At 73.8% G+C, this 57,671-nt stretch carries 50 protein-coding genes; 23 read left to right on the top strand and 27 right to left on the bottom strand.

Going from position 1 to position 57,671, the window contains the following annotated elements:
• Positions 1–75: 75 nt before the first annotated feature.
• The 7 genes from hemB to ABZW03_RS00450 form a co-directional block, all read right to left on the bottom strand.
• On the bottom strand, positions 76–1,056 hold the full coding sequence (gene hemB, locus ABZW03_RS00420; RefSeq protein ID WP_355249894.1) for a porphobilinogen synthase: 981 nt from the start codon (positions 1,054–1,056) through the stop codon (positions 76–78).
• A 68-nt stretch (positions 1,057–1,124) separates the two neighbouring features.
• Positions 1,125–2,774 (bottom strand): bifunctional uroporphyrinogen-III C-methyltransferase/uroporphyrinogen-III synthase, encoded by a 1,650-nt coding sequence (locus ABZW03_RS00425; RefSeq protein WP_355249896.1) that lies wholly within the window; start codon positions 2,772–2,774, stop codon positions 1,125–1,127.
• Positions 2,775–2,847: 73 nt separating this feature from the next.
• Positions 2,848–3,855: a hydroxymethylbilane synthase gene (hemC, locus tag ABZW03_RS00430; protein WP_355249898.1), complete on the bottom strand. Its 1,008-nt coding sequence runs from the start codon at positions 3,853–3,855 to the stop codon at positions 2,848–2,850.
• A 41-nt stretch (positions 3,856–3,896) separates the two neighbouring features.
• Entirely contained in the window at positions 3,897–5,240 is a 1,344-nt protein-coding gene (locus ABZW03_RS00435) for a glutamyl-tRNA reductase (RefSeq protein ID WP_355249900.1), read from the bottom strand.
• Between the two features lie 25 nt (positions 5,241–5,265).
• Positions 5,266–6,171, bottom strand: coding sequence for a redox-sensing transcriptional repressor Rex (locus tag ABZW03_RS00440; RefSeq protein WP_355249902.1), 906 nt, complete (start codon positions 6,169–6,171; stop codon positions 5,266–5,268).
• A 101-nt stretch (positions 6,172–6,272) separates the two neighbouring features.
• Complete coding sequence (locus ABZW03_RS00445) at positions 6,273–7,019, bottom strand: 3'-5' exonuclease (protein WP_355249904.1); 747 nt, start codon at positions 7,017–7,019, stop codon at positions 6,273–6,275.
• Between the two features lie 194 nt (positions 7,020–7,213).
• Positions 7,214–7,507 (bottom strand): glutaredoxin family protein, encoded by a 294-nt coding sequence (locus tag ABZW03_RS00450; protein WP_355249906.1) that lies wholly within the window; start codon positions 7,505–7,507, stop codon positions 7,214–7,216.
• Between the two features lie 227 nt (positions 7,508–7,734).
• Between ABZW03_RS00450 and ABZW03_RS00455 the strand changes: the two genes are divergently transcribed.
• Positions 7,735–8,715 carry an HAD-IB family hydrolase gene (locus ABZW03_RS00455; RefSeq protein ID WP_355249908.1) on the top strand — a complete coding sequence of 327 codons (981 nt, stop codon included), beginning with the start codon at positions 7,735–7,737 and terminating at the stop codon, positions 8,713–8,715.
• A gap of 146 nt (positions 8,716–8,861) precedes the next feature.
• On the opposite strand, the gene ABZW03_RS00460 is transcribed toward ABZW03_RS00455, so the two are convergent.
• Positions 8,862–9,047, bottom strand: coding sequence for a hypothetical protein (locus ABZW03_RS00460; protein WP_355249910.1), 186 nt, complete (start codon positions 9,045–9,047; stop codon positions 8,862–8,864).
• 302 nt (positions 9,048–9,349) lie between these two features.
• Between ABZW03_RS00460 and ABZW03_RS00465 the strand changes: the two genes are divergently transcribed.
• Together ABZW03_RS00465 and ABZW03_RS00470 are read left to right on the top strand one after the other, a co-directional pair.
• The gene (locus ABZW03_RS00465) at positions 9,350–10,123 is read left to right on the top strand and encodes an ECF subfamily RNA polymerase sigma factor, BldN family (RefSeq protein ID WP_355249998.1); all 774 of its coding nucleotides are present in this window, start codon (positions 9,350–9,352) and stop codon (positions 10,121–10,123) included.
• Positions 10,124–10,388: 265 nt separating this feature from the next.
• On the top strand, positions 10,389–11,672 hold the full coding sequence (locus ABZW03_RS00470) for a DUF5667 domain-containing protein (RefSeq protein ID WP_355249912.1): 1,284 nt from the start codon (positions 10,389–10,391) through the stop codon (positions 11,670–11,672).
• A 102-nt stretch (positions 11,673–11,774) separates the two neighbouring features.
• Here ABZW03_RS00470 and ABZW03_RS00475 read toward each other — a convergent pair whose 3' ends face one another.
• The 5 genes from ABZW03_RS00475 to ABZW03_RS00495 form a co-directional block, all read right to left on the bottom strand.
• Complete coding sequence (locus tag ABZW03_RS00475; RefSeq protein ID WP_355249914.1) at positions 11,775–12,782, bottom strand: lysophospholipid acyltransferase family protein; 1,008 nt, start codon at positions 12,780–12,782, stop codon at positions 11,775–11,777.
• 7 nt (positions 12,783–12,789) lie between these two features.
• On the bottom strand, positions 12,790–13,911 hold the full coding sequence (locus ABZW03_RS00480; RefSeq protein WP_355249916.1) for an NAD-dependent epimerase/dehydratase family protein: 1,122 nt from the start codon (positions 13,909–13,911) through the stop codon (positions 12,790–12,792).
• 224 nt (positions 13,912–14,135) lie between these two features.
• Complete coding sequence (locus ABZW03_RS00485) at positions 14,136–14,234, bottom strand: AURKAIP1/COX24 domain-containing protein (protein WP_003948845.1); 99 nt, start codon at positions 14,232–14,234, stop codon at positions 14,136–14,138.
• Between the two features lie 191 nt (positions 14,235–14,425).
• Complete coding sequence (locus tag ABZW03_RS00490) at positions 14,426–14,635, bottom strand: helix-turn-helix domain-containing protein (protein WP_045699258.1); 210 nt, start codon at positions 14,633–14,635, stop codon at positions 14,426–14,428.
• Positions 14,636–14,862: 227 nt separating this feature from the next.
• Positions 14,863–16,059 carry an acetoin utilization protein AcuC gene (locus tag ABZW03_RS00495; protein WP_355249918.1) on the bottom strand — a complete coding sequence of 399 codons (1,197 nt, stop codon included), beginning with the start codon at positions 16,057–16,059 and terminating at the stop codon, positions 14,863–14,865.
• Positions 16,060–16,295: 236 nt separating this feature from the next.
• Here ABZW03_RS00495 and ABZW03_RS00500 point away from each other — a divergent pair, with 236 nt between their 5' ends.
• Positions 16,296–16,760, top strand: coding sequence for a hypothetical protein (locus ABZW03_RS00500; RefSeq protein WP_355249920.1), 465 nt, complete (start codon positions 16,296–16,298; stop codon positions 16,758–16,760).
• 28 nt (positions 16,761–16,788) lie between these two features.
• Here ABZW03_RS00500 and ABZW03_RS00505 read toward each other — a convergent pair whose 3' ends face one another.
• Positions 16,789–17,991, bottom strand: a complete 1,203-nt coding sequence (locus tag ABZW03_RS00505; protein ID WP_355249922.1) for an MFS transporter — start codon at positions 17,989–17,991, stop codon at positions 16,789–16,791.
• 114 nt (positions 17,992–18,105) lie between these two features.
• The gene (gene proC / locus ABZW03_RS00510) at positions 18,106–18,933 is read right to left on the bottom strand and encodes a pyrroline-5-carboxylate reductase (RefSeq protein ID WP_355249924.1); all 828 of its coding nucleotides are present in this window, start codon (positions 18,931–18,933) and stop codon (positions 18,106–18,108) included.
• 190 nt (positions 18,934–19,123) lie between these two features.
• Here proC and ABZW03_RS00515 point away from each other — a divergent pair, with 190 nt between their 5' ends.
• On the top strand, positions 19,124–19,573 hold the full coding sequence (locus ABZW03_RS00515) for a hypothetical protein (RefSeq protein ID WP_355249926.1): 450 nt from the start codon (positions 19,124–19,126) through the stop codon (positions 19,571–19,573).
• Positions 19,574–19,697: 124 nt separating this feature from the next.
• Positions 19,698–21,032 carry a hypothetical protein gene (locus ABZW03_RS00520; protein WP_355249928.1) on the top strand — a complete coding sequence of 445 codons (1,335 nt, stop codon included), beginning with the start codon at positions 19,698–19,700 and terminating at the stop codon, positions 21,030–21,032.
• A gap of 6 nt (positions 21,033–21,038) precedes the next feature.
• On the opposite strand, the gene ABZW03_RS00525 is transcribed toward ABZW03_RS00520, so the two are convergent.
• The 8 genes from ABZW03_RS00525 to ABZW03_RS00560 all read right to left on the bottom strand — a co-directional run bounded on the left by ABZW03_RS00525 (position 21,039) and on the right by ABZW03_RS00560 (position 32,650).
• Positions 21,039–21,551 carry a hypothetical protein gene (locus ABZW03_RS00525; protein ID WP_355249930.1) on the bottom strand — a complete coding sequence of 171 codons (513 nt, stop codon included), beginning with the start codon at positions 21,549–21,551 and terminating at the stop codon, positions 21,039–21,041.
• A 126-nt stretch (positions 21,552–21,677) separates the two neighbouring features.
• Entirely contained in the window at positions 21,678–23,522 is a 1,845-nt protein-coding gene (gene ilvD / locus ABZW03_RS00530) for a dihydroxy-acid dehydratase (RefSeq protein WP_355249932.1), read from the bottom strand.
• A 149-nt stretch (positions 23,523–23,671) separates the two neighbouring features.
• Positions 23,672–24,460, bottom strand: coding sequence for a methyltransferase domain-containing protein (locus tag ABZW03_RS00535; protein ID WP_355249934.1), 789 nt, complete (start codon positions 24,458–24,460; stop codon positions 23,672–23,674).
• A 46-nt stretch (positions 24,461–24,506) separates the two neighbouring features.
• On the bottom strand, positions 24,507–25,310 hold the full coding sequence (locus tag ABZW03_RS00540) for a sugar phosphate isomerase/epimerase (protein WP_355250000.1): 804 nt from the start codon (positions 25,308–25,310) through the stop codon (positions 24,507–24,509).
• A gap of 640 nt (positions 25,311–25,950) precedes the next feature.
• Complete coding sequence (locus ABZW03_RS00545; RefSeq protein WP_355249936.1) at positions 25,951–26,913, bottom strand: Ppx/GppA phosphatase family protein; 963 nt, start codon at positions 26,911–26,913, stop codon at positions 25,951–25,953.
• Positions 26,914–27,130: 217 nt separating this feature from the next.
• Entirely contained in the window at positions 27,131–28,339 is a 1,209-nt protein-coding gene (locus ABZW03_RS00550) for an SUKH-4 family immunity protein (RefSeq protein ID WP_355249938.1), read from the bottom strand.
• Between the two features lie 974 nt (positions 28,340–29,313).
• Positions 29,314–32,124: a toxin glutamine deamidase domain-containing protein gene (locus tag ABZW03_RS00555; protein WP_355249940.1), complete on the bottom strand. Its 2,811-nt coding sequence runs from the start codon at positions 32,122–32,124 to the stop codon at positions 29,314–29,316.
• 55 nt (positions 32,125–32,179) lie between these two features.
• On the bottom strand, positions 32,180–32,650 hold the full coding sequence (locus ABZW03_RS00560; RefSeq protein WP_355249942.1) for a hypothetical protein: 471 nt from the start codon (positions 32,648–32,650) through the stop codon (positions 32,180–32,182).
• Between the two features lie 360 nt (positions 32,651–33,010).
• Here ABZW03_RS00560 and ABZW03_RS00565 point away from each other — a divergent pair, with 360 nt between their 5' ends.
• On the top strand, positions 33,011–33,922 hold the full coding sequence (locus ABZW03_RS00565) for a hypothetical protein (protein WP_355250002.1): 912 nt from the start codon (positions 33,011–33,013) through the stop codon (positions 33,920–33,922).
• A 28-nt stretch (positions 33,923–33,950) separates the two neighbouring features.
• Here ABZW03_RS00565 and ABZW03_RS00570 read toward each other — a convergent pair whose 3' ends face one another.
• A complete protein-coding gene (locus tag ABZW03_RS00570) occupies positions 33,951–35,120 on the bottom strand; it encodes an NADH-quinone oxidoreductase subunit D (RefSeq protein ID WP_355249944.1) in 1,170 nt (389 codons plus the stop codon).
• Positions 35,117–36,151, bottom strand: a complete 1,035-nt coding sequence (locus tag ABZW03_RS00575; RefSeq protein WP_355249946.1) for an SAM-dependent methyltransferase — start codon at positions 36,149–36,151, stop codon at positions 35,117–35,119. Before ABZW03_RS00575 ends, ABZW03_RS00570 begins: the two co-directional genes overlap by 4 nt.
• 129 nt (positions 36,152–36,280) lie before the next feature.
• Here ABZW03_RS00575 and ABZW03_RS00580 point away from each other — a divergent pair, with 129 nt between their 5' ends.
• The 8 genes from ABZW03_RS00580 to ABZW03_RS00615 all read left to right on the top strand — a co-directional run bounded on the left by ABZW03_RS00580 (position 36,281) and on the right by ABZW03_RS00615 (position 44,420).
• On the top strand, positions 36,281–37,513 hold the full coding sequence (locus ABZW03_RS00580; protein WP_355249948.1) for a sensor histidine kinase: 1,233 nt from the start codon (positions 36,281–36,283) through the stop codon (positions 37,511–37,513).
• A gap of 95 nt (positions 37,514–37,608) precedes the next feature.
• Complete coding sequence (locus tag ABZW03_RS00585; RefSeq protein WP_355249950.1) at positions 37,609–38,298, top strand: response regulator transcription factor; 690 nt, start codon at positions 37,609–37,611, stop codon at positions 38,296–38,298.
• A gap of 198 nt (positions 38,299–38,496) precedes the next feature.
• Positions 38,497–39,468: a DUF2520 domain-containing protein gene (locus ABZW03_RS00590; RefSeq protein ID WP_355249952.1), complete on the top strand. Its 972-nt coding sequence runs from the start codon at positions 38,497–38,499 to the stop codon at positions 39,466–39,468.
• Positions 39,469–40,374 carry a pantoate--beta-alanine ligase gene (gene panC, locus ABZW03_RS00595; RefSeq protein ID WP_355249954.1) on the top strand — a complete coding sequence of 302 codons (906 nt, stop codon included), beginning with the start codon at positions 39,469–39,471 and terminating at the stop codon, positions 40,372–40,374.
• Between the two features lie 110 nt (positions 40,375–40,484).
• Positions 40,485–40,934, top strand: a complete 450-nt coding sequence (gene panD, locus ABZW03_RS00600) for an aspartate 1-decarboxylase (RefSeq protein WP_355249956.1) — start codon at positions 40,485–40,487, stop codon at positions 40,932–40,934.
• A gap of 15 nt (positions 40,935–40,949) precedes the next feature.
• On the top strand, positions 40,950–42,620 hold the full coding sequence (locus tag ABZW03_RS00605) for an L-aspartate oxidase (protein WP_355249958.1): 1,671 nt from the start codon (positions 40,950–40,952) through the stop codon (positions 42,618–42,620).
• 4 nt (positions 42,621–42,624) lie between these two features.
• Positions 42,625–43,587, top strand: coding sequence for a carboxylating nicotinate-nucleotide diphosphorylase (gene nadC, locus ABZW03_RS00610; RefSeq protein WP_355249960.1), 963 nt, complete (start codon positions 42,625–42,627; stop codon positions 43,585–43,587).
• Between the two features lie 47 nt (positions 43,588–43,634).
• Positions 43,635–44,420, top strand: coding sequence for a type III pantothenate kinase (locus tag ABZW03_RS00615; RefSeq protein WP_355249962.1), 786 nt, complete (start codon positions 43,635–43,637; stop codon positions 44,418–44,420).
• A 7-nt stretch (positions 44,421–44,427) separates the two neighbouring features.
• On the opposite strand, the gene ABZW03_RS00620 is transcribed toward ABZW03_RS00615, so the two are convergent.
• The gene (locus ABZW03_RS00620; RefSeq protein WP_355249964.1) at positions 44,428–45,477 is read right to left on the bottom strand and encodes a hypothetical protein; all 1,050 of its coding nucleotides are present in this window, start codon (positions 45,475–45,477) and stop codon (positions 44,428–44,430) included.
• Between the two features lie 50 nt (positions 45,478–45,527).
• Positions 45,528–46,082: a SigE family RNA polymerase sigma factor gene (locus ABZW03_RS00625; protein ID WP_355249966.1), complete on the bottom strand. Its 555-nt coding sequence runs from the start codon at positions 46,080–46,082 to the stop codon at positions 45,528–45,530.
• A 163-nt stretch (positions 46,083–46,245) separates the two neighbouring features.
• Here ABZW03_RS00625 and ABZW03_RS00630 point away from each other — a divergent pair, with 163 nt between their 5' ends.
• From ABZW03_RS00630 to ABZW03_RS00665, 8 genes are all read left to right on the top strand, one after another.
• Entirely contained in the window at positions 46,246–46,995 is a 750-nt protein-coding gene (locus ABZW03_RS00630) for a hypothetical protein (protein WP_355249968.1), read from the top strand.
• Between the two features lie 163 nt (positions 46,996–47,158).
• Positions 47,159–48,715 (top strand): bifunctional lysylphosphatidylglycerol synthetase/lysine--tRNA ligase LysX, encoded by a 1,557-nt coding sequence (lysX, locus tag ABZW03_RS00635; RefSeq protein WP_355249970.1) that lies wholly within the window; start codon positions 47,159–47,161, stop codon positions 48,713–48,715.
• Between the two features lie 304 nt (positions 48,716–49,019).
• Complete coding sequence (locus ABZW03_RS00640) at positions 49,020–49,457, top strand: BlaI/MecI/CopY family transcriptional regulator (protein WP_355249972.1); 438 nt, start codon at positions 49,020–49,022, stop codon at positions 49,455–49,457.
• 10 nt (positions 49,458–49,467) lie between these two features.
• Complete coding sequence (locus ABZW03_RS00645; RefSeq protein WP_355249974.1) at positions 49,468–50,004, top strand: amino-acid N-acetyltransferase; 537 nt, start codon at positions 49,468–49,470, stop codon at positions 50,002–50,004.
• Between the two features lie 91 nt (positions 50,005–50,095).
• Positions 50,096–50,449 (top strand): Lsr2 family protein, encoded by a 354-nt coding sequence (locus ABZW03_RS00650; RefSeq protein WP_355249976.1) that lies wholly within the window; start codon positions 50,096–50,098, stop codon positions 50,447–50,449.
• Between the two features lie 655 nt (positions 50,450–51,104).
• Positions 51,105–53,624, top strand: coding sequence for an ATP-dependent Clp protease ATP-binding subunit (locus ABZW03_RS00655; RefSeq protein ID WP_355249978.1), 2,520 nt, complete (start codon positions 51,105–51,107; stop codon positions 53,622–53,624).
• Between the two features lie 343 nt (positions 53,625–53,967).
• Positions 53,968–56,313 carry an immune inhibitor A domain-containing protein gene (locus tag ABZW03_RS00660; protein WP_355249980.1) on the top strand — a complete coding sequence of 782 codons (2,346 nt, stop codon included), beginning with the start codon at positions 53,968–53,970 and terminating at the stop codon, positions 56,311–56,313.
• A 435-nt stretch (positions 56,314–56,748) separates the two neighbouring features.
• On the top strand, positions 56,749–57,669 hold the full coding sequence (locus ABZW03_RS00665) for a M23 family metallopeptidase (RefSeq protein ID WP_355249982.1): 921 nt from the start codon (positions 56,749–56,751) through the stop codon (positions 57,667–57,669).
• Positions 57,670–57,671 lie beyond the last annotated feature (2 nt).

Consider the following 57,671-nt stretch of genomic DNA (forward strand, 5'->3'; position numbering starts at 1 on the left):
GGGCCTTCTCCGGTCTCCGCTGCGGCGGGGCGCCCCCCGCGGGCCGCCGCCCGGCCTTCTGCCGTGCGGTGTCCGCTACTTCAGCATGGCGGCGGCTTCGAGGGCCCAGTAGGTGAGGATCTGCTCGGCGCCCGCGCGGCGGATCGAGGTGAGCGTCTCCATGATCATCCGCTCCCGGTCGATCCAGCCGTTCGCGGCGGCCGCCTCGACCATCGCGTACTCGCCGGACACCTGGTACGCGGAGACCGGCACCGGGGAGGCGTCGGCGACCTGGCGCAGGACGTCCAGGTAGGACATGGCGGGCTTGACCATCACCATGTCCGCGCCCTCGGCGAGGTCCTGCGCCAGCTCGCGCAGCGACTCGCGGGCGTTGGCCGGGTCCTGCTGGTAGGTCTTGCGGTCGCCCTTGAGCGAGGAGCCGACGGCCTCGCGGAACGGGCCGTAGAAGGCCGAGGCGTACTTGGCGGTGTAGGCGAGGATGCCCACGTCCTGGTGCCCGGCCTCGTCCAGCGCCCGCCGGATCACGGCGATCTGGCCGTCCATCATGCCGGACGGGCCGACCAGGTGGACGCCGGCGTCGGCCTGCACCCGGGCCATCTCGGCGTAGCGCTCCAGGGTGGCGTCGTTGTCCACGCTGCCGTCGGCGGCCAGCACGCCGCAGTGGCCGTGGTCGGTGTACTCGTCCAGGCAGAGGTCCGACATGACCACCAGGGAGTCGCCGACCTCGGAGACCACGTCCCGGATCGCCTGCTGGAGGATGCCGTCCGGGTTGGTGCCCTCGCTCCCGACGGCGTCCTGGACCTCCGGGACACCGAACAGCATGAGGCCGCCCAGGCCCGCCTCGGCCGCCTCCACCGCGGCCTTGCGCAGGGTGTCCCGGGTGTGCTGGACCACGCCCGGCATCGACGTCACCGGGACGGGCTCGCTGACGCCCTCGCGGACGAACAGCGGCAGGATCAGCTCCGCCGGGTGCAGCCGGGTCTCGGCCACCAGGCGCCGCATCGCCGGGCTCTGGCGCAGCCGGCGGGGGCGTACGTACGGGAATTCAGCGGACACGGCTTCTCTCTCCGAACGGTTGTGCAGTGCCGGGGGCGACGGTCGGCCGCCCCCGGTCGTGAGGGGTGTCAGCGGGCCTTGCGGCGCGAACCCGGGCGGCGCTCGCTGGGCCGGTAGACCGGCTCACCGGCGGCCGTCGCGGTGTCGCGGCGCTTGGCCCCGAAGTCTGCCAGCGCCTGGGCCAGCGCGGCCGCCGACGGCGCCGGGGCCATCACGTCGACCCGCAGGCCGTGCTCCTCGGCGGTCTTGGCGGTGGCCGGGCCGATGCAGGCGATGACCGTGACGTTGTGCGGCTTGCCCGCGATGCCGACCAGGTTCCGGACGGTCGAGGACGAGGTGAACAGCACCGCGTCGAAGCCGCCGCCCTTGATCGCCTCGCGGGTCTCGGCCGGCGGCGGCGAGGCGCGCACCGTCCGGTACGCCGTCACGTCGTCGACCTCCCAGCCGAGCTCGACCAAGCCGGCCACCAGGGTCTCGGTGGCGATGTCGGCGCGCGGCAGCAGCACCCGGTCGATCGGGTCGAAGACCGGGTCGTACGGCGGCCAGTCCTCCAGCAGGCCGGCCGCGGACTGCTCGCCGGAGGGCACCAGGTCCGGCTTCACGCCGAAGTCGACCAGCGCCTGCGCGGTGGTCTCGCCGACCGCCGCGACCTTGATCCCGGCGAACGCGCGGGCGTCCAGGCCGTACTCCTCGAACTTCTCCCGGACGGCGCGCACCGCGTTCACCGAGGTGAAGGCGATCCACTCGTAGCGGCCGGTGACCAGGCCCTTGATGGCCCGCTCCATCTGCTGCGGGGTGCGCGGCGGCTCGACCGCGATGGTCGGCACCTCCTGCGGCACCGCGCCGTAGGAGCGCAGTTGCTCGGACAGGCCGGTGGCCTGCTCCTTGGTGCGCGGCACGAGGACGTTCCAGCCGAACAGCGGCTTGGTCTCGAACCACGAGTGCGAGGCCCGGTGGGCGACCTGCTCGCCCACCACGGCTATCACCGAGGTGGCCGGGTCGACCGGGGCGGAGACCGGCGAGGGCAGCACCCGGGCGGCCTTCAGGTCGGCCGCGATGCCGGACAGGGTGGAGGTGAAGGTCCGCTGGCGGGTGGTGGTGCCGGAGAGCGTGGCGCTCAGCGCCGACTCCGGCTTGCGGCCGCCCGCGACCAGCGCGGCGGCGGTGGCGGGCAGCTGGCCCAGGGTGGTGCGGACCACCAGGGTGGTCTCCGGAGCCCCCAGGTCCACCGGACGGCCGGCCAGCAGCGCGGCGCCGTCCACGAAGCGCACGTCCGTACCGGAGCCGGCGCGCAGCGGGACGCCCGCGTACGCCGGGACGCCGACCGACTGGGCGACGCCCGGGATCACCTCGAACGGGATCCCGTCGCCCGCGCAGCTGAGCATCTCCTCCGCGGCGCAGCCGTCCAGGCCGGGGTCGCCGTCGACGGTGCGGACCACGTGCTTGCCGGAGCGGACGGCCTCGGCGACCAGCTTGGCCAGGTCGAAGTCGGCGCCCTCGGCGGCCGGGGCGTGCACCTGCACGCCGGCCGGACAGTGGCTGCGCACGGCGGCGGCGGTCAGCGGGTCGGCGACCAGCACGTCGGCGGTGGACAGCACCTCGACCGCGCGCAGGGTCAGCAGGCCCGGGTCCCCGGGGCCCGCGCCCAGGAAGGTGCACCGCCCGGTGGCGGGCTGTCCCACCGGGAACAGGGCGTCGGTGGCGGCGGTGGGGCTCATGCGCCCACCTCGCTGCGCTCGGCGGTCTCTTCGCGAAACGCGCAGCTCTTCATGACTCGCTCGCTTCGCTCGCTCATCGGGCTCGCTCCCCCATCAGGGTGGCCGCGCCCCCGGCGAGCAGCCGGTCAGCCAGCGCGCGGCCGAGGGCCGCCGCCTGCTGCTCGGCGGTCTCGTCGAGGACGATCGGACCGTTGGCGGACATCTTCAGCAGGGCGGTGCCGTCGGGGTCGCCGACCACGCCGTCCAGCCGCAGTTCGTTCTCCCGGCCCCAGGTGGCCAGTGCGGCCACCGGCGCCGAGCAGCCGGCCTCCAGGGTGGCCAGCAGGGCGCGCTCGGCGGCCACGGCGACCCGGGTGGGGGCGTGGTCCAGGGCCGCGAGCGCGGTGATCAGAGCGGTGTCGGCGGCGGTGCACTCGATCGCGAGCGCGCCCTGGCCGGGAGCCGGGATCATCACCTCGGTGTCGAGGTGCTGGGATATCTCGGCGCTGCGGCCGAGCCGGTTCAGGCCGGCCGTCGCCAGCACCACCGCGTCCAGCTCGCCGGCGGCCACGTAGCCGATCCGGGTGTCCACGTTGCCGCGGATCGCGACGGTCTCCAGCTGGGCGCCGCGAGCGCCGGCCCAGGCGTTCAGCTGCGCCATCCGGCGGGGCGAGCCGGTGCCGATCCGGGCCGGGCGGCCGGCCCCGGCCAGCTTCTCCACCAGCTCGTCCAGGCCCAGGCCCTCGACCGCGACCAGGGCGTCCCGGACGTCCTCGCGCTCGGGGACGGCGGCCAGCACCAGGCCCGCGGGGGCGGCGGTGGGCAGGTCCTTGAGCGAGTGCACGGCGAAGTCGATCCGGCCCTCCAGCAGCGCGTCGCGCAGCGCGGAGACGAACACCCCGGTGCCGCCGATCTGCGCCAGCGACTCCCGGGAGGTGTCGCCGTAGGTGGTGATCTCGACCAGCTCGACGGGGCGCCCGGTGACCCTGGTCACCTCGCGGGCCACCATGCCCGACTGCGCCATGGCGAGGGCGCTGCGCCGGGTGCCGAGCCGCAGGGCCGTGGGGGCCGCGGGCTGCTCCGTGATCGGTTGACCATTCATGAGGTGATCGTCCCGGTGGTACTCGTGGGATGGCTGACGGTTCATCTGGCGCTCCCGGCCGAGGGCTGGGGCGCGCCGCCGACGGGCGTGCCCGACACGGCGTGCACGGCCGCCGGGTCGAGGTCGAACAGTTCCCGCAGCGCCTCCGCGTAGGAGGCGCCGCCGGGCTCGGCGGCCAGCTGCTTCACCCGGACGGTCGGGGCGTGCAGCAGCTTGTCGACGACGCGGCGGACGGTCTGGGTGATCTCCGCGCGCGAGCGCTCGTCCAGGTCCGGCAGCCGGGACTCCAGCCGGCCGAGCTCGGCGGCGACCACGTCGGAGGCCATCGAGCGCAGCGCGACCACGGTCGGCGCGATCCAGGCGGCCCGCTGGGCGGCGCCGAAGGCGGTCACCTCGTCGGAGACGATCCGGGTGACCTGGTCGACGTCGCCGGCGCCGGGGCTGGCGGCGTGCGCGTGGGAGAGGCTCTCCAGGTCGACCAGCAGGGCGCCGGGCAGCTCGTGCACGGCGTGGTCGACGTCGCGCGGCATGGCCAGGTCGAGCAGGGCGAGCGGCGGCTGGTCCGACGTGCGGGAGGCCACCGCGGCCGCGACGTCCTCGGCCTTGACCACCACGCCGGCCGCGCCGGTGCAGGAGATCACCAGGTCCACGTCGGCCAGCGCCTCGGGCACCTTGGCGAGGTCCAGCACGCGGGCCACGTCCGGGCCGAGGATCTCCACCAGCCGCTCGGCGCGGGCCGGGGTCCGGTTGGCGATCAGCAGGTCGGTCACGCCGGAGCGGACCAGGGTGGCGGCGGCCAGCGAGCTCATCGAGCCGGCGCCGACCACCAGCGCGCGCTTGCCGGCGATCTCGCCCGCGCCCGCCGCGACCTGCTCCAGGCCGAAGGTGACCAGCGACTGGCCGGCCTTGTCGATACCGGTCTCGCTGTGCGCCCGCTTGCCGACCCGCAGCGCCTGCTGGAACAGCTCGTTCAGGCCGCGCCCGGCGGTGTGCTCCTCCTGGGCCTTGGCCAGCGCGTCGCGCAGCTGGCCGAGGATCTGGCCCTCGCCGACGACCATCGAGTCCAGGCCGCAGGCCACCGAGAAGAGGTGGTGGACGGCGCGGTCCTCGTAGTGGACGTACAGGTGGGAGGTCAGTTCCTCCAGGTCCACCCCGCTGTGGTGGGCCAGCAGCAGGGACAGCTCGGCGACGCCGGCGTGGAACTTGTCCACGTCCGCGTACAGCTCGATCCGGTTGCAGGTGTTCAGCAGCGCGGCCTCGCCGACCGTCGCGGTGGCGGCGGCGTCGTGCAGCAGACGGGTCGGCACGTCACCGGTCAGCGCGGCGCGTTCCAGCACTCCGACCGGGGCCGTGCGATGGCTCAGCCCGACGACGAGAAGGCTCATGCCCGTCCCCCACAGCTCTCGGTGTTCATGCGGGCATCACCGCGGAGAGATCCCCGTCGCCGCCCTTGGCGGACTTGCCCCTGGCCTGCTCGGCGGCCTGGTCCTTGGCCGCCGGGTCCGCGGCGCTCCGGCCCTTGCCGCTGCCGCCGGCCGCGCGGCGCAGCTTGGCGGCCGCCGCCCGGACCGGACCGGGCGCCCGGTCCAGCACCGACTCGGCGCGGTCGTCCGGCTCCTCGCCGGCCTTGCGCTGCTCGTGGAAGGCCAGGATCTGGAGCTCGATGGAGAGGTCCACCTTGCGCACGTCCACGCCGTCCGGGACGGTCAGCACGGTCGGGGCGAAGTTCAGGATGCTGGTGACACCGGCCTCGACCAGCCGGTCGCAGACCTGCTGGGCGGCACCGGGCGGGGTGGTGATCACGCCGATGGAGACGTGCTGGCTCTCGACGATCGACTCCAGCTCGTCCATGTGCCGCACCGGCAGTCCGGCCGCGGTGGAACCGACCACGTTGGGGTCGGCGTCCAACAGGGCGGCGACCCGGAAGCCGCGGGAGGCGAACCCGCCGTAGTTGGCGAGCGCGTGGCCGAGGTTCCCGATGCCGACGATGACGACCGGCCAGTCCTGGGTCAGGCCGAGCTCGCGGGAGATCTGGTAGACGAGGTACTCGACGTCGTAGCCGACGCCGCGGGTGCCGTACGAGCCGAGGTAGGAGAAGTCCTTGCGCAGCTTGGCCGAGTTCACGCCGGCCGCGGCGGCCAGCTCCTCGGAGGAGACGGTCGGCACCGAGCGCTCGGAGAGCGCGGTGAGGGCCCGCAGATAGAGGGGCAGGCGGGCGACGGTCGCCTCCGGGATGCCCCGGGCACGCGAGGGTCGGCGCGCGGCGCCCTGGTCGGGCGTCTGCGAACTGCTCTGTGGTGATCGGCCGATTGCCACGGTGCTCCTGTGGGTGAAGCTGGGCTTTGGCAGCCAGGCTATGCGTTTGTGAACGTGTGCACAAAGATGGTGTCCGTTTTGTCCCCGCACAGTGATGCGCATCACGCCATCGAACCCATAGCACCGGACTGGGTCAGCACGACCTCCGGGGCCTGGGAACCGGGCAGCCAGGGGCCGTACGGAGCCTCCCTGCGCAGCAGCGGCACGGCGGCGCCGGACGGGCGGGAGCGGGCCCGGCCCAGCCGGGGCCAGGGCACCCGGGCGGCCTCGCGCAGCGGGCCGGTCCAGTCGTCCGGCGGGCAGGACGGGGCGTCCAGGCAGTGCCGCAGCAGCTCGGCGGTCACCCGGGCGTCGCCCAGCGCGGTGTGCGCCGGGTACCAGCCCAGGCCCGCCGCGTCCGCGCAGGCCGCCAGGCCCTGGCCACGGGCCTCCGGCAGGTGGGCGCGGGCCAGCCGCATCGTGCACAGCAGCGGGACGGGCGGCAGCGGCACCCCGATCCGGGCGAACTCGCGGTCCAGGAAGGCGTGGTCGCAGCTGACGTGGTGGCCGACCAGCACCCGGCCGGCCAGCAGCTCCAGCAGCCGCGGGGCGATCTCGCGGAAGCGCGGGGCGCCCTCGACGTCGCTCTGGCGTATCCGGTGGACGTGGGTCGGGCCGACCGGGCCCAGCGGATCCAGCAGGGTGGCGAACTCCCCCTCGGGGCGGAGCCGCTCGTCGAGCAGCACCACCGCGACCTCGACCACCCGGTGCCGCCACGGGCTGCGGCCGGTCGCCTCCACGTCCACCACGGCGAAGCCCCCGGTCCCCTTCGGGGCTCGGGGCGTCCCAGGGGTCGGGCCGGGAAGCATGGCGCACTCCTCGTGTGCTCAGCCCCCCTCGGGCGCAAACGCGTTCGATCGTAAGCCGACCAACCGGGGCCGCCCGACGCCGGAACGGAGTGTCTTTGGCAACGATTCGGCGAACCGCCCCCGCCGATCGGCGGGGGGTCGGTGTACGGACGAACGCCCGGTCAGGCCGCGCTCGGACCGCTCTCGGGCCGCGCTCAGCCGCCGAGGGCGGTGCGCAGCCGGCGCTCGTCGACCCGCCAGAAGTCGTGCTGGCGGCCGTCGATCAGGGTGACCGGAATCTGCTCCCAGTAGCGGCGGTACAGCTCCTCGTCCTGGGTGATGTCCCGCTCCTCGAAGGACGCCCCCAGGTCGCCCGTCACCCGGAGGATCACCTCGCGGGCCTCGTCGCACAGGTGGCAGCCGGGCTTGCCGACCAGGGTCACGGTCCGGTCCGCGGGCTTGGGGCTCTTACGTCGCAGCAGTGGGGTCACCGGGCCATTCTCCGTCATTCGCCCGCTCGCCTCCGGGGCGCTCCTGGTCCGGTGCCGACGGTCGGCGCTCCCTCGCTCCTACGTCGCTCCCTCGCTTCTCCCTTTCGGTACCGGCGCACCCCTTCGGCTCGGGGCGGGGATTCGCCCGTTCGCCTCCGGGGTGCTCCTGACCTGGTGGAGCTGTTCACCTCGCGGGCACGGCTCCGTCACGGTCGGCGGGCGGCCGGCTGGCTATCCTCGATGACATGGCCGTGCTCCGAAGGCTCACCCAGGCAAGGCGTTCCAGCAGCGAGCGGAGCGCCCTGGCCGGCGAAGCCGCGGCCGAGGCGGCCGAGGCCGCGCTGCGGGCCGAGCCCGAGCCCGAGCCCGCCGCCGAGCCGGACGCGCCGGCCGCGGCCAAGCCGGGCAAGGCCCCCAAGGCCCCGGCCGAGAACCACACCCCGGACCCGGACGACCCCCGCGCCGCCGCCTTCTTCGACTGCGACAACACCATCCTGCGCGGCGCCGCGATCTTCTACCTCGGCGTCGGCCTCTACCGCCGCGGCTTCCTCACCCGCCGCGACATCGCCCGCTTCGCCTGGCAGCAGGCCTGGTTCCGGCTGCACGGCGCCGAGGACCCGGAGCACATCTCGGACGCCAAGCAGTCCGCCCTCGGCATCGTGGCCGGCAAGCCCACCGCCGACCTGGAGGCGATCTGCGAGGAGATCTTCGAGGACGTGGTGGCGGACAAGATCTGGCCGGGCACCCGCGCCCTGGTCCAGATGCACCTGGACGCCGGCCAGCGGGTCTGGCTGGTCACCGCCGCCCCGCTGGAGGTGGCCCGGATCATCGCCCGGCGGCTCGGCATGACCGGCGCGCTGGGCACCGTCGCCGAGGCCCGGGACGGCCGGTACACCGGTCGGCTGGTCGGCGACCTGCTGCACGGCCCGGCCAAGGCCGCCGCCGTCCGCGCGCTCGCCCGGCGCGAACGCCTCGACCTCGACCGCTGCGCCGCCTACAGCGACTCGGCCAACGACATCCCGATGCTCTCGCTGGTCGGCCACCCGTACGTGGTGAACCCGGACGGTGCGCTGCGGCGCCACGCCCGGGCCCAGGGCTGGCGGGTGCGGGACTTCCGGACCGGGCGCAAGGCGGCCCGGGTGGGGCTGCCGGCGGCGGCCGCGCTCGGGGTGCTGGCCGGCGCGGCGGCGGCCGGGGTGGCGCTGCACCGGCGCCGCCGCGCCTGAACCCCACCGCGCCCCAACTCCCCGCGCCAGGACCGCCGGAGGCCGCCCGAAGGCCACCGGAAGGCCGTCCGGGCGGGCTCGCCCCGGAGAGTGAGCGGGCGTCAACAAGGCCTCTGACCTGGCCCCTCGTACGGGCGAACTCCCCTTCACCGCACGACAGTCCGGACCGATTGCGCGAACTTGTCGGCCGGTGACCGGTTCTGATCGTTCGCCAGGCCGGGAAAGTCGGGGATTGCCGAGCCCCAAGGCTGGGAAACCGCCCATCGGGCCGCCGAATTGGTCACCCTGGGCACCCGTTCGATCACGTTGAGCCGGATGAACGATGACAGCACCGGTCAATGTCAGCCGAACATGCACAACAAATGGATCCCAAACGACCACTTCGACCACACGGTGTAGCTGTCATTGCACAAAGCGTTATTCTCTCCTGGATGCACGTCACCACGCGTCCCGCTCGAACGGACGCTTCGGGACGTGCTCTCCGCGCAGGCGGAGGTGATCCGTCCACAGTTCTGCCTCTGGGAGTCCCGTGTACCCACCCGTCCGGAACGACGCGCCTGCACCCTCCCGCCCGTCGTCCGCGCCCCTGCGCCCCCGCACCGGCCTCCGCGGCCGGCCGACCGCCGAGCGGCAGATCTCCACCGGCCTGGACCTGTTGCGCACCCTGCTCTGCAGCCAGTTCGCCGCCTCCCCCCAACTCTCCCTGGCTGGAGGATCGTTCGGCCAGCCGCAACCGGTCGGCCTGGCGCTGCGCACCACCGCCGCCGGCTCGGCCGGCACCGGCTCGCGCGGCCGCACCGGCAGCGCCGGGGCCGGCCGGGGCCGCACCCGGACCGCGCCCAGCCCCGGCTACGAGTCCGAGCACAACCCGATCATGGAGCTGGTCGAGCGGGCCCAGGCCGGTGAGAGCGAGGCCTTCGGCCGGCTCTACGACCACTACGCGGACACCGTCTACCGGTACATCTACTACCGGGTCGGCAGCCGGGCCACCGCCGAGGACCTCACCAGCGAGACCTTCCTGCGCGCCCTGCGCCGGATCGGCACCTTCACCTGGCAGGGCCGGGACTTCGGCGCCTGGCTGGTCACCATCGCCCGCAACCTGGTCGCCGACCACTTCAAGTCCAGCCGCTTCCGGCTGGAGGTCACCACCGGCGAGATGCTCGACTCCAACGAGTGCGAGCGCAGCCCGGAGGAGTCGGTGCTGGAGTCGCTCTCCAACGCCGCCCTGCTGGAAGCGGTGCGCCGGCTCAACCCGCAGCAGCAGGAGTGCGTCACCCTGCGCTTCCTGCAGGGGCTCTCGGTGGCCGAGACGGCCAGGATCATGGGCAAGAACGAGGGCGCCATCAAGACGCTCCAGTACCGCGCCGTCCGCACCCTGGCCCGGCTGCTCCCGCCCGACGCGCGATGAGCCGGGCCGCGGACGGCACCGGCCCCATACGCCCCGGCCGGCCGTCACCGTTCGCGCCCGGCCGACACGTCAGGGTGAACGGTAGGTCCGATGATCAGCCGTGCGTAACCGACCAGCCGTACCGCTCGTTGGCCAGCGTGCAAGCCTCCACCAGGCGTACGGTCAAGTCGAATTGCGGCCTATCACCCGATGGAGTGGCTTTGGCCAGCCGGGGCAACCGTCCGGCGGGCCGGGGTGTCGACAACGACGAAGGGAGGTGTGGCCCGTGACGGCAAACGTGCTGGAGCACCGGCGGGCGAAGGCCTTCGCCGAGGTGCTGGAGGCCCACCAGGCGGAGCAACGCGCTGCGGCCGGCGCCGGATCGGACGACGCCGCCACCGGCGCCGGGCCGGTCGCGATGGCCGAACTGGTCGGTCTGACCGACGCGCTGGGGGCGCTGCCCGGGCCGGCGCTGGACCGGGAGGTCCGCACGGTCCAACGCGCCCAGCTGATGGCCGCGTTCGAGCAGGCCTTCGCCGGCGGGACGGGTGCCCAGGTGCCCCGCCAGCGCCGCCGCCGGGCGGTCCGCACCGCACCGCGCGGCCGCTGGAGCCGCCGGTTCGCGATCGGCGGGCTGGTCGCCGGGCTCGCCGTCGGCAGCCTGGCCGGCGCCGCCGCGGCCAGCTCCAACGCCCTCCCCGGGGACACGCTGTACGGCCTCAAACGCGGGCTGGAGGGGCTCCGGCTCGACTTCGCGGGCTCCGACTCCGAGCGCGGCGAGCTGCTGCTCGACAACGCCGCCACCCGGCTCGGCGAGGCCAAGACCCTGGTCGGCCGCACCGGTCAGGCCGGCGCCCTCAGCCCGGCCACCGTCGACCAGGTCCGCCGCGCCCTGGACGACATGCACGCCGACGCCCTCAAGGGCCGGGAGCTGCTGCGCTCGGTCTACCGCAGCAACGGCTCGCTCGACCCGATGCGGGCGCTGGCCGGCTTCGCCCACGACGAGGACGGCCGGTGGAGCGAGCTGCAGGGCAGGCTGCCCGTCCAGCTCACCCGGCAGGCCGACCTGGTGAACCGGCTCTTCGACGACATAAGCGAGGACGTCGCGCCCCTGCGCCTGGTCCTGCCCTCCGCGCAGAGCGGTGGCACGGCCGGCTCCGGAGCGGGCGGCGGCTCGTCCGACTCGACCGGTGGTCCTTCGGCCGGCTCCCCGGCCGCCGGCTCCGGCAGCACGGCCGGCAGCGGCCAGGCCCCGGGCTCCGGCGCCGCCGGCAACCGCCCCGGTGCCACCGAGCACGCCCCGGCCAACCCCGGCTCGGGCGCCTCCGGCAAGGGCGGCGTCCTGCCGGACACCCTGCCCAGCAGCGCGCCGGACGCCGTCAACGGCCTGGTCGGCGGCCTCACCAACGGGCTCACCGGCACCAAGCCCTCGCCGAGCGCCGACGCGGCCGCGCCGCAGGCACCGCAGTCGGCCACGCCCAGCACCCCGAACGCGGCCCAGCCGCAGGGCGTCGAGGTGCCCCCGCTGCTCCCGGACCTGCTGCCCGGGCTGCGCATCCTGGGCGGCTGACCACAGGCCGCGAGGGCCCGGCGGAGTGCGATATCCGCCGGGCCCTCGCCGTACCCGCAGGTCGTACCCGCGGGCCGTACCCGCGCAGCGGGACGGCAGCCGTCAGAAGAACACCGAACGCCGCTGCACCAGCAGCTGGTAGAGGGTGTGCTGGATGGTCTCGCGGACCTCGTCGGCCAGGTCGAAGACCAGCATCGGGTCGTCCGCCGCCTCCGCCGGGTAGGCGTCGGTGGCGATCGGCTCGCCGAAGCGGATCGTCCACTTGGTCGGCAGCGGCAGCATCCCGAGCGGGCCCAGCCACGGGAAGGTCGGGGTGACCGGCACGTACGGCAGGCCCAGCAGCCGGGCCAGCGTCTTCACGTTGCCGATCATCGGGTAGGTCTCCTCGGCGCCGACGATCGAGCAGGGCACGATCGGCACCCCCGCCCGCAGCGCCGAGGCGACGAAGCCGCCGCGGCCGAAGCGCTGGAGCTTGTAGCGCTCGGAGAACGGCTTGCCGATCCCCTTGAAGCCCTCCGGCCAGACCCCGACCACCTCGCCGCGCTCCAGCAGGGCCTGGGCGTCCTCGTTGCAGGCCAGCGTGTGGCCGGCCTTGCGGGCCAGCTCGTTGACGCCGGGCAGCACGAAGACCAGGTCGGCGGCGAGCATCCGCAGGTGCCGCCGGGCGGGGTGGTGGTCGTGGATGACCACCTGGGTCATCAGGGCGTCCAGCGGGATCGTCCCGGAGTGGTTGGCCACGATCAGCGCGCCGCCCTCGGCCGGGATGTTCTCCACGCCCTGGACGTCGATCCGGAAGTACTTCTCGGCCAGCGGGCGCAGCAGCGAGAGCAGCACCTCCTCGGTAAGCTCCCGGTCGAAGCCGAACGCGTCCACCTCGTAGTCCCCGGTCACCCGGCGGCGCAGGAAGGCCAGGCGCTCGGCGGCGCGGCCCTCCCAGCCCTTGCCGAACAGCCGGGTGGCGGCCGGGCCGAGCGGGCCGGACAGCGCCCCGCCGACGGCGTCGGCGAGCCGGTCGGCCAGTTTCGGCCCCTCGGGCGAGGTCCAGCTGGGGGCGGACTCGATCGGGATGACCTTGGCCTCGCCCGGCGCGTTCTCGGCTGCGGCACTCATCGCGGGTTCAGCTCCTCGGTCGGCGGGGGCGGTTCGGTACGGCGTCCGGCCCGGTGGGCGGCCCGACGGGCGCGGCGCCTTCCGGGCCGAGCAGGGCGGTCAGCCGGTCGGCGACGGCGGCCAGCCGCGCGGGCGGCAGCAGGCCCGGCCCCCGGGCGGCGGCGAAGTCGGCGAAGGCCTCCGGGGTGCTGAACGCCGGGCGGTAGCCGAAGGTGTCGCGCAGCCGCGAGGTGTCCACCACCCGGCCGTGGGTGAGCAGCCGCAGCTGCTCGGGCGAGACGTCCACCAGCCGGGTCTGCCGGGCCAGCACGGCCATCCAGCTGACCGCGGGCAGCAGCAGCGGCAGGGTGGGCCGGCCGAGCCGGCGGGCGCACTGGGAGAGCAGCAGGACGCCGTCCCCCGCCACGTTGAAGGTCCCGGTGTTGACGGTGCCGGGCTCGGGTTCGCCGGCGGCCCGGCAGAGCACCGCGACGGCGTCGTCCTCGTGCACGAACTGCAGCCGCGGGTCGTAGCCGAGGACGGTCGGCAGCACCGGCAGCGCGAAGTACTCGCTGAGCGGGGTGTCGGTGTCCGGGCCGACGATGTTGGCGAAGCGCAGCACCGTCACCGCGACGTCCGGGCGGCGCCGGGCGAAGCCGCGCACGTACCCCTCGACCTCCGCCGCGTCCTTGGCGAAGCCGCCGCCGGGCGGGTTCTTGGGCTGCATCCGCTCGCTGAACACCGCCGGGTCGCGGGGCGCCGAGCCGTACACGCCGGTGGTGGACTTCACCACCAGCCGGCGCACCCCGGGGGCCTTCTGGCAGGCGCCGAGCAGCTGCATGGTGCCGATCACGTTGGACTCCTTCACCGCGGAGCGGTTGGTGGAGCCCAGGCCGGTGGCGCTGACGCTGAGGTGCACCACGGTGTCCACCCGGTGCTCGGCGAGCACCCGGGAGAGCGCCGGACGGCGCAGGTCGAGCTGGTGGAAGCGGTACGGGGCGGCCGGGCCGACCGGCTCCTCGGGCGGCAGCCGGGGCGGCTGCACGTCCACGCCGACCACCAGGTCCACGCCCGGGCGGCGGCGGACCTCGGCGGCGAAGCGGGCACCGAGATGGCGGGCCACGCCGGTGACGAGCACGACCACGCCCACGGTGCTGCACCCCCGTTCCTCGGCCCGAGCGGCCTGCGTGCACCGTACCGCGCCGCCCCACCGGGCCGGGAAACGACACCGCCCGCCCAGGCCGCGGAGGGCTTGGACGGGCGGTGGAACGCCTGAACCCCGCGAGGGCGGGGCCGATCAGTTCTTCCTGCGCCGCTGTACGCGAGTGCGCGGGTGACCCCCGCGGAGGCGGGGCCGAGGCGCAGGCTCAGGCGTTACTTCTTGTTGCGACGCTGGACCCTGGTCCTCTTCAGAAGCTTGCGGTGCTTCTTCTTGGCCATACGCTTGCGACGCTTCTTGATGACAGAGCCCACGGAACAACCCTCGCTCACTGAGACTCTCGCCCGTGAGAGACGGAGTCCATACGACTGACGTGAGGGCCTAGCCTACCTTCCGGTTGCCCGGGGCTGTAAATCGCGCCCCCGGCAACCGGAGAACTCGGGGGAAATCCCCGGCGAACGGGTGCGGGCCCCACCGGGGTGGGACCCGCGCCCGCGCGCCGCCGCTACGCGCTCTCGAGCCGCACGTAGGACTCCTTGAGGTACTCGTGCACCGCCTGCTGGGGCACCCGGAAGGACCGTCCGACCCGGATGGCCGGCAGCTCTCCGCTGTGCACCAACCGGTACACCGTCATCTTCGACACCCGCATGACCGCGGCGACCTCCGCCACGGTCAGGAAGACGACTTCCTGAAGGGGGCGCTCGACGGAACTCATGTGACCATCACCCGACCCTTACCCGTGTGCAAGGCACCGGCTTCCCCTCCGGTGACTCCACCGGCACACGTGTATCCCCAGAGTAGTTATGGGTGGTACCAGTGGGAAGAGGGGAAGTGCAGTCCTCGTACGGTGAGAGATAGGACTGTTGCAGTACGTAGCCGATCGGCGGATGGCACCGCCCCGCGTACGCACGGCCCGGGCGCGGCGCCGCCGGGGCGACGGGTTCAGGCCAGCAGCCCGTGCTGGGGGAACACCGCCCGGCGGGTGGCGAGGATGGCCTGATCGAGCCGGTCGGCCGGATCGTAACCCGAGTCGAAGTCGCGCCAGACCGGGCGGGCGCCGTCGGTCATCCGCAGCGGGGCCGGGCGGCGGGTGCGGCGGTAGACCTCGGCGCGCCAGGACTCGGGGGTCTCGGTGGTCGGGTCGACGGGCCTGGCCGCGGCGGTGGCGACCAGGTGGGTCCAGGTGCGCGGGACGACGTCCACCACCGCGTAGCCGCCCCCGCCGGTCGCCAGCCAGCGGCCGCCGGCGTACCGGTGGGCGAGGTCGTGCAGCGCCTCGGCGACCATCCGCTGGGCGTCCACGGTGACGGCGAAGTGGGCGAGCGGGTCCTCCAGGTGGGTGTCGGCGCCGTGCTGGGTGACCAGGACCTGTGGCCGGAAGACGTCGAGCAGTTCGGGCACCAGGGCGTGGAACGCGCGCAGCCAGCCGGCGTCGCCGGTGCCCGCGGGCAGCGGCAGGTTGGCGGCCGAGCCGGGGGCGTCCTCGCCACCGGTCTCGATCGACCAGCCGCTCTGCGGGAAGAGCGTGGCGGGGTGCTCGTGCAGCGAGACGGTGAGCACCCGGGGATCGTTCCAGAAGGCCGCCTGGACGCCGTCGCCGTGGTGGACGTCCACGTCGACGTAGGCGACCCGCTCGGCGCCGAGTTCGAGCAGCCGGGCGATGGCCAGCGCCGGGTCGTTGTAGATGCAGAAGCCGGAGGCCTTGCCGGGCATCGCGTGGTGCAGCCCGCCGGTGAAGTTGACGGCGTGCGGGGTCTCGCCGCGCCAGACCGCCTCGGCGGCCGCCACGGACTGGCCGGCGATCAGCGCGGAGGCCGAGTGGATGGCCGGGAAGGACCAGGTGTCGTCGGTGCCGAGGCCGTGCAGCGGGTCGGTGCGCTCGGGGTGGGCGGCGGCGTCGCGGACCGCCTCGACGTACTCCCGGGTGTGCACCAGCCGGAGGGTGGACTCGCCGGCAGGCGGCGCGGAGCGGACGGTCACGCCGGGCGCGGTGTCCAGTCCGAGCGCCTCGACCAGGCGCATGGTGAGGGCCAGCCGGGCCGGGTCCATCGGGTGGCCCGGGCCGAAGTCGTAGGCGGTGACCGCCTCGTCCCAGAAGAGGTGCAGGCCGCAGGGGATGTCACGCTCGGCTTCGGGCATGGCCTCCACCGTAGCGGGTGACGGCGGCCGGACCGCCGCCAGGGCGCCGGGGCGATGCCCGTGGGGACCGCCGGACGGCAGGTGCGCGACGAAGCCGCGGAAGTTGTGGGGCAGCTGTGGAGGCGGGTGTCGAGGGGGTGCAGACAAACGCTCCGCTGCTCCATATCCTCTCCGCCATGAAGCCATTCAGCGTGCAACGCCTTGGGGTAATTCTCGCTGCATTCCTGGGATTCGGCGTGTTCTTCGCCGCCCAGCCGGCCTCCGCCGCGGTCAGCGGCACCGCGTTCGCGGTCGACAAGTCGACGGCCAAGGCGGGAGACCAGCTGACCCTGACCCTGTCCCTCACCAACTCCGAGAACGCCCCCATCTACTTCGCCTACGAGTCCGTCCAGCCGACCTGGCCGGCCAACACCCAGGCCGGAGCGTTCACCATCACCGGCTGCGCCGGTGACACCACCGACTGCGTGACCAACGGGAACAGCGCCAACTTCCACTTCAACGCGCCGATCGCGCCGGGGGCGACGAAGAGCGTCACGCTCACCGTGAAGATCACCGACACCCCGCCGTGGGGCACCGCTCCGTACACGCTGAACTGGGCGCCGTACGTCTACTACGAGTTCGGCCAGGTGGGCGGCACCACCGCGGCCAAGGACCAGGGCTGGACCTACGGGCTGCCCGAGCTCCAGACCGTGATCAGCTGACCCCACGCCCCGTCGACCGCCCCCGCCGTCACCCGACGGCGGGGGCCGCCGCCCGCACCGGCGCCGGGGCGAAGCGGTCGGCCAGCGGCAGGACGGCGAGCACCAGCAGCATCGGGGCGAGCAGCGCCCAGCGGTACGAGCTCGCGTCCGCGATCGCCCCGACCAACGGCGAACCGACCAGGAAACCCACGTAGTTGAAGAGGTTGAGCCGGGCCACCGCGGCGTCCGAGTCGGCCGGGAGGAGCCGGCCGCCGGCCGCGAACACCTGCGGGATGATCGCGCAGATGCCGAAGCCGAGCACGGTGAAGCCGGCGATGCCCGCCCAGGCGGTGGGCGCGACCGCGGCCGCCCCGAAGCCGAGCGCGGCCAGCGCGGCACCGGCGCGGACCACCGGGACGGCGCCGAAGCGCTGCACCGCGCGGTCGCCCAGCGCGCGGCCGAGCAGCATCGCGACCATGTAGCCGAGGTAGGAGAGCTTGGCGAGGTCCTCCGGGCTGCCCAGCCCGTCGGTGAGGTACTTGACGCTGTAGTTGGAGACCGAGGCGTCCGCGATGTACGCGAAGGCCATCGCCAGGCAGAGCGGCAGCAGCGGACGCCAGGGGACGGACCGGGCCGCGGCCTCGGCCGCCTCCCGGACGGCGTCGCCGAGTTCGGCCGGGCCGGCGAAGAAGGTACCGGTCAGCAGGGCGAGCGGGGCGATCACCGCGGCGGCCGCGCCGAACAGCACCGGCAGCCCGAGGCCGTAGTGCGAGCCGAGGCCCGCCAGGGCCGCGCCGAGGATCCCGCCGAGGCTGAACGCCGCGTGGAAACCGATCATGATGGAGCGGCCGTAGCGGTGCTGGAGCCCCACCCCGAGCATGTTCATGCTGGCGTCCAGCGCGCCCACCAGCAGGCCGAACGCGCCGAGCGCCAGGGCGAGTTGCCACAGCGTGCCGCCCAGCCCGGCGGCCGCCAGGGAGAGGCAGACGGCGGGCTGGACCACCCGCAGCACGGCCCGCGCGCCGGTGCGCTTCACCACCTGCTCGGAGGCGATCGAACCGACCCCGGCCAGCACCGGCACCGCGGCCAGGAAGACCGGCAGCAGCCCGTCGCTCAGCCCGTACCGGTGCTGGATCTCCGGGATGCAGGTGACCAACAGGGCGAAGACGGTGCCCTGGAGCAGGAAGCCGACGGCGAGCGCGGCCCGCCCGGCGCGCAGGCCGGACGGGATCCGGGGCGGTGCACCACTCAAGCGGACCTCCACGCGGACTCCGGACCGGCCTCGCCGCCCGACTACCGGCCGGTAGAACGATGTTGGCGAGAGCGTAGGGGGTGCGCCGCGATTGCGGGAGGGGTCGCGCAGGGGTCATTTCCCGCCGGAGGCCAGCTCCCGGGAGCGGTCCCGGGCCGCCTCCAGGGCGCCGAGCAGCGCGGCCCGCACCCCGTGGTTCTCCAGCTCGCGGATCGCGGCGATGGTGGTGCCGGCCGGGGAGGTCACCGCCTCGCGCAGCTTCACCGGGTGCTCGCCGGAGTCGCGCAGCATCACCGAGGCGCCGATCGCGGACTGCACGATCAGGTCGTGCGCCACCTGCCGGGGCAGGCCGAGCAGGATGCCGGCGTCGGTCATCGCCTCGACCAGGAAGTAGAAGTAGGCCGGGCCGGAGCCGGACAGCGCGGTGGCCGCGTCCTGCTGGGCCTCGGGCAGCCGCAGCGCCTTGCCGACCGAGCTGAAGATCTCCTCCGCGCGCGCCAGGTGCTCCTCGCCCGCGTGCGAGCCGGCCGAGATGACGCTCATCCCCTCGTCCACCAGGACCGGGGTGTTGGGCATCACCCGGACCACCGGGGTGCCGGCCGCCAGCCGTTCCTCGAACCAGGCGGTGGGGATGCCGGCCGCGGCCGAGATCACCAGCCGGTCGGCGCCGACGTGCGGGGCCAGCTCCTCCAGCAGGGTGCCCATGTCCTGCGGCTTGACCGCGAGGATCAGGGTGTCGGCGAGCTTGGCGGCCTCGGTGTTGGAGACGGCCACCACGCCGTAGCGGTCGGCGAGTTCGGCCGCGCGCTCGGGGCGGCGGGCGGTCACCAGGACGTCGGCCGGGTCCTTGCCGGCCCGCAGCAGACCGGAGAGCAGGGCCTCGCCGATCTTGCCGGTGCCCAGGAAGGCGATCTTCTGTCCGTGTGCTGCGCTGCTGCCCATGGTCCGCTCCTTGCCTCGGTACTGCGGCCATCCTCGCACCGGGCGGCGGCCGGCGCGGGGACCGTCCGCTCCGTGGTCGCCACGGCCACGGAGCGGACGGCCCGACGCCCCTGAAGGCCTTTGCCCCTAGGGAGAAAAGTCCGGGGTTTCCCCTATGGCCTCCGGGCTCCGGCGGGCGCACCGTGGAGCCATGGCACACGACGAAATGTCCCGACGTGAGAACCGGCAACTCGCCGTCGCCTCGGCGACCGTGGGCCCGTGGCGGACCGCCGCGGGGGTCGGTGCGGTGGTGGGGGCGACGGCCCTGGGGATCGAGGCGGTCTCCGGGGACTGGTCGCTGAGCATGCTGGCCTCACCGGCCGGCTGGGGCCTGTTCTTCTTCTTCCTGGTCGGCACCGTCGGCGGCCGGCTGCGGCGCGACACCACCGACCGGCGGCTGGGCCGGTGGGCGAACGAACACCCCTGGCAGTCGGCCCTCCCGGCGGCCGGCGGGCTGCTGGCGCTGAACACCCTGGCCCAGCTGTTCCTCGGCGACGAGGGGCTGTTCGGCGCCTTCTTCCTCTCGCTGCTGCCGGCCGGCCTGCTGCTGGCGATCGCCGGGGTGGTCGGCTCGGTCAAGCAGGCCCGCGGCAAGGACTGAGCGGGCGCCCGCACCGGCGCGTTCCCGGACGAAAGGCACCGGCCCCGCGCGCCGCGCACCCGCGTCCACCGGAAGGTGTGCCCCCGATCGGCGGATCGTCACACCCCGTCGGCATACTGGCGCGATGCCGATAGCCGAAGATCCGGAACCGCGCCCCTCCCGGGGCGACGAGCCGGGCGGGTCCGACCCGTCCGGGACGGGCGCGAGGGACCCGTTCGCCGACCTCGTCCTGGACGAGGAGTTCGTCCGCAACGCCACCGTCAAGGAACCGGCGGGGCGCACCCGCATGCTGTCCGCCCGGTGGAAGCACACCCCGCCGCACGACCCGGGCGGCCGCCGCTCGGTCAACGACGGCCCGGCGAAGCCGAAGCGCCGCTTCGGCCGCAGGCCCGCGGGCCCGGCGGTCGACGCGTGGGGCAACCCGCGCCCGCGCCGCCGCACCTGGTCCGCACCGCTGTTCGTGGCGCTGGCCACCGCGGTGGGGCTCGCCGCGCTGAACATCGACGGGCTGCGCCGGTGGTACTCCGACGACGGTGCGACGAGCACCCCGGCCACCGCCCCGGCGCCGACCGTCGCCCCGGAGACCGCCAGGCCGACCGCCGCACCGCCGGCCACCCCCGACGACCAGCCGACCGTCGACCACCCCTGGAAGGGGTCCCCCGCCGAGGGCTGGCCGAACGGCGCGGAGGCGTTCGTCCTGCCCGAGGCCAAGGCCGTCGGCGTCTTCTCCGCGGACGAGGTCGCCGCCCAGCTCCAGTCGGTCAGGACCTACCTGACGGCCGCCAACCTCGATCCCCAGGTGATCGCGGGAGCCCGGCCGGAGTCCGCCCTGGCCATGCTCGACCGCGAGGACCGGGCCACCGCCGTCGCCGCCCTCGACCACCCCGCCAAGGACACCGACCCGACCGACTGGTTCACCCGGTTCGATCCGCGCGAGGCGGCCCTGGTCGGCGGCACCGTGAAGGTGCAGGGCCGGATCAGCTTCGAGGGGGACGGCGCCGGGGGCGTGCTGGTGCACACCGACTTCACCTTCGTCTACCCGCTGCAGCCGGGCCCGGACGCGGAGAAGCTGGCCTCGTCCCGCCGCCGCACGCCGGACACCGCGCCGGGCGCCACCGCCGCTCCGGCCGGCCTGGTCGCGCCGACCGGCCTGGTCGCGCCGGCCTCCGACAACACCGGCAGCACCTGGACGGCCCGCACCATCGTCCGCAAGGTCGACGACATCCGCTTCTACGACCCGAAGAACCACAAGGTCGACGCGAAGAAGCTGGTGTTCGACAAGCGCCGGTGGGATGCGGGCAACAGCGACTGCAACGTCCACGACGGCTTCCTGCACCCGCAGTTCCAGCAGTTCAGCAGCCACGGCCCGACGCCGACCGGCCCGACCCGCGACCCGTACGACCGGAGCAGGGACCTCGCGCCGGACAACGAGGAGTGCGGCACCGCCAGCCGGAGCTGACCGCCGTCAGCGCCCGCGCTTCCCGCCGGGTCGGCCGCTGCGGCCGGCCCGGCGCTTCTCGTACTGGGCGACGGCCCGCTCGTAGGCGGCCCGGTGGACCGCCTCGCCGGGCGCCTCGACCAGGCTGCGGGCGAAGTAGGCCAGCAGCGAGCCGGCCCCGCCGATCAGCCAGACCGCGCCGAGCGACCTGTCCTCGGCCATCCAGCCGGTCAGCTGGTCCTTGCCCTCGGTGAGCACCTTCCAGGTGCGCCGCACGGCCATCATCGAGCAGACCGCGATGGCGGCGGTCAGCAGCCCGTTGAGGAAGGTGCCGTTGTCGGAGAGGGCGATGCCCTCGACGCCGAAGCGCAGCAGCAGCACCGCGGCGGCGGCCGCGAGCAGGGAGCCCACCGACACCGCGACCCGGCGCAGCCAGTAGCCGTTGTCCCGGTTCAGCCAGCTGGTGCCGAACCAGCGGAGGGGCTCCGGCTCGGGGGCTCCGGCGGGAGTGGGGGCGGGGGTGGGGGGCTGCTCGCTCACGCCGTCGATTATCACCCGACCGCCACCTGCGCCGGAGGAGCCGTCCCGCGGCCGGGACGGCTCCTCCTGGTTCGTACGGGCTCGGCGACTGGTTCCGTACGGGCCCGGCTCCTGGTTCGTACGGGCTCAGCCGAGCTTGGACACGTCGCGGACGGCGCCCTTGTCGGCGGAGGTGGCCATCGCGGCGTAGGCGCGCAGGGCCTGGCTGACCTGGCGGTCGCGGTTCTTCGGCCGGTAGCCGCCGGCGGCCTCCAGCGCGCGGCGGCGCTCGGCCAGGACCTCGTCCGGGACCTCCAGGGAGATCCGGCGGCCGGGGATGTCGATGGCGATGGTGTCGCCGTCCTCGACCAGCGCGATGGTGCCGCCGGAGGCCGCCTCCGGGGAGGCGTGGCCGATCGACAGGCCCGAGGTGCCGCCGGAGAAGCGTCCGTCGGTGACCAGCGCGCAGGCCTTGCCCAGGCCCCGGCCCTTGAGGAAGGAGGTCGGGTAGAGCATCTCCTGCATGCCCGGGCCGCCCTTGGGGCCCTCGTAGCGGATGACGACGACGTCGCCCTCCTTGACCCGCTTGGCGAGGATCGCCTCGACCGCGTCCTCCTGGGACTCGACCACGACGGCCGGGCCGCTGAAGGTCCAGATCGACTCGTCCACGCCGGCCGTCTTCACGATGCAGCCGTCCTCGGCGAGGTTGCCGTACAGCACGGCCAGGCCGCCCTCGACGGAGTAGGCGTGCTCGACGCCGCGGATGCAGCCCTTGGCGGCGTCGGTGTCCAGCGACTCCCAGCGCTCGGACTGCGAGAAGGCCTCGGCGGAGCGCTTGCAGCCGGGGGCGGCGTGCCACAGCTCGACGGCCTCGGCGGAGGGCGAACCGCCGCGCACGTCCCAGGTCTTGAGCCACTCGGCGAGCGAGTCGGCGTGCACGGTGTGGACGTCCTGGTTGAGCAGCCCGCCCCGGTACAGCTCGCCGAGGATGGCCGGGATGCCGCCGGCCCGGTGCACGTCCTCCATGTAGTACGAGCCGTTCGGCGCGACCTTGGACAGGCACGGCACCCTGCGGGAGACGGCGTCGATGGCCCGCATGTCGAAGTCCAGCTCGGCCTCCTGGGCGGCGGCGAGCAGGTGCAGGATGGTGTTGGTCGAGCCGCCCATGGCGATGTCCAGGGCCATGGCGTTCTCGAAGGCGGCGCGGGTGGCGATCGCGCGGGGCAGCACGGAGGCGTCGTCGCCGCCGTAGTAGCGGTTCGCGATCTCCACGACCGTCTGCCCGGCCCGCTCGTACAGGGCCTTGCGGGCGGTGTGGGTGGCGAGCACCGAGCCGTTGCCGGGCAGCGAGAGGCCGATCGCCTCGGTCAGGCAGTTCATCGAGTTGGCGGTGAACATGCCGGAGCACGAGCCGCAGGTGGGACAGGCGTTCTCCTCGATGATCGCGATGTCCTCGTCGGAGACGTTCTCGTTGACCGCCTGGGAGATCGCGTCGACCAGGTCGAGCTTGCGCACGGTGCCGTCGACCAGGGTGGCCTTGCCGGCCTCCATCGGGCCGCCGGAGACGAAGACGGTCGGGATGTTCAGGCGCAGCGCGGCCATCAGCATGCCCGGGGTGATCTTGTCGCAGTTGGAGATGCAGATCAGGGCGTCGGCGCAGTGGGCGTTGACCATGTACTCGACCGAGTCGGCGATCAGGTCGCGCGAGGGCAGCGAGTAGAGCATGCCGCCGTGGCCCATCGCGATGCCGTCGTCCACGGCGATGGTGTTGAACTCGCGCGGGATGCCGCCCGCCCGCTTGATCGCCTCGGAGACGATCCGGCCGACCGGCTGGAGGTGGGTGTGGCCGGGGACGAACTCGGTGAAGGAGTTGGCGACCGCGATGATCGGCTTGCCGAAGTCCTCGCGGGCTACGCCGGCGGCCCGGAGAAGCGCCCGGGCGCCTGCCATGTTGCGACCGTGGGTGACCGTACGGGACCTCAGCTCGGGCACTGTGCTCCACTCCTTCGGGGCTCTCGCCGGCCCCCGCCGCTGGGAGGGTTCGGGGGCCGCTGTGGGTACCGAGCCTACGCCCGCCGTCCGGCCGGCGGACGGCCCGTCCGCGATGCGGGCAGGCGGCGGGCGCTGCCTGTACCCCGGGGTCAGCTCCGCTTGACGGCCACGGTGAGGTCGAGGACGTACGGCTCGACCACCTGTCCGTCCGGGAACTCCGCCAGCAGCGCCGCGCGCTCGGTGGCGAGCAGCGGTTCGCGCCGCTCCGGGGGCAGCGAGGCGAAGAAGGAGCGCGAGGTGAGGTTGTCGACCACCTGCTCGACGGGCACCTGCCGCTGCCAGCGCAGCTCGGCGCGGGAGACCTCCAGGCCGGCGGCGGCGAGGGGCGCGATCAGCTCGTCGACCCGGCGGTAGCCGTGGTAGCGGCCGGACAGCGTGGCGGACAGCCGCTCGTCCCGGGCGCGCACCCAGGGCACGGCCTCGTCGAAGATGTTCCACCAGGTGGCGAGGGCGCCGCCGGCCCGCAGCACCCGGATCGCCTCGGGGACGGACTGCTCGGGGTGCGTCCAGTGGAAGGCCTGGGCGTACGTGATCAGGTCGACGGAGCCGTCGTGGAAGGGCAGCTCGTCGCCGCCGCCGCGGACCAGCGGGAGCCGCGGCGAGACGGCCCGGAACTGCGCGGCCATCCCGGCGGAGGGCTCGACGGCGACGACGTCCGCGCCGCGGGCGGCCAGCAGGCGGGTGGCGATGCCGGTGCCGGCGCCGACGTCCAGGGCCGTGGCCCCCTTGAGCGTCCGGCCCCAGAGCCGCTCCAGCTCGTCGAACAGCTCCTCCGGGTAGCCGGGGCGGCCGCGGTCGTACGCGGCGGCCACCGCGCCGAAGCTCCCGGCCAGTTCGCGGAAGTCGCGCAGTTCGCTGAACTTCTGACCCTTCGTCACTTCTCCCCCTCGGCAGGGCGGTTCGCGCCCGATCCGGCCGGACGGCTCAGCGTACGCGCGAGGGGGTGGCCAGGTGCAAGCGGGTGAAGGCGAGGGCCTCGGCCAGATCGGCCTCGCGTTCGGCGGGGGAGGCCGAGCGGCGGGTGTTGACCTCCAGCACCACGTGGCCGTCGAAGCCGGTGCGGGCGAGGTGCTCCAGCAGCTCGGCGCAGGGCTGCTTGCCGCGGCCGGGGATCAGGTGCTCGTCCTTGCCGGAGCCGCTGCCGTCGGCCAGGTGGACGTGGGCGAGCCGGTCGCCCATCCGCTCGACCATGGCGAAGGTGTCGATCCGGGAGGTGGCGGCGTGCGAGAGGTCGATGGTGAAGTGCCGGTACTCCTCCTCGGTGACGTCCCAGCCGGGGGCGTACGCGAGCATCTCGCGGTCGCGGTAGCGCCACGGGTACATGTTCTCGACGGCGAAGCGGACGTCGGTCTCGCCCGCCATCCGGTCGATGCCCTCGACGAACTCGCGGGCGTACTGGCGCTGCCAGCGGAACGGCGGGTGGACGACCACGGCGCTCGCGCCGAGCTTCTCGGCGGCCGCCCGGGCCCGGACCAGCTTGGTCCACGGGTCGGTGCTCCACACCCGCTGGGTGATCAGCAGGCAGGGCGCGTGCACGGCCAGGATGGGCAGCTGGTGGGCGTCGGAGAGGCGGCGCAGGGCGTCGATGTCCTGGCTGACCGGGTCGTTCCAGACCATCACCTCGACCCCGTCGTAGCCGAGCTTGGCGGCCAGCTCGAAGGCGACGGCGGTGCTCGCGGGGTACACCGAGGCGGTGGACAGCACCACCTTGGTGTCGGGGATGTGCAGGGCCGGGTGCCGGGGCAGCACCAGCCGGTCGGTGGTGCGCAGCAGCGGCGGGCGGGCGGCGTCGCGCTTGGCGGCCTTGACCGAGCGGACGGACTGGACGGCGGCCTTGGCGGCGCCGGCGGCGCGGGCGGTGCGGGTCTCCTTGGGGGCGGGGGGCTTCGACGTTGTTGTGGGCTGCCCCGTCTTGGCCGGCTTGGCCGACTTCGTTGCCTTGGCCGACTTCGCCGGCTTCGTTGCGGTCGCCTTGGCTTCGGTCGTCTTCGCCGTTGCCGTCTTCGCGGCGGCCGTCTTCGCTGCGGCTGTCTTCGCGGTGCGCTGGGCGGCCTTGACGGCCTTCGCGGCCTGCTTGGCGGCCTGGGCGGCGGTGGCGCCCGTGACCGCCTTGCTGAGCCGGCGGCGCGGGCCGTCCGGCCGCGACTGCCCGCTCCCGGGAGTGCGGCCCTCCTGCGTTCCGTCCTCGCCCGCTGGTTGCACCACGGGAGACAGCGTAAGCGGAGCACGCCGTGAACGGGGTGGGATGACCGGCGCAGTGACCATCGGCACGTTGTCGCGGGGACGGTCGGTCGTCCGGGCGTCCCGGCGTCCGGGCGTCCTGGCGCGTCCGGCGTCCCGGCGCGCCCGGCGTCCCGGCGCGCCCGGTTTACGGGGTGAGCGCCGGGCGGCGGCGGTCGGCGGGGCTGTCCATGGCGTCCAGGCGGCGCAGGATGATCCCCTCGCGCAGCGCCCACGGGCAGACGTCCAGCTCCTCCAGGCCGAACAGGTCCATCGCAGCGTCGGCGACCAGCGCACCGGCCAGCAGCTGCTTGGCCCGGCCCTCGGAGACGCCGGGGATCCGGGCGCGCTCGGCGACGGTCATGCCGGACAGCCGGGGCAGCCAGGCGGCCAGCCCGCTGCGGGTGAGCCGCCGGTCGGCGTACGGGCCGGCGTCGGCCGGGGCGGCGCCGGTCATCCGGGCCAGCTGCTTGAAGGTCTTGGAGGTGGCGACCGCGTGCCGGGGCGGGCCGAGCCGGTTGATCTCGCCGACCACGGCGGCGAGCTCCGCCCGGATGTGCCGTCGCAGCTCGCGCAGCCCGTCCGGGTCGGGGACGTCCCCCGGCAGCCAGCGGGCGGTCAGCCGGCCGGCGCCCAGCGGCAGCGAGCAGGCGACGTCCGGCTGCTCGTCCAGGCCGCAGGCGATCTCCAGCGAACCGCCGCCGATGTCGAGGTTGAGCAGCCGGCCCGAGGACCAGCCGAACCAGCGGCGGACGGCCAGGAAGGTGAGCCGGGCCTCGTCCTGGCCGGAGAGCACGCGCAGCTCGACGCCGGTCTCAGCGGTCACCCTGCGCAGCACCTCCTCGCCGTTGGCGGCCTCGCGCACGGCGGAGGTGGCGAACGGGAGGATGTCGACGACGCCCTTGTCCTCGGCGACCCGCAGCGAGGAGGCGATGTGGCCGACCAGCCGCTCGATGCCGGCCTCGCTTATCGCACCGTCCGCGTCCAGCAGCTCGGCCAGGCGCAGCTCGGCCTTGTGCGAGTACGCGGGCAGCGGGGCAGCGCCCGGATGGGCGTCCACCACGAGGAAGTGGACCGTGTTGGAACCTACGTCGAGCACACCGAGTCGCATAACTCTCCACGCTACGCGATTCGGGCCCTGGTGAGAGGGGGTGTCGCCGGGGTAGTGGCCGCCCGGGGGCGGTCGGTGACCGTGCCGGGGCGGGCGGTGGCCGCGCCGAGGCGGGCGGTGGCCGCGCCGGGGTGGGCGGTGGCCGCGCCGGGGTGGGCGGTGGCCGTGCCGGGGTGGGCGGTGGCCGTGCCGGGGGGACCGGCTGGTCGACCGGCCGTCAGAGCAGACCGTCCCAGAGCTGCTCCACGATGACGGCCCACCAGTTCTCCGGGTCGGCGAAGACCGTGCCGTCCGCCTCCGCCAGCGCGCGCTGCAGGGCGTCCACCGCCGCGCCCGCGGCCACCGGGTCGAGCCCGCGCAGGGCGGGCCACCAGCCGGCGAACACCTCCAGGCAGCGGACGAAGCCGCGCAGGCTCGCATTGCAGTGGCGGGCGGTCGCGTAGTCCGGGTCGACGGCGCGGACGGCGCCGGCCACCGGGTCGAGGGCCAGCAGCGACCAGCCGTCCGTGCCCAGGAGCAGCTGCCCGGCGAGCGCCAGGCGCTCGCGCTCGGCCACCCGGGTGCCGCGGCCGAGCTCGGCCAGGTGCGCGGCGAGCGGGGGCAGGGCGGCGCCCTGGCGGGTGCCGTCGACGATCGCCTCCGCGGCCGGGTGGTGCAGTGCGAAGAACCCCGGCACGGCCAGCGGGACGCCCACGGTCAGCAGCAGGGCGGCCGTGTCCCCGGGCAGTTCGGCGCGGGCGACGTCGGCCGGCTCGAAGCGCTGGACGCCCGCCGGGCCGAACCGCTCCGCGAGCCGGGCGGCGAGCGCGGCGTCGGGCTCGTCGGGGGCGCTGTGCGCCGTACGGGGGAAGGGCACCCGGTTGCGGGCCGGACCGTCCGGCGGCGCGGGCAGCGCCCGTACGGCGGCGGCCCGGTGGTCGAAGCGCGGGCCGTACGGGAGCTCGAAGTCGATCCGGGCGGTGGGCAGTTCGGCGGCCAGCGCGTACGACCAGTAGCCGCCGGGCAGGGCGCTCGGCCGCAGGTCGGTCCGGACGGCCAGCACGTCCTCGGCGGCGATGCCCTGCTCGCGCAGCCACCACCAGCCGCGCAGCGCCGGGTGCGGCAGGCCCGCGGCGGAGCGCAGGGCCAGCGAGCGCTCCTCGCCGGTGGCGTCCCGGTAGGTCAGCTCGGCCCGGGCACCCCGGCCGGTCGCCGGCGGGAGGGTCGGGTCGTAACCGCCGGCGCCGACGAAGTCCCGGTACAGCCCGACCACTTCGTCCACCGGCACCGAGGGCCACACCGTGAACCGTCCGCTCTCCCGGTCCACCACGGCGCAGGCCGCCCCCACCTCCTCGGGCGCCCGCCGCTCTCCCGTCCGCGGGTCCACCACCACCCGGGCGGGCTCGGCCCACACCACCCAGCCGAGCTCGAACTCGTGGGTGCACACCCGCCGCACCGCACCGGAGCCCTGCGGCAGATCCCCGTTGATCCACCGGTGCCCCGCCTCCACTGCCTGCGCCCGCGAAATCACCCGGCCACCCCCGTCCCGTCCACTCCCCGCGACCCTACGCCCCCAACACCCGCGCCCCTCGCGTTAGAAGTCGGCGGGGCCGACTTCTGACGCAGAGGGCGCAGGACGGAATATGACGACCGGTCCACATACTCCCGCCCAACAACGCGAAACCCGGCCGCCCCACCCCGCACAGGAAGTCGAACCGGCCGACTTCTGGCGCGCGCACCGCAAACCAGCACACCAGGCCACACAGGAAGTCGACCCCACCGACTTCTCACGCAAAACCTGGGGCGAATTATGACGACCGGTCTACATAAATCTGCCCCAACCCCCGCGCCAGCCACCCCAACCCGCACAGGAAGTCGGACAGGCCGACTTCTGGTGCACGCATCGCGCCCGAGCGGGCAGCGAATATGACGGGCGGTCTACATATTTTGGCCGACCCAGCCCGAACCCGGCCGCAGCGGTGCGCACTAGAAGTCGGACGGGCCGACTTCTAGCGCGAGCCCACCGCGAACCAGCACGCCAGGCTGCACAGAAAGTCGACCCCGCCGACTTCTCGCGCGGACCCCCAGAAAATTATGAAGACCGGTCTACATAAGCCTGCCCCAACCCCGCGCCAGCCACCCCAGCCCGCACAGGAAGTCGGACAGGCTGACTTCTGGCGCACGCACCGCGCCCGAGCGGGCAGCGAATATGACGGGCGGTCTACATATTTCGGCCCGGCCCGGGCCGAAACCGGCCGCGGCGGCACGCACAGGAAGTCGGACGGGCCGACTTCTGGTGCGAGCGCCACCCCGGCTTTGATGCGGGCTCCGCTCTGATACCGAGAACCAGGCGCCGGGCTGCACAGGAAGTCGGGCGGGCCGACTTCTGGTGCGGGAGCCGGGGGATGTGGCGGGTGGGGGTCAGGCGGCGGGGGTGAGGGGGAGGGGGCGGCCTTCGGGGGTGAGGGCGATGGCCCAGAGGCCGTGGGTGGCGGGGTGGAGGGGGGTGGGGGCCTGGCGTGCGAGTTGGTGGTCGAGGTAGGTGACGGTGTCCTGGTGGTTGACGGCGTTCCAGGCGTGCGGGCGGCCGTAGGCGTCGAGGGTGAGGAGCAGCGCCTGGGAGCCGTGTCCGGCGCGGCGGAGGTCGTCGGCGAGGCGGTCGAAGGCCGGGCCGCCGTCGCCCAGGTCCCGGAAGAGGGCGCCGAGTTCGCGTTCGGCGCGGTCGCGGCCGCCGCGTTCGCCGGCGTCGCCCTCGGTGGGGATGCGCGGGGCCGCGCAGGTCGGGCGGCCGGTGTAGCACTCGACCGCCGAGAGGGCGATCTCCAGGCTGTTGTTGGCCCGGCCCGGTTCGCGGTGGCCACCGTCGTTGACGGCCTCCGCCCAGCCGCCGGCCGCCGGATCGGGGTGGCGGACGGGCAGGCCGTCCTCGTCCCGGGGCGCGCGGCGTTCGACTTCGGCCTGGTGCTCCGGGTCGACCGGCGCGAGCCCGCCCGGCAGGCCGTACGGACGGCTGTCGGCGATGCTGCGCGGTCGGACCGCCAGGTCCTCCGGCTGTGCTCCGCGCCGTGCGCGCAGGGCGAGTTGGAGCGCCATCGCGTGGGCGGTCGCGACCGGGACCGCGCCCCAGGCGAGGGCCGGGTCCGCGAGGCCCGCCGCGCTCTCCCGCCGTCGGGCGTCCACCGGGTGTGCTTCGGGCCGACCGATCACCGGGGTGGTCCCGACGATCGGGGGCGCGGCGGGAGGCGGCGGCGCGGCGTGGACCGGTGGCGGTCCGACGACCGGGGGCTGCGCCGCGCCGACCGGGGACTTGGCCACCGGCGCGCCCACCACGCCACCCGCACCTCCGGGACCGCCAGGCGCGCCAGGACCACCGGGAGCGCCGGAGCCACCGGGGCTACCGGCCGCACCCGCACCCGGCCCCACGCCGCTGCCGTACGGTGCTGCCACGTTCACGGGCCCGGCGCCGGGGCCGGCCAGCGGTCCGGGCCCGACGGTGCTCACCGGGCCGGCCGGCTGGTACCCGCCGCCGTACACCGGAGTCCCGAACTGCCCGGGCACGCCGACCGGTCGGACCGTCGGCGGGGCGTCCGGCGCCGTCACGTGCGCGGGGCCGCCGGCGGAAGGCGAGGTGACGGGCGGCGCGGTGACGGGCGGCGCGGCGGGTGCGCTCACCGAGTCCGTCCGTACGGTGACCGGCCCACCGCCACCGCCACCGCCGCCACCGCCACCGCCGTGCGAGGAGGCCGCAGGCGCCTGGAGCGGGTAGTCCCCGTCCGACCAACCCGCCGACCCGCCGCCCGGCCGACCCGACGCGGCAACCGACGGCGCGGCGACGGACGGCGACGCCGACGGCGCCCAGCCACCACCTCCGGCGCCGACGACAGCACCACCACCCGTCGCCCGGTGCTGCCCCGGCGAACCCCCGCTCACGTACCCGGCCCCACCCGCACCCGCCGACGCACCCGACGCACCCGACGCGACCCCCGCCTCCGGCCCGCCGACGACCACCCCCGGATCCGCCACCGCGACCGAGGCCACCGTCACCACGCCCGGCACCTTCGGCTCCGCCAAACCGCCGGGCGCCACACCCGCACCCGCACCACCCGGTACGTCGGCACCGGGCTTCTCCCCACCCGGCCCGGCCGCCCCCGGCGTCAGCCCGGCGAGCGGCACCCCCCGGACCGCCTTGCCCTCCTCGTCCGTGAGCACCGGCTGCCCGTGCGCGTCCAGCCGCACGGCCAGGTCCGCGACCCCGACCACCGGCTTGCCGTCCGGCCCGGGCACGACCAGCAGCCCGGTGGCGTCGGCCACCGGCGTGCCGTCGGCGCGGAGGATGACCGGCTGCCCGTCCGGCCCGAGGACGGGTTTGCCGTGCTCGTCCACCTTGACCGTCAGCCCCGGCACGCCGACCAGCTGCTTGCCGTCCTTCCCCGTGAGCAGGGCCAGCCCGGAGCCGTCCGCCCCGAGCACGCCCGGTTCGCCGAGGGCGGCGGGCAACCCGGCGGCGAGCGGGTCGAACGCGCCGCTGCGGTACGAGGCGGCGGTGACCCCCGTTCCCTGCGCGGTGCCGAGCTTCAGCAGGGCGACGGCGGCCGGCTCCTTGAGCACGCCGGACAGGGCGTCCTTCATCGCGCGGCCGAGTTCGGCGAGCAGTCCGCCGATCTTCAGCCCGGCGGCCTCGACCGCGACGGCCGCCACACCCGCCGCGACCTGTTCGGTGGCCGTGTTGCCCACCGCGGCCGCGACGCCGCCGACGGCCTTCCGCAGCCCGCCGACCACCCCGCTCCGCGCCGGATCGCCGTCGGCCGCCGCCGCGATCCGGCCGGCCGCCTCCTTGGCCTCGGCCGCCTGCCGCTCGGCCTGCTGGAGGTCGGCGGCGAGCTGCCGCAGGGTCGCGATGATCTCGGCCTTGCAGGTGTCCACGGCCCGCGCGGCCGTGTCGAAGGCCCCGGCGACCAGCCCGACCGCGCTGTGCGCGTCGTCCAGGTGGCCCTTGCCGCCGCCGCTGAAGTTCTGCCAGTACGCGCCGAAGGCCTCGACCGCGTGGCCCGAGTTGTCGGCGGTGACCCGCCGGACGGACTCGCCGCAGCGGCGGGTGAGCCGGTCGGCCTCCTTGCCGAACTCGCGCCAGACTCCGGCGGCCTTGCGCAGGCCCTCCTCGTCGGCCTGCGGCCACGGCCGGCCGGTCCGGGCCAGGACCGGGACCAGTTCCTCGGGCAGTTTCCGGGACACGCGCTTCTCCCCCTAGCGAGCCATCGAACCCTAGCGAGCCATCGAGCCGGGTCCGTCAGACCGGCCTGTCCTCGGGGACGGCGGGAACCGCCCCCGGGGTTGCCCCCGGCGCCGTCGAGTACACCGCGGACGTCACCGGCGAGACCCCCGGGGCCCCCGCCGACCCCGCCGCGCCCGGCACCGCCGTCGCCCCGAACCCGCTCGCCGCCGAGCTGTCCGCGTCCGCCGTCCGCCCGGCCATCGTGTGCAGCCCGGCCCCGACCCCGGTCACCCGGCCGGCCAACCCCCGTAGCCCGTCGACGAGTTCACCGCGCGCCTGCCCGTACACGGCGGCGAAGCCGCTGCCCGGCTGGTCCGCGCCCCAGGGAGCGCCGAGCGCGGCGAGGCCCTGCTCCAGGGCGGTGACGGCCTTCGCCAGCTCGCCGCCGAGCTTCTCGAACTCCCGCCCCTCGCCGCGCAGTTCCCACGGCTTGAGGACGAACTCCCCGCCCGCGCGGCCGGACGCCCCGGTGTTGCCGCCTGCCATCCCCGTACCTCCCCGTCGCGGGCCCGTAGCGGACCGGCCGCCATCCTAGGCACGCCGCCGCGCCCGACCGCAGGGCCCGACGGACCTCTTCACCCCGCTTTCACCCCGCGCAGCCCCGCCTTCACGCCGCGCCGCCCCGTTCCCGCCCCGCGCGGCCCCGCCCTCACGCCGCGCCGCCCTCACCCCGCGCAGACCCGCCCTCACCCCACGCGGCCCCACCACCACACGCCGCGACCACCGGTCCCGCCACCGCGCCCCCGCCCCCGGAAGCTCTACCCTTGCCGGGTGGCACCAGCAGAAACGTCCAAGAAGAAGGCCAAGGCGAAGCCCGAGGCCTCCCCCGCCCCCGTCGACCTCGCGATGCCGACCCTGCGCCGCGAGATCCCGCGCGACGAGGTCCCGCTCGACTTCCCCCGCGCCTGGGTCGAGTTCGCCGACCCCGCCGACGAGGAGCAGGTCTTCCGCTGCGACCTCACCTGGCTGACCTCCCGCTGGTCCTGCGTCTTCGGCCAGGGCTGCCACGGCATCCGCGTGGGCCGCGGCGAGTCGGACGGCTGCTGCACGCTGGGCGCCCACTACTCGGACGAGGACGACGAGAAGCGCGTCCGGTCGCACGCGGCCCGGCTGACCCCGGAGCTGTGGGAGAACTTCGCCGAGGGCACCGACGCCAAGGGCCGGATCGTCGCCGACGGCGGCATCACCATGCTGGACGAGGACGGCGACCGCCAGACCCGCCGGGTCAACGGCGCCTGCATCTTCGTGAACAGCCCGGACTTCGCGGGCGGCGCCGGCTGCGCCCTGCACGCGCTCGCGCTCAAGGAGGGCCGCGAGCCGCTGGAGACCAAGCCGGACGTCTGCTGGCAGCTGCCGGTCCGCCGCACCTACGACTGGATCGACCGCCCCGACGACACCCGCTACCTCCAGGTCTCGATCGGCGAGTACGACCGCCGCGGCTGGGGCCCCGGCGGCCACGACCTGCACTGGTGGTGCACCGGCGCCCCGGCGGCCCACCAGGGCGCGGAGCCGGTGTACGTCAGCTACCGCCCCGAGCTCACCGAGCTGATGGGCCGCGAGGGGTACGCGGTGCTGGCCCGGCTGTGCGAGGAGCGGATCGCCACCAAGGGCGACCGCAAGGTGGCCCCGCACCCCGCCGACCCGGTCAAGAACCCGGTCAAGAACCCGGCCAAGAACAACCCGGCCAAGGACCCGGCCAAGCAGGCCAACCCGGCCAAGCAGGACAAGAAGGGGGACAAGAAGGCCGACAAGGCCTGACCGCCCGCCCCGCCGCCCCCGGCCGGCCCTACTTGTCGATGTCCCCGACCACGAAGAACATCGACCCCAGGATCGCCACCATGTCCGCGACCAGCGTCCCCGGCAGCAGCTCGCTCAGCGCCTGGATGTTGTTGAAGGACGCCGAGCGCAGCTTGAGCCGCCACGGCGTCTTGTCGCCGCGCGAGACCAGGTAGTACCCGTTGATCCCGAGCGGGTTCTCGGTCCACGCGTACGTGCTGCCCTCGGGCGCCTTGAGCACCTTGGGCAGCCGCTGGTTGACCGGGCCGGGCGGCAGGGCGGCGAGCTTGTCGAGGCAGGCGTCCGCGAGGTCCAGCGAGTTGAGGGTCTGCTCCAGCAGGCACTCGAAGCGGGCCAGGCAGTCGCCCTCCTCGCGGGTGACCACGGTGAGCACCTGCCGCAGCTCCTCGGAGCCGTACGCCAGGTACGGCTCGTCGCGGCGCAGGTCGAGGTCGAGGCCGCTGGCCCGGGCGATCGGGCCGCTGACCCCGTACGCCTCGGCCTGCGCCCGGGTGAGGACGCCGACGCCGGCGGTGCGGGCGCGGAAGATCTCGTTGCCGAGGACGAGGTCCTCGAAGACCGGCAGCTGCGAGCGCACGGTGGCGACGGCGGTGCGGACCCTGCCGAGCCAGCCGGCCGGCAGGTCCTCCTTGAGGCCGCCGACCCGGTTGAACATGTAGTGCATCCGGCCGCCGGAGGCCTCCTCCAGCACGTGCTGGAGGTCCTCGCGGCCGTTGAAGGCGTGGAAGACCGGGGTGATCCCGCCCAGCTCCAGCGGGTACGAGCCGAGGAACATCAGGTGGTTGAGCACCCGGTTGAGCTCGGCGAGCAGGGTGCGGACCCACACCGCCCGCTCCGGGACCTCCATGCCGAGCATCCGCTCGACGGCCATGACGACGCCGAGCTCGTTGGAGAAGGCGGAGAGCCAGTCGTGCCGGTTGGCCAGCATGATGATCTGCCGGTAGTCACGGGCCTCGAACAGCTTCTCGGCGCCCCGGTGCATGTAGCCGATCACCGGCTCGGCGCTCACGATGCGCTCGCCGTCGAGCACCAGCTTCAGCCGCAGCACGCCGTGCGTGGCCGGGTGCTGCGGGCCGATGTTGAGCACCATGTCGGTGGTGCCCGCCGCGCCCGTGAAGTTCTCGGCTCCCGCCCCGATGCCGACCGTGGTCTCCCTCATGGGGTCAGAGTCTGCCATCCCGGCGGGGCCTGCACACCAGGCGCCCGTTCGAAGATCCCCAGCGGTGGCACCCGGACGGCCTGCAGCAGCCACCCGAACCCGCCCAGCCCGCCCGGGTCGGTCAGCTCGGCCCCCTCCCCCGCCCCGCTCAGCGCCCGCAGGTAGCCGACCGGGTCGCTCGCGGCCAGCGCGAGCGCCGGGCGCTCGCCGCTCACGCCGAGCGCGCGCAGCGCGTCCCGCTGGGTCGTCCACAGGCTGTGGAGACCGGGCACGGCGACGGAGTCCAGCGCGACGTGCGCGGTGACGTCGCAGGAGCCGTCCGGCACCGGGGCCACCTCCCGGCCGTCCCGGAAGCCGGCGAACGTGCCGAACGGCGGCCGCCGCCCGGCGGTGTGCCCGTAGTCCACGGCGACGGCCAGGCCGCGCTCCAGCCCGGCCACGGCCCGCGCCCAGGCGGCGTCCCGGGGGCCGCCGAACTCCACCACCTCGCCGGGTTCCGCGACCGGCCACCAGCGCTTCGCCCAGGCCGCGTCGGCCGCCGAGACCGGCTCGCCGAGGCGCTGCTCCCCGGTCGCGGTGTCCACCTCGAGGTAGCGCAGCACCCCGTCCCAGTCCACCTCGCCGGCGTCCAGCGGGACGTTGTCCAGCCACTCGTTGGCGAACAGCAGCCCGGTCACCCCGCGCGGCGGCTCGTCCGTCCACAGGGCTGTGGACGGCAGTCCGGCCGGGCGCCCGGCGATCTCCACGCCGTACGGGCGCAGCCGCGCCAGCACCTCCGCGGGCAGCTCGGCCAGGACGCCGGTGAGCAGTTCGCCCCGCCCGGCCCCCATGTCGACCAGGGCCAGCTCCTCCGGACGGCCGAGGGCCGCGTCAACCTCCAGCAGCAGCCGGGCCACCGCACGGGCGAACCTCGGCGAGGCGTGCACGGAGGTGCGGAAGTGCCCGGCGGGGCCCTCCGGCCTGCGGTAGAAGCCCCGGCCGGGTTCGTACAGGGCCCGTTCCATGGCGGGCGCCCACCGCATCCACGTCATGGGGCGGGACGCTACCCGGCCGGGTGCGGCCCCACCCAATCGGATCAGCCGCTTCTCCGACCTACGGAGTAGGACGGATCGCCCTACCGGCGGACCTGGGCACACGGAGCGACTGCCTACGCTGGACACGTGCATCGACTCAACGCCTGGCTCCGCCGTCACCCCATGGTGGTCGACGCCGCCTGGGCGTCGATCGTGCTGCTCTTCGGCCTGCTGCCGAACGACTCCTACTACGACGAGGGCTGGCGCTTCGGCGCCTCGATCCTGGTCGCGGTGCTGCTGCCGCTGCTGATGGTCTTCCGGCGGCGCAACCCCGACGTCACGGTGGCCGCCGCCACCGTCCTCGGCGTCGGCCAGGTGGTCACGGACGTCCCGCCGGGCGGCTCCTCGATCGCCTACCTGGTCTTCGCCTACACCGGCGCCGCCTTCGGCCAGACCTGGACCTCCCGGCTGGCCCTGGCGGCCGGCCTGTCCGCCGGGCCGCTGGTGTTCTGGCAGATGAAGCCGGTGAAGACGGTCTTCGACCGGGCGGGCGACGCCCACACCCGGCCGTACACCCTCGGCGAGGCGGCGCTGATCACGCTGCTGATGAGCACGCCGTTCATCCTCTGCTGGGCCTGGGGCCGGCTGACCAGGGTGCGCCGCGCCTACCTGACCGAGCTGGAGGACCGCGCCGCCCGGCTGGAGCGCGAGCGGGACGCCCAGTCCAAGGTGGCGGTCGCCGCCGAGCGGGCCCGGATCGCCCGCGAGCTGCACGACGTGGTCGCGCACAACGTCTCGGTGATGATCGTCCAGGCCGACGGCGCCGCGTACGTCCTGGACAACTCCCCGCAGCAGGCCAAGGAGGCGCTCGGCACGATCGCCTCCACCGGCCGTCAGGCGCTGGTCGAGATGCGCCGCCTGCTGGGCGTGCTGCGCACCGCCGACACCAAGGCCGAGGAGTACGTGCCGCAGCCGGGCGTCGAGGAGCTGCCGGAGCTGCTGGAGCAGGTCCGTACGGCCGGGCTCGACGTGGACTACGCCACCTCCGGGCACCCGCGCGAGCTGCCGCGCGGCGTCGAGCTGACCGTCTACCGGATCGTCCAGGAGGCGCTCACCAACGTCCGCAAGCACGGCGGCCCCGACGTGCACGCCCGGGTCGCCGTCGACTTCGGCGAGCGCGAGCTGGCCGTCCTGGTGGAGGACGACGGGCGCGGCAGCACCGCCGAGCAGCTGGCCGCCGGCGGCACCGACGGCCTCGGCCACGGCCTGATCGGCATGCGCGAACGCGTCGGCATGGTCAGCGGCAGCCTCGACGTGGGGCCCCGGCCCGGCGGCGGCTTCCGGATCCGCGCCGTCCTGCCGCTCAAGGCGGCCCACTAGCCCCGTCCGCCCTCCACCGTCCGCCCTCCACCGGCCCCCTCCACCGGCCCCGTCCACCCAGCCCCGTCCGCCGTCCCCCTCCAAGGAGTCCCACCTTGACCATCCGCGTGATGCTCGTCGACGACCAGGAACTGCTGCGCACCGGCTTCCGGATGATCCTCCAGTCGCAGGGCGACATCGAGATCACCGCCGAGGCGGGCGACGGCGCGCAGGCCCTGGAGCTGCTCCGGCGCACCGAGGTGGACGTGATCCTGATGGACGTCCGGATGCCGCGGCTGGACGGCGTGCAGGCGACCCGCCGGATCTGCCTGGCCGAGGACGGCAGCCCGCTGCCGAACGCCCCGCACGTGCTCATCCTCACCACCTTCGACCTGGACGAGTACGCCTTCGCCGCGCTCAAGGCCGGCGCCAGCGGCTTCCTGCTCAAGGACGTCCCGCCGACCGAGCTGGTGGCCGCGATCCGCGCGGTGCACGGCGGGGACGCGGTGGTCGCCCCGACCACCACCCGCCGGATGATCGACCGCTTCGCCGAGGTGCTGCCCACCCCGCAGAGCGCCCCCGGCTCGGACGTCCTCGGCCCGCTGACCGAGCGCGAGCGGGAGGTGTTCCTGCTGGTCGCCCAGGGGCTGTCGAACGGCGAGATCGCGGCCCGGCTGGTGCTCTCCGAGGCCACCGTGAAGACCCACGTCGGCCGGATCCTGGCCAAGCTGGGCCTGCGCGACCGGGTCCAGGCCGTGGTGCTGGCGTACGAGGCCGGGCTGATCCGGGCCGGGGCCACCGACTGACCCGCGCTCGGGCCGGGGCCACCGGCCGACCCGCTCCCGGGCCGGGCCGGTCCGGGCCGCCGACTGCCCTCTCCCGGCCGGGCCGCCGACCGGCCCGCTCCGGCGTTCGGGGGCTCCCCCGTAGACTGGGGCGGTACGTCCGGTACCCGTCGCGCGGACTGGAACGGTCATTCAGGACAAGGCAGGACAAGGGTGGACGTGAATCCGTCCGACTTCGCCGACTTCGGCGAGTTCGCCCCGCTCGCCGACGGTCTCGGCGACCAGGCCTTCGGTGATCCCGGCGATCCCGGCAACCGCCCGGCCCGGCTCGCCGTCGGCGTGGTCGGCACCGGCCGGGTCGGACCCGCGCTGGGCGCCGCCCTCCAGCTCGCCGGGCACACCGTGGTCGCCGCCTCCGGGGTCTCCGCCACCTCCCGCCGCCGCGCCGAGGCGCTGCTGCCGGGCGTGCGGATCGTCACCCCGCCGCAGGTGCTGGCCGCCGCCGACCTGGTGCTGCTGACCGTCCCGGACGACGCGCTGGCCGACCTGGTGGCCGGACTGGCCGCCACCGGCGCCGTCCGCCCCGGGCAGATCGTGGTGCACACCTCCGGCGCGCACGGCGTCGCCGTCCTGGAGCCCGCCACCCGGGCCGGGGCGCTGCCGCTGGCCCTGCACCCGGCGATGACCTTCACCGGCACCTCGGTGGACCTGGACCGGCTGGCCGGCTGCCCGTTCGGCGTGACGGCCCCCGAGGAGCTGCGGCCGGTCGCCGAGGCGCTGGTGGTGGAGATGGGCGGCGAGCCCGAGTGGGTGCCCGAGGAGGTCCGCCCGCTCTACCACACCGCCCTCGCGCACGGCTCGAACCACCTGGTCACCCTGGTCGCGCAGGCGATGGAGCTGCTGCGCACGGCCGGCGTCGCCGAGCCCGGCCGGATGCTCGGCCCGCTGCTGGGCGCCGCCCTGGACAACAGCCTGCGCTCCGGCGACGCGGCCCTCACCGGCCCCGTCGCCCGGGGCGACGCGGGCACCGTACGGCGCCACCTGGCGCAGCTCAGTACGGTGTCCCCGGACATCCCGGCGGCCTACCGGGCGATGGCCCGCGCCACCGCGCAGCGGGCGCTCGCCAACGGAACGATCGACGAAACGTCGGCGGCGGCGCTGCTGGACGTACTGAACGAGGAGACGCGCTAAATGGCACGCGGTAAGCAGCCGAACAAGGCCCAGCGGGCACCGAAGGTCCACCGGGCGATCGTGACCCGCACCGTGGACGACTTCGAGGCCGCGTTCTGGCCGGACGAGCAGCCGGTGGACAACGCCGTCGTGATGACCATGGGCGCGCTGCACGAGGGCCACGCCGCGCTGATCCGGGCCGCCCGCAAGCAGGTCGGCCGGGACGGCCGGGTCGCGGTGACGGTCTTCGTCAACCCGCTGCAGTTCGGCCCGTCCGAGGACCTGGAGCGCTACCCGCGCACCCTGGACGCGGACGTGAAGCTGGCCGAGGAGAACGGCGCCGACGTCGTCTTCGCGCCCTCCGTCGAGGAGGTCTACCCGAACGGCGAGCCGCAGGTGCGGATGGTGGCCGGCCCGATGGGCGAGCGCTTCGAGGGCGCCACCCGGCCCGGCCACTTCGACGGCGTGCTGACCGTGGTCGCCAAGCTGCTGCACATCACCGACCCGGACTTCGCCTTCTTCGGCGAGAAGGACGCCCAGCAGCTGGCGATCATCCGGCGGATGGTCGCCGACCTGGACTTCGACGTCGAGGTCGTCGGCGTGCCGACCGTCCGCGAGGAGGACGGCCTGGCGCTGTCCTCGCGCAACCGCTACCTCTCCGAGGAGGAGCGCGGCCGCGCCCTGGCCCTGTCCAAGGCCCTGTTCGCCGGCCGGGACGTCGCCGCGCAGGGCCCGAAGGCCGTCCGCGAGGCGGCCGCGGCCGTCCTGGACGGCGCCGAGGGCGTCACCCTGGACTACCTCGCCCTGATCGACCCGCACGACTTCTCGGAGGCGGCGGACGACTTCCAGGGCGAGGCGGTGCTGGCCGTCGCCGCGAAGGTGGGCCCGACCCGCCTGATCGACAACGTCCGCATCATCGTTCGCTGAAGCACCCGCCGAAGCACCCGCTGCACCACCCGCTGAACCACCTGCTGCACCACCCGCTCGACCAGCAGCAGTCCCCCTCAGGCATGCACTCACAGGAGGCGTGACCCGCAATGCTCCGCACCATGCTCAAGTCCAAGATCCACCGGGCCACCGTGACCCAGGCCGACCTGCACTACGTGGGATCCGTCACGGTGGACGAGGACCTGCTCGACGCCGCCGACCTGCTCCCCGGCGAGCTGGTCCACATCGTCGACATCAACAACGGCGCCCGGCTGGAGACGTACACGATCGCCGGCCCGCGCGGCTCCGGCGTGATCGGCATCAACGGCGCCGCCGCCCGCCTGGTCCACCCCGGCGACCTGGTCATCCTCATCGCCTACGGGCAGATGGACACGGCCGAGGCCAAGGGCTACGAGCCGAAGGTCGTCTTCGTGGACGAGCGGAACCGGATCACCGGCCTGGGCGGGGACCCGGCGCAGGCCCAGGAGGGCACCGGACTGCTCCGGGGTGACCAGGCGTACGGTGACGGCAACGGCGCGGCCGACGCCGCCTCGCGCTGAAGGAGCCCCCCACCCATGTCCACGCACCGCCTCACCGCCCCGGCCCCCGGCTGGACCGCCACCACCGACGTGGTCGTGGTCGGCTCCGGGGTCGCCGGCCTCACCGTCGCGCTCAACGTCCGCAAGGCCGGCCTGCGGGCCATGGTGGTCACCAAGGCGATGCTGGACGACGGCTCCACCCGCTGGGCCCAGGGCGGCATCGCGGCCGCCCTGGGCGAGGGGGACACCCCCGAGCAGCACCTGGACGACACCCTGGTGGCCGGCGCCGGGCTCTGCGACGAGGACGCCGTGCGGACCCTGGTCACCGAGGGCCCGGACGCCGTCCGCCGGCTGATCGCCACCGGCGCCGCCTTCGACCGCGGCGCGGACGGCGAGGTGCTGCTGACCCGCGAGGGCGGCCACCACCGGAACCGGATCGCGCACGCCGGCGGGGACGCCACCGGCGCCGAGATATCGCGCGCCCTGGTCGCCGCCGTCCGCACCGACCCGCAGATCGAGCTGATCGAGCACGCGCTCGTGCTCGACCTGCTCACCGACTCCGAGGGCCACGCCGCCGGGCTCACCCTGCACGTGATGGGCGAGGGCGCGCGCGACGGCGTCGGCGCCGTCCGGGCCCGCGCGGTGGTGCTCGCCACCGGCGGCATGGGCCAGGTCTTCTCGGCCACCACCAACCCCGCGGTCTCCACCGGCGACGGCGTCGCGCTCGCGCTGCGGGCCGGCGCCGCCGTCACCGACCTGGAGTTCGTCCAGTTCCACCCGACCGTGCTCTGGCTCGGCCCGGAGGCCGAGGGCCAGCAGCCGCTGGTCTCCGAGGCCGTGCGCGGCGAGGGCGCCCACCTGGTGGACGCGGACGGCGTCCGGTTCATGGTCGGGCAGCACGAGCTGGCCGAACTGGCCCCGCGCGACATCGTCGCCAAGGCGATCACCCGGCGCATGCGGGAGCAGAGCGCCGAGCACATGTACCTGGACGGGCGGCACTTCGGCGCCGAGATGTGGGAGCGCCGCTTCCCGACCATCCTGGCCTCCTGCCGCACCCACGGCATCGACCCGGTCACCGAGCCGATCCCGGTCGCCCCGGCCGCGCACTACGCCTCCGGCGGGGTGCGCACCGACCGGCACGGCCGCACCAGCGTCCCCGGCCTGTACGCCTGCGGCGAGGTCGCCTGCACCGGGGTGCACGGCGCCAACCGGCTGGCCTCCAACTCGCTGCTGGAGGGCCTGGTCTTCGCCGAGCGGATCGCCGCCGACCTGGCCGAGCGGCACCTGGCCGGCGAGCTGCCCGAGCGCACCGTGGACGTCGAGGCCGCCAGGGCCGCGCACCCCGTCCCGCTGCCCGCCTCCGAGGCCCGCGCCGAGATCCAGCGGCTGATGTCGCGCGGCGCCGGCGTGCTGCGCTCGGCCGCCTCGATGGCCGGCACCGCGGCCGGGCTCGGCCTGATCGCCGAGCAGGCCTACGCGAACGCGGCCGAGGAGAAGCCGGCCGACCCCCGGGTGGAGACCTGGGAGGCCGCCAACCTGCTGCTGGTCGCCACCGCCCTGGTCGCGGCCGCCGCGCAGCGCGCGGAGACCCGTGGCTGCCACTGGCGCGAGGACTTCCCCGAGCGCGACGACGCCGTCTGGCGGCGCCACCTGATCACCACCCTCGCCGCCACCGGCGGCCCGGTCAGCACCCCTGAGGAGCAGTAGAACCATGACCCACTCCCACGAGGAACTCCCGATGGCCGGCGGCTGCGGCGACGGCTGCGCCTGCGGGGACGGCGAGGGCTACGAGACCGGCCTGGACCCGCAGCTGGCCGAGCTGCTGGAGAACGCCGGGCTGGACCCGGTCGAGGTCGAGGACATCGCCACCCTGGCGCTGGCCGAGGACCTGGCCGGCGGCGAGGACGTCACCTCGGTGGCCACCGTGCCCGCCGAGGCCGTCGCGACCGCCGACTTCACCGCCCGCCGGGCCGGCGTGGTGGCCGGCCTGCGGGTCGCCGAGGCGGTCGTCTCGCTGGTCTGCGAGGAGGAGTTCGAGGTCGAGCGGCACGTCGAGGACGGCGACCGGGTCGAGGCCGGCCAGGTGCTGCTCTCGGTCCGCTCCCGCACCCGCGACCTGCTGACCGCCGAGCGCAGCGCGCTCAACCTGCTCTGCCACCTGTCCGGCATCGCCACCGCGACCCGCGCCTGGGCGGACGCCCTGGAGGGCACCGGCGCGGTCGTCCGGGACACCCGCAAGACCACCCCGGGCCTGCGCGCGCTGGAGAAGTTCGCGGTCCGCTGCGGCGGCGGCGCCAACCACCGGATGGCGCTCTCGGACGCCGCGCTGGTGAAGGACAACCACGTGGTCGCGGCCGGCGGCGTGGCCGAGGCCTTCCGGGCCGTCCGGGCCGCGTACCCGGAGCTTCCGGTCGAGGTCGAGGTGGACACCCTGGAGCAGATCCCGCCGGTGCTGGAGGCCGGGGCGGACCTGATCCTGCTGGACAACTTCACCGTCGACCAGCTGAAGGAGGCCGTCGCGCTGGTGGCCGGCCGGGCGAAGCTGGAGGCCTCCGGCGGACTGACCCTGGCCAGCGCGCGCGAGGTCGCCCAGACTGGTGTCGACTACCTGGCCGTGGGCGCGCTCACCCACTCCTCGCCGATCCTGGACATCGGCCTGGACCTGCGCGCCTGACCGTCAGGTCGAGAACAGACCTGTCCCGACTCGCAGAAAGCGTCCTCGTGCTCCTCACCATCGACGTCGGCAACACCCAGACCACGCTCGGCCTGTTCGACGGCGAGGACGTGGTGGAACACTGGCGGATCTCCACCGATCCGCGCCGCACGGCCGATGAACTGGCGGTGCTGCTGCAGGGGTTGATGGGCAACCACACCGCGGTCCGGGAGGCCGCGGTGGAGGGCCTGGCGATCTGCTCGTCCGTTCCCGCCGTGCTCCACGAGCTCCGCGAGGTGACCCGCCGCTACTACGGCGACGTCCCCGCGGTGATCGTGGAGCCCGGCGTGAAGACCGGGGTGCACGTCCTGATGGACAACCCCAAGGAGGTCGGCGCGGACCGGATCGTCAACGCGCTGGCCGCCAACCACCTGTACGGCGGCCCGTGCATCGTGGTCGACTTCGGCACCGCGACCACCTTCGACGCGGTCAACGCGCGCGGCGACTACGTCGGCGGGGCGATCGCGCCGGGCATCGAGATCTCGGTCGAGGCGCTCGGCGTCCGCGGCGCCCAGCTGCGCAAGATCGAGCTGGCCCGCCCGCGCAACGTGATCGGCAAGAACACCGTCGAGGGGATGCAGTCCGGCATCCTCTACGGCTTCGCCGGCCAGGTCGACGGCCTGGTCGAGCGGATGGCCCGGGAGCTGGCCAAGGACCCGGACGACGTCCAGGTGATCGCCACCGGCGGCCTGGCCCCGCTCGTCCTCGGCGAGGCCACCACCATCGACGTGCACGAGCCCTGGCTGACCCTGATCGGCCTGCGCCTGGTATACGAGCGCAACCGGCCGAGCTGAGCGGCGCTCAGCCGCCGGACGGCGGGGTGGCCGTCAGGGCTTCCGCCGGGCTGCCGGTACCCGTCCCCGTCCGCCCGGGGGCGGCCGACGCCGCCCCCGGCGCGGAGGGCGTCGACGGGACGTCCCCCGGCGCGGGCGGCTTCGGGGCGGGCGTCAGGGTGATCGGCCCGCCCCCCGGCGGAGGGGTCGGGCCGGACACCGGAGGCACCTCGACGGTGAACTGGGTCGGTCCCGTCAGCGGGGTCGGGAGCGGCACCGGGAGCACGGACCGGGGGATCGGGAGCGACGTGCCCGCCCGCGGGTCCTGCGGGATGGCCGCCATGACCCGCTGCCAGCGCGGGTCCTTCACCACCGCGGCGAGCTGGTCCGGCGTCAGCGGCGGGTCGGTGCGGGTGATCGGCGCGCCCTGCTCCAGCGGCTTGCGGTTCCACTCCTGGAGCAGCATCTGGTACCCGTCCACGGTCAGCTTGGCGGACCAGGTCTTCGAGCCGGCCGGCTCGCCGACGCGGGTGCCGGCCTGGTAGATCCGCAGGTGCCCGCCGCCCTCGACGTCGGACTCGGTGCAGGCGTCGCCCGGGACCACCCCGGACGGGCAGCCGGTGTCGGAGCCCGCCGCGGAGCGGGTGATCCAGAACAGGTACTGCACCGCGCCCCGGCCGTCGTCCAGCACCAGCCGCAGCTGCGGGGTGTCGCTCTCGGTCCCCCGGGCCTCGCCCACCGTCACCGCGCCCGGCGGCAGCAGCTCGGTGAGCATCCGCTGGAACTCCGGGCCGGAGACCGGCGGGCCGGTCGGGGCCGCCGCCGCGCCGACCGCCGCGGTGCCGCCCTGCCCGGGCAGCAGGCCGCCGAGCGCGGCTCCGCCCACCCCGACCAGGGCCAGCGCGGCGGCCCCCGCCGCGGTGCCGAGCCGTCGCCTGCGGCGCAGCCGGCGGCCGTACGACCAGCCGGTGTCGACCAGCCGGGCGGCGTCGGCGTCGTAGGCCCCGCCGGCCGCGCCGATGGCCTCGGCGAAGGCCCGCTCGAACCGCTCGTCGGGCCCGTCGTGCTCTGCGGACATGCTGAACCAACCTCTCTACCAAGTGGGTTGACGTGACGTGGCGCGCCGGCTCAGCGCTCGGCCAGCTCGTCGAGGCTGCCGCCGAGCACCGTGCGGATCCGGCCGAGCGCGCGGAAGGACTGGGTCCGGACGGCGCCCGGGGTGCTGTGCAGGATCGCGGCGGTCTCCTCGACGCTGCGGTCCTCCCAGTAGCGCAGCACCAGCACCGCCCGGTCGCGCGGCGCGAGCCGGCCGAGCGCGTCCACCAGGGTCAGCCGCAGCTCCGGGTCGCCCTGCGGGGCCGCGCCGTCCGGCACCGCGTCGACCGGCCGCTCGCCGCTGGAGCGGCGGCCGCGGTGCGAGAGGAAGGCCCGCACCAGCACGGTGTGGGCGTACCCGGCCGGGTTGTCGATCCGGCGCTTCGCCCCGAACCAGGCGGTGCGGTGCCACTGGGCGTAGATCCGCCCGAGGGCCTCCTGCACCAGGTCCTCGGCGAGGTGGGTGTCCCCGCCGGTGAGCAGGCAGGCCGACCGGTAGAGCGGTCTGGCGCGGGCGGCCGCGAAGGCCTGGAAGTCCTCGTCCCGCCGCCCGCCCCGGGCCGCCCTCCCCTGACCGTCCGGTTGCATCCTGCCCGGCCCCCTCGCTCGTTCTCCCCTGACACCTGGATGACCAGGTGCGCCCCGGGCGGCGTTACAGGCGGGCGGCGAAAGCTTTCTTCACCGCGCCGGACATGGGTGGTTCGGCGCGACGTTACCGACAAATCGGATATTCCTCACGTAGTGTCAGTCCATGCCTACGCCACACGGATCGCGCGGCGGCATGGCCTTCAGCGCCGACGAAGTCCGCGTGCTGCGCCGAGCCCTCGCCCAAGCCCTGCACCCCGCCGTCCCCGTCCACCTCCAGACGCCCGACCGGCCGGCCTTCACCGGTGCCGGCGCCGAACTCTGGGCCGAGGACGTCCAGGACGCCCTGCGCCTGACCGAGGCGATCGACGAAGCCGTCCAGGAGGGCGGCCGGCTGCGCGCCTTCCTGCTCGCCGACCTCGGACGCTACCGCTCCGCCCTGCCCGGCAGCGCCCCCGGCTACCTGCAGCGGCTGGAGGAGGCGGTGACCGACGGGTACCTGCCCGGGCCCGAGGACCTCACCGCGCTGCGCGGGCTGACCCGCCAGCCCTGCGGCCAGGGCGAGCGGGCCCGCCGCTCCCGGCTGGCCGGGCGCTGCCACGCGCTGGCCGAGGCCGCGGTCCGCGAGCGGCTCGCCCTCCACGCCGGACACCCCCGCCACCTGGTGGCCGTACCGAGCCCCGCCGCACCGCCGAACAGTCACCCCACCCCTGTAGGAGGACGGACCACCATGAGCAGCACCGACTCCCGCCCGGAGCAGCCCGCCGCCGCGAAGACCCCGCCCCGCCCGCACCGGATGCCCACCCCCGCCGAGCTGTTCGGCCGCCGCCCCAAGCCCCCCGCCCGGCCCGCCGCGCCCGCCGAGCAGGCCCCCGAGGAGGCCGAGGACGTCGAACTCGCGACCGGCACCGGCTGAGCCGGACCGCCCGCCGCCCCGGAGGGGGACCGCCGCCGCGGTCCCCCTCCGCCCGTACGCAGGCCCTGCACCGCCGCCGCGGCGTCCGGCCCCGGTCCCGCCCCGACGCCGCCCGCGGGAATCCCGGCACGGAGCACGGTGTGTGGCTGGCTACCCTTGTGGGGTGAGCGATCAGAGCCTTGTTCCCGCGACCGACGACCTTCCCGAGCAGATGCGCGTCCGGCGCGAGAAGCTGGACCGGCTCCGGGCGGCCGGTGTCGACCCGTACCCGGTCGGATTCCCCCGCACCACCACCATCGCCGACCTGCGCGCCAAGCACCCCGACCTGGAGCCGGACACCGCGACCGGCGAGCGGGCCGGCGTCACCGGCCGCGTGATCCTCTCCCGCACCGGCGGCAAGCTCTGCTTCGCCACCCTGCGCGACGGCACCGGCGACCTCCAGGTGATGTTCTCCTTGGACAAGCTGGGCCCGGAGCGGCTGGCGGCCTGGAAGACCGACATCGACCTCGGCGACCAGGTCGGCGTCGAGGGCGAGGTGATCACCTCCAAGCGCGGCGAGCTGTCCGTGATGGTGGACCGCTGGGAGCTCACCGCCAAGTGCCTGCGCCCGCTCCCGGACAAGCACAAGGGCCTGACCGACCCGGAGGCCCGGGTCCGCCAGCGCTACGTGGACCTGATCGTCAACCCCGAGGCCCGCGAGATCCTGCACCTGCGCAGCAAGGTCGTCCGCTCGATCCGCCGCACCTACGAGGACCGCGGCTACATCGAGGTCGAGACCCCGATGCTCCAGCCGGTGCACGGCGGCGCCAACGCGCGTCCGTTCAAGACGCACATCAACGCGTACGACATCGACCTCTACATGCGCATCGCGCCCGAGCTGTACCTCAAGCGGCTGGTGGTCGGCGGCGCCGAGAAGGTCTTCGAGATCAACCGCAACTTCCGCAACGAGGGCGCGGACTCCACCCACAACCCGGAGTTCACCTCGCTGGAGTCGTACGAGGCGTACGGCGACTACGACACCCAGGCCGAGCTGATCCGCGAGACGATCGTCAACGCGGCCCGGGACGCGCTGGGCACCACCGTGATCAAGGGCGTGGACGCGCACGGCGTCGAGCACGAGATCGACCTGGCCGAGCCGTGGGAGGAGGTCCGCGTCTACCCCGGCATCTCCGCCCGCCTGGGCGTCGAGGTCACCCCGGAGACCGGTGTCGAGGAGCTGCGCAAGCTGGCCGCCGAGCACGGCATCCCGTTCGAGAAGGACTGGGGCCACGGCCAGATCGTGCTGGAGATGGTCGAGCGCCTGCTGGAGGAGAACGCCGTCCGGCCGACCTTCATCAAGGACTACCCGACCGAGGTCTCCCCGCTGACCCGCCAGCACCGCTCGCAGCCCGGCGTGGCCGAGAAGTGGGACCTGGTGATCTTCGGGACCGAGATCGGCACCGCCTACTCCGAGCTGGTCGACCCGGTCGAGCAGCGCGCCCGCCTCACCGCCCAGTCGCTGCTGGCGGCCGGCGGCGACGTCGAGGCGATGCAGGTGGACGAGGACTTCCTGCGCGCCCTGGAGTACGCGATGCCCCCGACCGGCGGCCTCGGCCTCGGCGTGGACCGCCTGATCATGCTGCTGACCGGCAAGAACATCCGGGAGACGGTGCTCTTCCCGCTGGTGAAGCCGGAGCCGAAGGCTTCCGCCGCGACGGCGGAGAAGACCGAGGAGGAGTGACCTGATGGACTACGTCAGCGCGATCGTGCCGCCGCTGGTCATGGCGATCGGCTTCGGCTTCCTGGTGCGGGCCATCGTCCGCAGCCAGGGCGGGGCCCAGCGGGCCAAGGAGGACCTCGACTGATCCCGCGCGGCCGAGAGGCCCCGCGAGGCCGCCACGACCGACGAGCGGAACCCGCGACTGACGCCGTCAGCCGCCCCGAACGACCGGCGCGCCGCCATTCCCGATTCCCGGGGGTGGCGGCGCGCCGGTTTGGCGCACTTCACAAGATTTGCCCCATTCACTCCCTATCCTGGCCGCACTATGGTCCGGCAACTCGGCGAACTTGAGAACGCCATCATGACCCGGGTGTGGCGGTGGAACCGACCGGTCACGGTTCGCGAGGTTCTCCTGGATCTGCGGTCGGAACGCGAAATCGCGTACACCACGGTGATGACCGTCCTGGACAAGCTCCACAGAAAGGGCTGGCTGCGCCGCGAGCGGGTGGGCCGGGCCTATCGATATGAACCGGTCTCCTCGCGTGAGGCGTACACGGCGGCCCTGATGAACGACGCCTGGGCGACCGGCGACAATCCGGCGGCGGCCCTGGTGCACTTCTTCGGCCTGATGTCGCCCGAGCAACGCGAAGCGCTCCGGGACGCCTTGCGGGTCGCCGCACTGTTCCCGTCCGATCCGACCGGCGCGGATTCCCCGGACGACGGACCGGATACCGGTGGGACGGAACCGGGAGCGGCGCGATAACGTCCCGACCATGGAGGTCACCATCCGCCGGGCGCGGACCACGGACGTGCGGGCAGTGCGCAGGCTCATCGACGCCTACGCGAGCGACGGCATTCTGCTGGACAAGCCCACAGTCACACTGTTCGAATCCGTCCAGGAGTTCTGGGTCGCGGAACGCGACGACAACGGCGCGGTGGTGGCCTGCGGCGCCCTGCACGTGATGTGGGAGGACCTCGCCGAGGTCCGCACGCTCGCGGTCGATCCGGTCGTCCGGGGCACCGGGATCGGGCACCTGCTGCTGGAGAAGCTGGTGCAGACGGCACGCTGGCTGGGCGTCCGTCGGATTTTCTGCTTGACGTTCGAGGTCGCGTTCTTCGCGAAACACGGTTTCGTCGAGATCGGCGAGCTCCAGGAAACCGATGATGGTACGACAGACCCGGCGGCGATCGCTACGGATGTCTATGAAGAACTCCTCCGCTCGTACGATGAAGGCGTCGCCGAGTTCCTCGACCTGGAGCGGGTGAAGCCCAACACACTGGGCAACTCGCGCATGCTGCTGCACCTCTGAGCGGGTCCACCCGGGTCAAGGGTTTGTGTTTTCCGGAGAAAGGCGCTTTCCTTTCCTTAGGCAATGGGTCGTTTAGCGGAAAGGGAAGCCCGTGGCACAGAGGGTGCAGGTCATTCTTGAAGACGATCTCGACGGCGGTTCGGCGGACGAGACGGTGACGTTCGCCCTCGACGGCGTTGCCTACGAGATCGACCTGAAGAGCGCGAACGCGGACAAGCTGCGCGGTCTGCTGGCGCCGTACGTGGAGAAGGGCCGCAAGCAGAGCGGCCGGCTCGCCGGCGCCCGCCGCCCGGGCCGCGGCGGGGCCGCGCGTCCGGCCGGCGGTGGCGCGCCCGACACCGCCAAGATCCGCGCGTGGGCCAAGGAGCAGGGCCTGGAGGTCAACGACCGCGGCCGCGTTCCGAGCAACGTCCGCGAGGCCTACGAGAAGGCCAACGCGTCCTGATCCCGGCGCCGCCTCCGCCCGCCGGTGCGGGCACGGGGCCCCGGCGGCCGAAGGCGGCGCCGCCATCACACGCACGGGGCGCGGAGGGCACTCCTCCGCGCCCCGCGGCGCGTGCCCGGACGGGCCGTGCCGCCCCCGGCACGCGGTGCCCGCGGGGCACCGGCTCGGACGGCGAAACAACCACCGGCTGTGCAACGCTGTAAGGGCGAAGCGGCACGGCGGAGCCCACCGCGGCGGCCCACCCCGGCCACCCGGCCGCCGGCGAACCGCCGTCGCCACGGCCCGACTTCTCGCCAGGCGAACACCGCCACCGCGGAAACTGCGCGAGAACCGCCCCGATACCGGGTATGAATGCAGGTGGACGGGTTCTTCGGCCCGTCCAGGGGCAGTATGTGCGACCGGCCGGAGCGTTCCGGCCGCGCCCCCGGCGGCACGTGTTCGCCGATGGCGTAGCGGAATCCGGTGCATCGGGCCCACCTGTGGGAACACCGTTTCCCAGCATCAGGTTGGGATTGGTGTCGGCTGGTCGCGCAGCATCTCGCTCCTCTACCGGGGAGTGAATCCGTGGGCCGCGCCGCTGAGCGGGACTAGCATGCGGAAGGACAGGGCGGGGACGGACCCCGAACTGCCCGACCGCTCTGAGGAGCGATAAACGATGTTCGAGAGGTTCACCGACCGCGCGCGGCGGGTTGTCGTCCTGGCTCAGGAAGAAGCCCGGATGCTCAACCACAACTACATCGGCACCGAGCACATCCTCCTGGGTCTGATCCACGAGGGCGAGGGCGTCGCCGCCAAGGCCCTGGAGAGCCTCGGGATTTCTCTTGAGGCCGTTCGCCAGCAGGTCGAGGAGATCATCGGCCAGGGCCAGCAGGCCCCGTCCGGCCACATTCCCTTCACCCCCCGGGCGAAGAAGGTCCTGGAGCTGTCGCTCCGCGAGGCCCTTCAGCTCGGCCACAACTACATCGGCACCGAGCACATCCTGCTCGGCCTGATCCGCGAGGGCGAGGGCGTCGCCGCCCAGGTCCTGGTGAAGCTGGGCGCCGACCTCAACCGGGTGCGCCAGCAGGTCATCCAGCTGCTCTCCGGCTACCAGACCGGCGGCAGCAAGGAGTCGGCCACGGCCGGCGGGCCCGCCGAGGGCACCCCGTCGACCTCCCTGGTCCTGGACCAGTTCGGCCGCAACCTCACCCAGGCCGCCCGCGAGGCCAAGCTCGACCCGGTCATCGGGCGCGAGAAGGAGATCGAGCGGGTCATGCAGGTGCTGTCCCGCCGCACCAAGAACAACCCGGTGCTGATCGGTGAGCCCGGCGTCGGCAAGACCGCCGTGGTCGAGGGCCTGGCCCAGGCGATCGTCAAGGGCGAGGTCCCGGAGACGCTCAAGGACAAGCAGCTCTACACGCTGGACCTGGGCGCCCTGGTGGCCGGCTCGCGCTACCGCGGTGACTTCGAGGAGCGCCTGAAGAAGGTGCTCAAGGAGATCCGCACCCGCGGCGACATCATCCTGTTCATCGACGAGCTGCACACCCTGGTCGGCGCGGGCGCCGCCGAGGGCGCCATCGACGCCGCCAGCATCCTCAAGCCGATGCTGGCCCGCGGCGAGCTGCAGACCATCGGTGCCACCACCCTGGACGAGTACCGCAAGCACCTGGAGAAGGACGCCGCGCTGGAGCGCCGCTTCCAGCCGATCCAGGTCGCCGAGCCCTCGCTGCCCCACACCATCGAGATCCTCAAGGGTCTGCGCGACCGCTACGAGGCCCACCACCGGGTCTCCATCACGGACTCCGCCCTGGTCGCCGCCGCCACCCTGGCCGACCGGTACATCTCGGACCGCTTCCTGCCGGACAAGGCGATCGACCTGATCGACGAGGCCGGCTCCCGGATGCGCATCCGCCGGATGACCGCGCCGCCGGACCTGCGCGAGTTCGACGAGAAGATCGCCGACGTGCGCCGCGAGAAGGAGAGCGCGATCGACGCGCAGGACTTCGAGAAGGCCGCGTCCCTGCGCGACGACGAGAAGCAGCTCCTGCAGGCCAAGGCCAAGCGCGAGAAGGAGTGGAAGGCCGGCGACATGGACGTCGTCGCGGAGGTCAACGAGGAGCTCATCGCCGAGGTCCTGGCCACCGCCACCGGCATCCCGGTCTTCAAGCTGACCGAGGAGGAGACGTCCCGCCTGCTGCGCATGGAGGACGAGCTGCACAAGCGCGTCATCGGCCAGAAGGACGCCATCAAGGCGCTCTCCCAGGCCATCCGGCGCACCCGTGCGGGCCTCAAGGACCCGAAGCGCCCCGGCGGTTCGTTCATCTTCGCCGGCCCGTCCGGTGTCGGTAAGACCGAGCTGTCCAAGACGCTGGCGGAGTTCCTGTTCGGCGACGAGGACGCGCTGATCGCGCTCGACATGTCCGAGTTCTCCGAGAAGCACACCGTCTCCCGGCTGTTCGGCTCCCCGCCCGGCTACGTGGGCTACGAGGAGGGCGGCCAGCTGACCGAGAAGGTCCGCCGCAAGCCGTTCTCGGTCGTCCTCTTCGACGAGGTCGAGAAGGCCCACCCGGACATCTTCAACTCGCTGCTGCAGATCCTGGAGGACGGTCGCCTGACCGACTCCCAGGGCCGCGTGGTCGACTTCAAGAACACCGTCATCATCATGACGACCAACCTCGGCACCCGGGACATCTCGAAGGGCTTCAACCTCGGCTTCGCGGCCACGGGTGACACCCAGACCGGGTACGAGCGGATGAAGGCGAAGGTCGGCGAGGAGCTCAAGCAGCACTTCCGCCCCGAGTTCCTGAACCGTGTCGACGACATCGTGGTGTTCCACCAGCTGTCCGAGGACGACATCATCCAGATCGTCGACCTCATGATCGCCAAGGTGGACGAGCGGCTCAAGGACAAGGACATGGGCCTGGAGCTCAGCGTCGAGGCCAAGAAGCTGCTGGCCAAGCGCGGCTACGACCCGATCCTGGGTGCCCGTCCGCTGCGCCGCACCATCCAGCGCGAGATCGAGGACCACCTCTCCGAGAAGATCCTCTTCGGCGAGCTGCGGGCCGGCCACATCGTCGTCGTCGACGTCGAGGGCGAGGGCAAGGACGCCAAGTTCACCTTCCGCGGCGAGGAGAAGTCGGCCGTCGCGGACACCCCGGCCGAGGTCGCCTCGTCCGGTCCGGACCTGACGAAGTAGCCCAACTTTTAACAGACAACTTCACAGCAACCGAGCCCCCGGCGTTCACGCCGGGGGCTCGGTGCGTCCCGCTCCCGCCCGTCCGGCACCGGCCCGGACCGGAATGTGGCGCTCCCGCGCTGGCTGGTGCGGGTGCGCTCGGTTTCTCACCGACCTTTCACGAACATACGGTTGACATCCGGTCAGATGATGGGAAGTCGCGGAGCATAGCGCCGTGACCATGTCACGGTCAAGGTCTATCTTTTCTGTGCACGCTTGTATCAAATGACGTCCACCTGTCTTTCATTTTGGTTTGCCGGGCTTTGGCCATGAGCTGGCCCCGGTCGGGGAGGACGTCACAACGTTGAAGAACACCAGGAGAACCGCTGCGGTCGCCACTGCCGCAGCGGTCATCGTCACGCTCGGCGCGGGTCTGCTCCCGGGCACCGCCGTCGCCGCCGGCTCCGCCCCGGTCCCGAAGGACCCGGCCGAGGCCGTCCAGAACACCGAGCACAACATCCCGGGTCCGCTGACCGCGAAGGTGGAGGCGGAGCAGAAGGCCGCCACCGAGAAGCTGCTCAACGGCACCGCCCAGGTCGAGCAGCACAACGGCAGCACCAGTGTGAAGCTCGGCAAGGACAAGTACGTCGAGCTCGCCCGCGAGCGCACGGACAAGATCTTCACCATCCTGGTCGACTTCGGTGACCAGGTGGACAACACCACCACCACGCCGGACGGCAAGGTCAAGTACGGCGGTGAGCCCGGCCCGAAGCACAACGAGATCGAGAAGCCGGACCCGGCCACCAACAACTCGACGATCTGGCAGGCCGACTACAACCAGCAGCACTTCCAGGACCTGTACTTCGCCAAGGACAGGCCCTCGCTGAAGACCTTCTACGAGAAGCAGTCCTCGGGCCGCTACTCGGTCGACGGCGTGGTCACGGACTGGGTCCGGGTCCCGTGGAACGAGGCCCGCTACGGCTCCGACTACTGCGGCTCCAACGTCTGCGCCAGCGCCCAGGACCTGATCCGCGACGCCGTGGACATCTGGTACAAGGACCAGCTGGCCAAGGGTCAGACCGACGCCCAGATCAAGGCGACCCTGGCCCAGTACGACCAGTGGGACCGTTACGGCTCGCACCACGACGGCAACTTCAACCAGCCCGACGGGTACCTGGACCACTTCCAGATCGTGCACGCCGGTGAGGACAAGTCGGCCGGTGGCGGCAAGCAGGGCAAGAAGGCCCTGTGGGCGCACCGTTCGTACGTCTACGGCAACCTGCAGGGCACGGCCGGCCCCGAGGGCAACAAGCTCGGCGGCGTCCAGGTCGGCACCAGCGGCATCTGGGTCGGCGACTACACGATGCAGCCGGAGAACGGCGGCCTCGGCGTCTTCGCCCACGAGTACGGCCACGACCTCGGTCTGCCGGACCTCTACGACACCGCCGGCAAGGGCATCGACAACTCGGTCGGCTTCTGGTCGCTGATGTCCTCCGGTTCCTGGCTCGGCGAGGGCAAGAACAGCATCGGCGACATGCCGAACGACCTCGACGCCTGGAGCAAGTACAAGCTCGGCTGGCTGAAGGCCGACCGCGCCAAGGCGGGCACCGAGTCGACCCACCACATCGGCCCGGCGGAGTACAACAGCAACCTGCCACAGGGTCTGATCGTCGACCTGCCGAAGAAGAGCATCACCACCGAGATCAACAAGCCGTTCGCCGGCACCGGTGAGTGGTGGAGCGGCAGCGCCGACAACCTGAGCGTCACGCTGACCCGCGACATCGACCTGACCGGCAAGACCAAGGCCAGCATCAACGCCAAGGCCTGGTACGAGCTGGAGCAGGACTTCGACTACGCGTTCGGCGAGGTCTCCACCGACGGCGGCAAGACCTGGACCGTCATCGACGGCACCTGGAACGGCACCGCGCTGCCGCGCGAGAACGACCGTCCGGCCCTCAGCGGCCAGGTGGCCGCCTGGGGCGACCTGTCCTTCAACCTGGACGCCTACGCGGGCAAGCAGGTCAAGTTCCGCTACCACCAGACCACCGACGGCGGCCTGCACTTCCGCGGCCTGACGCTGGACAACATCGCGGTCGTCGCCGACGGCGCCACCGTGTTCAGCGACGACGTCGAGAACGGTGACAACGGCTGGGCGACCGACGGCTTCTCCCGCTTCGGCGGCTCGTACACCAAGGACTACGCGCAGTACTACATCGCGGAGAACCGGCAGTACGTGTCGTACGACCAGACGCTGAAGACCGGCCCGTACAACTTCGGCTTCGCCGACCGTCCGGACTGGGTCGAGCACTACTCGTACCAGCCCGGCCTGCTGATCTGGTACTGGGACGAGTCGCAGACCGACAACAACGTCAGCGCCCACCCGGGCCAGGGCCTGGTCCTGCCGGTCGACTCGCACCCGACCCCACTGAAGTGGACCGACGGCTCGCTGATGAAGCCGCGCGTCCAGGGCTTCGACTCGACCTTCGGCTCCCGCCGCGTCGGGGCGCTGACCCTGCACAACAAGGGCGTCGAGACCGTCATCCCGAAGTCCAAGGGCGTCGACGAGTTCAACGACCTGAAGTCGTGGTGGAACAAGGACAACCCGTACGCCGGTGTGAACGTCCCGAAGACCGGGACCAGCATCGAGGTCGAGAACGAGTCCTCGAACTACCTGGAGACCTGGATCCGGGTCCGCCCGGTCGACAACTGATCGTCGCTCCACTGACGATCGGCCTGTGACCAGGCAGCTCTGACAACTCCACGTCCAGCCCGTCCCCGCAGCGCGCGGGGGCGGGCCGGACGCTTTGTCAGGCCGGACGCCGGTCCCGGAAGGCGGCTCGTACGAACCCCGGCCGCGCGTGGTGCTGGTCACAGGGCTCCGGCACGGTACGACCGGCGGTAGTACCCGGGGCCGGGCCACCCGCGGGGCGCGCCGGGGCGGTCCTGGGCGGTCCTGGACGGCCGGATCCCGTGATCACTACTCCGTCGGTCTGAATCTCCGGCGCCACGCTGACTACACGCCGTAGTACGTCACACCGTTTGGGACTCCGCTCGGTGACCGTTACACCTGAGTGGTCCCCCGCTCAGCACACTCCCGAACGGGCCCTTCGTGCTGCCCTCGTACGACCGTGAGGTACGGCAAGCGATGTCCACCGTCCCGCCCGTGGGGCCGGCCCTGCGCCGGCTCGCCGCCCGTACGGCGGCCCAGGCCGCCGCCTGGCAGCCCCGGATCGGCCACGCCGTCCGCACCCAGGCCGCGCCGCTGCGCGCGCTCGCCTCGCCCCGGCACGCCACGCTGCCCGGCAGCCGGCAGCGGGCCGAGCACGACCACGCCCTGGTCTCGGCCGGGGCGGCCGCCGTGCTGCTCGCCGGCGTGCTGCTGGTGGCCGCCCCGGGCACCGCCTCGGCCCAGACCGTGCGGCCCACCACGCCGGGCAGCTCGGCCTTCACCGTGCCGAGGGCGGAGGTGCCGAACGCGGGGCTGGTCCAGGTGGCCGGCCCCAGCCCGTACAAACTGCCCGACGACGGCGACTCGGCGCAGCAGTCCGTGGCGGTGGCGGCCAACCTGCTGCCGCTCGAACCGCCGGCGCCGGAGCCGGAGCCCGCCGCCAAACCGGCTCCCGAGGCCGCGCCCGCGCCCGAACCCGCCCCGGCTCCCGGGTGGTCGGCGCCGGTGCCGAACGCGCCGACCAGCAACCCGTACGGGAAGCCCAACCGCGGCTACGCGGCCGGGTACCACACCGGGGTGGACTTCGCGGTCTCCCCGGGCACGCCGCTGCTGGCGGTCGGCGACGCGACCGTGGTGTCGGCCGGCTGGGACGGCGCGTACGGCAAGGAGGTCGTGCTGCGGCTGGCGGACGGGCACTTCGCCCAGTACGCCCACCTGTCCTCCGTCGCCGTCTCGGCGGGCCAGCGGGTGGCGGCGGGCGAGCGGATCGGGGCCTCCGGGAGCACCGGCAACTCGACCGGCCCGCACCTGCACTTCGAGATCCGCACCAGCAACCGCTACGGCGCGGTGGTCAACCCGATCGCGTACCTCGCGGGGCACGGCGTCACGAACTTCTGAGC

This window comes from Kitasatospora sp. NPDC004799 (assembly GCF_040609095.1).
Lineage (GTDB): Bacteria > Actinomycetota > Actinomycetes > Streptomycetales > Streptomycetaceae > Kitasatospora.

Coding starts and splice junctions, on each gene's coding strand:
- ABZW03_RS00425 (WP_355249896.1), bottom strand. CDS start 2,774: ATGAGCCCCACCGCCGCCACCGACGCCCTGTTCCCGGTGGGACAGCCC.
- hemC (WP_355249898.1), bottom strand. CDS start 3,855: ATGAATGGTCAACCGATCACGGAGCAGCCCGCGGCCCCCACGGCCCTG.
- ABZW03_RS00435 (WP_355249900.1), bottom strand. CDS start 5,240: ATGAGCCTTCTCGTCGTCGGGCTGAGCCATCGCACGGCCCCGGTCGGA.
- ABZW03_RS00445 (WP_355249904.1), bottom strand. CDS start 7,019: ATGCTTCCCGGCCCGACCCCTGGGACGCCCCGAGCCCCGAAGGGGACC.
- ABZW03_RS00450 (WP_355249906.1), bottom strand. CDS start 7,507: ATGACGGAGAATGGCCCGGTGACCCCACTGCTGCGACGTAAGAGCCCC.
- ABZW03_RS00455 (WP_355249908.1), top strand. CDS start 7,735: ATGGCCGTGCTCCGAAGGCTCACCCAGGCAAGGCGTTCCAGCAGCGAG.
- ABZW03_RS00475 (WP_355249914.1), bottom strand. CDS start 12,782: ATGAGTGCCGCAGCCGAGAACGCGCCGGGCGAGGCCAAGGTCATCCCG.
- ABZW03_RS00490 (WP_045699258.1), bottom strand. CDS start 14,635: ATGAGTTCCGTCGAGCGCCCCCTTCAGGAAGTCGTCTTCCTGACCGTG.
- ABZW03_RS00495 (WP_355249918.1), bottom strand. CDS start 16,059: ATGCCCGAAGCCGAGCGTGACATCCCCTGCGGCCTGCACCTCTTCTGG.
- proC (WP_355249924.1), bottom strand. CDS start 18,933: ATGGGCAGCAGCGCAGCACACGGACAGAAGATCGCCTTCCTGGGCACC.
- ABZW03_RS00515 (WP_355249926.1), top strand. CDS start 19,124: ATGGCACACGACGAAATGTCCCGACGTGAGAACCGGCAACTCGCCGTC.
- ABZW03_RS00520 (WP_355249928.1), top strand. CDS start 19,698: ATGCCGATAGCCGAAGATCCGGAACCGCGCCCCTCCCGGGGCGACGAG.
- ABZW03_RS00545 (WP_355249936.1), bottom strand. CDS start 26,913: ATGCGACTCGGTGTGCTCGACGTAGGTTCCAACACGGTCCACTTCCTC.
- ABZW03_RS00560 (WP_355249942.1), bottom strand. CDS start 32,650: ATGGCAGGCGGCAACACCGGGGCGTCCGGCCGCGCGGGCGGGGAGTTC.
- ABZW03_RS00565 (WP_355250002.1), top strand. CDS start 33,011: ATGCCGACCCTGCGCCGCGAGATCCCGCGCGACGAGGTCCCGCTCGAC.
- ABZW03_RS00570 (WP_355249944.1), bottom strand. CDS start 35,120: ATGAGGGAGACCACGGTCGGCATCGGGGCGGGAGCCGAGAACTTCACG.
- ABZW03_RS00575 (WP_355249946.1), bottom strand. CDS start 36,151: ATGACGTGGATGCGGTGGGCGCCCGCCATGGAACGGGCCCTGTACGAA.
- panC (WP_355249954.1), top strand. CDS start 39,469: ATGGCACGCGGTAAGCAGCCGAACAAGGCCCAGCGGGCACCGAAGGTC.
- panD (WP_355249956.1), top strand. CDS start 40,485: ATGCTCCGCACCATGCTCAAGTCCAAGATCCACCGGGCCACCGTGACC.
- ABZW03_RS00605 (WP_355249958.1), top strand. CDS start 40,950: ATGTCCACGCACCGCCTCACCGCCCCGGCCCCCGGCTGGACCGCCACC.
- nadC (WP_355249960.1), top strand. CDS start 42,625: ATGACCCACTCCCACGAGGAACTCCCGATGGCCGGCGGCTGCGGCGAC.
- ABZW03_RS00620 (WP_355249964.1), bottom strand. CDS start 45,477: ATGTCCGCAGAGCACGACGGGCCCGACGAGCGGTTCGAGCGGGCCTTC.
- ABZW03_RS00625 (WP_355249966.1), bottom strand. CDS start 46,082: ATGCAACCGGACGGTCAGGGGAGGGCGGCCCGGGGCGGGCGGCGGGAC.
- ABZW03_RS00630 (WP_355249968.1), top strand. CDS start 46,246: ATGCCTACGCCACACGGATCGCGCGGCGGCATGGCCTTCAGCGCCGAC.
- ABZW03_RS00640 (WP_355249972.1), top strand. CDS start 49,020: ATGGTCCGGCAACTCGGCGAACTTGAGAACGCCATCATGACCCGGGTG.
- ABZW03_RS00645 (WP_355249974.1), top strand. CDS start 49,468: ATGGAGGTCACCATCCGCCGGGCGCGGACCACGGACGTGCGGGCAGTG.
- ABZW03_RS00655 (WP_355249978.1), top strand. CDS start 51,105: ATGTTCGAGAGGTTCACCGACCGCGCGCGGCGGGTTGTCGTCCTGGCT.
- ABZW03_RS00665 (WP_355249982.1), top strand. CDS start 56,749: ATGTCCACCGTCCCGCCCGTGGGGCCGGCCCTGCGCCGGCTCGCCGCC.